General features: G+C 62.5%; 48 protein-coding genes and 7 pseudogenes (2 of these 55 cut by a window edge). 14 read left to right on the top strand and 41 right to left on the bottom strand.

The features are described from left to right. Both BXE_RS27605 and BXE_RS27600 read right to left on the bottom strand, forming a co-directional pair. On the bottom strand, positions 1-320 hold the beginning of the coding sequence (locus tag BXE_RS27605; protein WP_011491421.1) for a Bug family tripartite tricarboxylate transporter substrate binding protein. It extends 670 nt beyond the left edge of the window; only the first 320 of its 990 coding nucleotides appear in the window; the start codon lies at positions 318-320; its stop codon lies off the left edge, out of view. A gap of 219 nt (positions 321-539) precedes the next feature. Then, positions 540-1,400 (bottom strand): LysR family transcriptional regulator, encoded by an 861-nt coding sequence (locus BXE_RS27600; protein WP_011491420.1) that lies wholly within the window; start codon positions 1,398-1,400, stop codon positions 540-542. A gap of 162 nt (positions 1,401-1,562) precedes the next feature. Here BXE_RS27600 and BXE_RS27595 point away from each other — a divergent pair, with 162 nt between their 5' ends. Both BXE_RS27595 and acdA read left to right on the top strand, forming a co-directional pair. Then, positions 1,563-2,768, top strand: coding sequence for a CaiB/BaiF CoA transferase family protein (locus BXE_RS27595; RefSeq protein WP_011491419.1), 1,206 nt, complete (start codon positions 1,563-1,565; stop codon positions 2,766-2,768). A gap of 21 nt (positions 2,769-2,789) precedes the next feature. After that, a complete protein-coding gene (gene acdA / locus BXE_RS27590; protein WP_011491418.1) occupies positions 2,790-3,956 on the top strand; it encodes a 3-sulfinopropanoyl-CoA desulfinase in 1,167 nt (388 codons plus the stop codon). A 119-nt stretch (positions 3,957-4,075) separates the two neighbouring features. On the opposite strand, the gene BXE_RS27585 is transcribed toward acdA, so the two are convergent. Both BXE_RS27585 and BXE_RS27580 read right to left on the bottom strand, forming a co-directional pair. Further along, positions 4,076-4,825, bottom strand: coding sequence for an enoyl-CoA hydratase/isomerase family protein (locus BXE_RS27585; RefSeq protein WP_011491417.1), 750 nt, complete (start codon positions 4,823-4,825; stop codon positions 4,076-4,078). A 40-nt stretch (positions 4,826-4,865) separates the two neighbouring features. Beyond that, a complete protein-coding gene (locus BXE_RS27580; RefSeq protein WP_011491416.1) occupies positions 4,866-6,995 on the bottom strand; it encodes an acetate--CoA ligase family protein in 2,130 nt (709 codons plus the stop codon). Between the two features lie 314 nt (positions 6,996-7,309). Here BXE_RS27580 and BXE_RS27575 point away from each other — a divergent pair, with 314 nt between their 5' ends. Beyond that, positions 7,310-8,290, top strand: a complete 981-nt coding sequence (locus BXE_RS27575; RefSeq protein WP_011491415.1) for a tripartite tricarboxylate transporter substrate binding protein — start codon at positions 7,310-7,312, stop codon at positions 8,288-8,290. Positions 8,291-8,388: 98 nt separating this feature from the next. On the opposite strand, the gene BXE_RS27570 is transcribed toward BXE_RS27575, so the two are convergent. The 8 genes from BXE_RS27570 to BXE_RS27535 form a co-directional block, all read right to left on the bottom strand. Next, positions 8,389-10,545, bottom strand: a complete 2,157-nt coding sequence (locus tag BXE_RS27570) for an acetate--CoA ligase family protein (RefSeq protein WP_011491414.1) — start codon at positions 10,543-10,545, stop codon at positions 8,389-8,391. A gap of 27 nt (positions 10,546-10,572) precedes the next feature. Further along, positions 10,573-11,910, bottom strand: a complete 1,338-nt coding sequence (locus BXE_RS27565; protein WP_011491413.1) for a class-II fumarase/aspartase family protein — start codon at positions 11,908-11,910, stop codon at positions 10,573-10,575. A gap of 28 nt (positions 11,911-11,938) precedes the next feature. Next, on the bottom strand, positions 11,939-12,910 hold the full coding sequence (locus BXE_RS27560) for a tripartite tricarboxylate transporter substrate binding protein (RefSeq protein WP_158340995.1): 972 nt from the start codon (positions 12,908-12,910) through the stop codon (positions 11,939-11,941). 62 nt (positions 12,911-12,972) lie between these two features. Next, positions 12,973-14,562: a tripartite tricarboxylate transporter permease gene (locus BXE_RS27555; protein ID WP_011491411.1), complete on the bottom strand. Its 1,590-nt coding sequence runs from the start codon at positions 14,560-14,562 to the stop codon at positions 12,973-12,975. A 2-nt stretch (positions 14,563-14,564) separates the two neighbouring features. Then, positions 14,565-15,074, bottom strand: coding sequence for a tripartite tricarboxylate transporter TctB family protein (locus BXE_RS27550; protein WP_040124833.1), 510 nt, complete (start codon positions 15,072-15,074; stop codon positions 14,565-14,567). A gap of 99 nt (positions 15,075-15,173) precedes the next feature. Next, on the bottom strand, positions 15,174-16,529 hold the full coding sequence (locus BXE_RS27545; RefSeq protein ID WP_011491409.1) for an MmgE/PrpD family protein: 1,356 nt from the start codon (positions 16,527-16,529) through the stop codon (positions 15,174-15,176). A 92-nt stretch (positions 16,530-16,621) separates the two neighbouring features. Continuing rightward, positions 16,622-16,960 (bottom strand): carboxymuconolactone decarboxylase family protein, encoded by a 339-nt coding sequence (locus tag BXE_RS27540; RefSeq protein WP_011491408.1) that lies wholly within the window; start codon positions 16,958-16,960, stop codon positions 16,622-16,624. Positions 16,961-17,092: 132 nt separating this feature from the next. Then, the gene (locus tag BXE_RS27535; protein WP_049782270.1) at positions 17,093-17,932 is read right to left on the bottom strand and encodes an IclR family transcriptional regulator; all 840 of its coding nucleotides are present in this window, start codon (positions 17,930-17,932) and stop codon (positions 17,093-17,095) included. Positions 17,933-18,188: 256 nt separating this feature from the next. On the opposite strand from BXE_RS27535, the gene BXE_RS27530 reads away from it, so the two are divergent. Together BXE_RS27530 and BXE_RS27525 are read left to right on the top strand one after the other, a co-directional pair. After that, a complete protein-coding gene (locus tag BXE_RS27530; RefSeq protein ID WP_011491406.1) occupies positions 18,189-19,034 on the top strand; it encodes a LysR family transcriptional regulator in 846 nt (281 codons plus the stop codon). A 175-nt stretch (positions 19,035-19,209) separates the two neighbouring features. Next, positions 19,210-19,791, top strand: a complete 582-nt coding sequence (locus BXE_RS27525) for a cysteine dioxygenase (RefSeq protein WP_011491405.1) — start codon at positions 19,210-19,212, stop codon at positions 19,789-19,791. A gap of 118 nt (positions 19,792-19,909) precedes the next feature. On the opposite strand, the gene BXE_RS27520 is transcribed toward BXE_RS27525, so the two are convergent. The 5 genes and pseudogenes from BXE_RS27520 to BXE_RS27500 all read right to left on the bottom strand — a co-directional run. Beyond that, complete coding sequence (locus BXE_RS27520) at positions 19,910-21,232, bottom strand: MFS transporter (protein WP_011491404.1); 1,323 nt, start codon at positions 21,230-21,232, stop codon at positions 19,910-19,912. Positions 21,233-21,284: 52 nt separating this feature from the next. Next, the gene (locus BXE_RS27515; protein WP_011491403.1) at positions 21,285-21,608 is read right to left on the bottom strand and encodes a hypothetical protein; all 324 of its coding nucleotides are present in this window, start codon (positions 21,606-21,608) and stop codon (positions 21,285-21,287) included. Between the two features lie 383 nt (positions 21,609-21,991). Next, a complete protein-coding gene (locus tag BXE_RS27510) occupies positions 21,992-22,339 on the bottom strand; it encodes a hypothetical protein (protein WP_011491401.1) in 348 nt (115 codons plus the stop codon). Positions 22,340-23,822: 1,483 nt separating this feature from the next. Continuing rightward, a complete protein-coding gene (locus BXE_RS48240; protein ID WP_407668634.1) occupies positions 23,823-24,080 on the bottom strand; it encodes a hypothetical protein in 258 nt (85 codons plus the stop codon). 152 nt (positions 24,081-24,232) lie between these two features. Next, positions 24,233-25,966, bottom strand: a pseudogene (locus BXE_RS27500) (PAS domain S-box protein); the annotation flags it as partial. A 351-nt stretch (positions 25,967-26,317) separates the two neighbouring features. Between BXE_RS27500 and BXE_RS27495 the strand changes: the two are divergent. Beyond that, complete coding sequence (locus tag BXE_RS27495) at positions 26,318-28,504, top strand: putative bifunctional diguanylate cyclase/phosphodiesterase (protein WP_011491398.1); 2,187 nt, start codon at positions 26,318-26,320, stop codon at positions 28,502-28,504. A gap of 141 nt (positions 28,505-28,645) precedes the next feature. On the opposite strand, the gene BXE_RS27490 is transcribed toward BXE_RS27495, so the two are convergent. Beyond that, positions 28,646-29,161 (bottom strand): dihydrofolate reductase, encoded by a 516-nt coding sequence (locus BXE_RS27490; RefSeq protein WP_011491397.1) that lies wholly within the window; start codon positions 29,159-29,161, stop codon positions 28,646-28,648. Positions 29,162-29,291: 130 nt separating this feature from the next. Here BXE_RS27490 and BXE_RS44580 point away from each other — a divergent pair. Continuing rightward, positions 29,292-29,610 (top strand): annotated as a pseudogene (locus BXE_RS44580) (MotA/TolQ/ExbB proton channel family protein); the annotation flags it as partial. Between the two features lie 15 nt (positions 29,611-29,625). Here the strand turns inward: BXE_RS44580 and BXE_RS27485 are convergent. After that, on the bottom strand, positions 29,626-31,320 hold the full coding sequence (locus tag BXE_RS27485) for a cyclic peptide export ABC transporter (protein ID WP_011491396.1): 1,695 nt from the start codon (positions 31,318-31,320) through the stop codon (positions 29,626-29,628). 42 nt (positions 31,321-31,362) lie between these two features. Beyond that, on the bottom strand, positions 31,363-32,250 hold the full coding sequence (locus BXE_RS27480) for an ATP-binding cassette domain-containing protein (RefSeq protein ID WP_011491395.1): 888 nt from the start codon (positions 32,248-32,250) through the stop codon (positions 31,363-31,365). A 109-nt stretch (positions 32,251-32,359) separates the two neighbouring features. Here BXE_RS27480 and BXE_RS27475 point away from each other — a divergent pair, with 109 nt between their 5' ends. After that, complete coding sequence (locus BXE_RS27475) at positions 32,360-32,740, top strand: hypothetical protein (protein WP_148223011.1); 381 nt, start codon at positions 32,360-32,362, stop codon at positions 32,738-32,740. A 363-nt stretch (positions 32,741-33,103) separates the two neighbouring features. On the opposite strand, the pseudogene BXE_RS27465 reads toward BXE_RS27475, so the two are convergent. The 7 genes and pseudogenes from BXE_RS27465 to BXE_RS27435 form a co-directional block, all read right to left on the bottom strand. Further along, positions 33,104-34,036 (bottom strand): annotated as a pseudogene (locus tag BXE_RS27465) (3-keto-5-aminohexanoate cleavage protein). 58 nt (positions 34,037-34,094) lie between these two features. Then, positions 34,095-34,619: a carboxymuconolactone decarboxylase family protein gene (locus BXE_RS27460; protein ID WP_011491391.1), complete on the bottom strand. Its 525-nt coding sequence runs from the start codon at positions 34,617-34,619 to the stop codon at positions 34,095-34,097. 55 nt (positions 34,620-34,674) lie between these two features. Further along, positions 34,675-35,478 (bottom strand): SDR family NAD(P)-dependent oxidoreductase, encoded by an 804-nt coding sequence (locus BXE_RS27455; RefSeq protein WP_011491390.1) that lies wholly within the window; start codon positions 35,476-35,478, stop codon positions 34,675-34,677. 103 nt (positions 35,479-35,581) lie between these two features. Further along, positions 35,582-36,661, bottom strand: coding sequence for a porin (locus tag BXE_RS27450; protein ID WP_233518968.1), 1,080 nt, complete (start codon positions 36,659-36,661; stop codon positions 35,582-35,584). Between the two features lie 195 nt (positions 36,662-36,856). Beyond that, positions 36,857-38,245 (bottom strand): MFS transporter, encoded by a 1,389-nt coding sequence (locus BXE_RS27445; protein ID WP_040124845.1) that lies wholly within the window; start codon positions 38,243-38,245, stop codon positions 36,857-36,859. 60 nt (positions 38,246-38,305) lie between these two features. After that, positions 38,306-38,632 (bottom strand): AtuA-related protein, encoded by a 327-nt coding sequence (locus BXE_RS27440; protein ID WP_011491387.1) that lies wholly within the window; start codon positions 38,630-38,632, stop codon positions 38,306-38,308. Then, positions 38,629-39,966, bottom strand: a complete 1,338-nt coding sequence (locus BXE_RS27435; RefSeq protein WP_011491386.1) for an acyclic terpene utilization AtuA family protein — start codon at positions 39,964-39,966, stop codon at positions 38,629-38,631. Before BXE_RS27435 ends, BXE_RS27440 begins: the two co-directional genes overlap by 4 nt. Positions 39,967-40,228: 262 nt before the next feature. On the opposite strand from BXE_RS27435, the gene BXE_RS27430 reads away from it, so the two are divergent. Both BXE_RS27430 and BXE_RS27425 read left to right on the top strand, forming a co-directional pair. Next, the gene (locus BXE_RS27430) at positions 40,229-41,098 is read left to right on the top strand and encodes an amidohydrolase family protein (RefSeq protein ID WP_011491385.1); all 870 of its coding nucleotides are present in this window, start codon (positions 40,229-40,231) and stop codon (positions 41,096-41,098) included. Between the two features lie 201 nt (positions 41,099-41,299). Beyond that, positions 41,300-42,142: an IclR family transcriptional regulator gene (locus tag BXE_RS27425; protein WP_011491384.1), complete on the top strand. Its 843-nt coding sequence runs from the start codon at positions 41,300-41,302 to the stop codon at positions 42,140-42,142. A gap of 199 nt (positions 42,143-42,341) precedes the next feature. Here BXE_RS27425 and BXE_RS48235 read toward each other — a convergent pair whose 3' ends face one another. From BXE_RS48235 to BXE_RS44570, 3 genes and pseudogenes are all read right to left on the bottom strand, one after another. After that, positions 42,342-42,500 carry an IS3 family transposase gene (locus BXE_RS48235; protein ID WP_407668639.1) on the bottom strand — a complete coding sequence of 53 codons (159 nt, stop codon included), beginning with the start codon at positions 42,498-42,500 and terminating at the stop codon, positions 42,342-42,344. 281 nt (positions 42,501-42,781) lie between these two features. Continuing rightward, positions 42,782-43,486 (bottom strand): annotated as a pseudogene (locus BXE_RS27420) (FAD binding domain-containing protein); the annotation flags it as partial. Positions 43,487-43,605: 119 nt separating this feature from the next. Continuing rightward, positions 43,606-43,800 (bottom strand): annotated as a pseudogene (locus BXE_RS44570) ((2Fe-2S)-binding protein); the annotation flags it as partial. Positions 43,801-43,965: 165 nt separating this feature from the next. On the opposite strand from BXE_RS44570, the gene istA reads away from it, so the two are divergent. Further along, positions 43,966-45,459: an IS21 family transposase gene (gene istA / locus BXE_RS27415; RefSeq protein ID WP_011487988.1), complete on the top strand. Its 1,494-nt coding sequence runs from the start codon at positions 43,966-43,968 to the stop codon at positions 45,457-45,459. Beyond that, positions 45,456-46,274, top strand: coding sequence for an IS21-like element helper ATPase IstB (gene istB / locus BXE_RS27410; RefSeq protein ID WP_011487989.1), 819 nt, complete (start codon positions 45,456-45,458; stop codon positions 46,272-46,274). The genes istA and istB overlap by 4 nt, the downstream gene beginning before the upstream one ends. A gap of 10 nt (positions 46,275-46,284) precedes the next feature. On the opposite strand, the gene BXE_RS46985 is transcribed toward istB, so the two are convergent. The 6 genes from BXE_RS46985 to BXE_RS27390 all read right to left on the bottom strand — a co-directional run bounded on the left by BXE_RS46985 (position 46,285) and on the right by BXE_RS27390 (position 50,247). Beyond that, positions 46,285-46,563 (bottom strand): (2Fe-2S)-binding protein, encoded by a 279-nt coding sequence (locus tag BXE_RS46985; protein WP_049782269.1) that lies wholly within the window; start codon positions 46,561-46,563, stop codon positions 46,285-46,287. Then, positions 46,553-46,837: a hypothetical protein gene (locus BXE_RS46980; RefSeq protein ID WP_049782268.1), complete on the bottom strand. Its 285-nt coding sequence runs from the start codon at positions 46,835-46,837 to the stop codon at positions 46,553-46,555. The genes BXE_RS46985 and BXE_RS46980 overlap by 11 nt, the downstream gene beginning before the upstream one ends. An 83-nt stretch (positions 46,838-46,920) precedes the next feature. Beyond that, entirely contained in the window at positions 46,921-47,913 is a 993-nt protein-coding gene (locus BXE_RS27400; RefSeq protein WP_011491382.1) for an aldo/keto reductase, read from the bottom strand. Between the two features lie 66 nt (positions 47,914-47,979). Continuing rightward, positions 47,980-48,834, bottom strand: coding sequence for an oxidoreductase (locus tag BXE_RS27395; protein ID WP_011491381.1), 855 nt, complete (start codon positions 48,832-48,834; stop codon positions 47,980-47,982). 28 nt (positions 48,835-48,862) lie between these two features. After that, complete coding sequence (locus tag BXE_RS47345; protein WP_233518969.1) at positions 48,863-49,036, bottom strand: hypothetical protein; 174 nt, start codon at positions 49,034-49,036, stop codon at positions 48,863-48,865. A 221-nt stretch (positions 49,037-49,257) separates the two neighbouring features. Further along, positions 49,258-50,247, bottom strand: a complete 990-nt coding sequence (locus tag BXE_RS27390; RefSeq protein ID WP_011491380.1) for an aldo/keto reductase — start codon at positions 50,245-50,247, stop codon at positions 49,258-49,260. Between the two features lie 89 nt (positions 50,248-50,336). Between BXE_RS27390 and BXE_RS27385 the strand changes: the two genes are divergently transcribed. Then, entirely contained in the window at positions 50,337-51,230 is an 894-nt protein-coding gene (locus BXE_RS27385; RefSeq protein WP_011491379.1) for a LysR family transcriptional regulator, read from the top strand. On the opposite strand, the gene BXE_RS27380 is transcribed toward BXE_RS27385, so the two are convergent. The 5 genes and pseudogenes from BXE_RS27380 to BXE_RS27365 all read right to left on the bottom strand — a co-directional run bounded on the left by BXE_RS27380 (position 51,218) and on the right by BXE_RS27365 (position 55,352). After that, positions 51,218-51,625 (bottom strand): (R)-mandelonitrile lyase, encoded by a 408-nt coding sequence (locus tag BXE_RS27380; RefSeq protein ID WP_233519018.1) that lies wholly within the window; start codon positions 51,623-51,625, stop codon positions 51,218-51,220. The genes BXE_RS27385 and BXE_RS27380 overlap by 13 nt on opposite strands. Before the next feature lie 81 nt (positions 51,626-51,706). Continuing rightward, positions 51,707-51,964 (bottom strand): annotated as a pseudogene (locus BXE_RS47340) (carboxymuconolactone decarboxylase family protein); the annotation flags it as partial. Between the two features lie 237 nt (positions 51,965-52,201). Next, positions 52,202-53,032, bottom strand: coding sequence for an SDR family oxidoreductase (locus BXE_RS27375; RefSeq protein ID WP_011491377.1), 831 nt, complete (start codon positions 53,030-53,032; stop codon positions 52,202-52,204). Between the two features lie 52 nt (positions 53,033-53,084). After that, positions 53,085-54,095: pseudogene (locus BXE_RS27370) on the bottom strand (alpha/beta hydrolase). Between the two features lie 165 nt (positions 54,096-54,260). Then, complete coding sequence (locus BXE_RS27365; protein ID WP_011491376.1) at positions 54,261-55,352, bottom strand: alpha/beta hydrolase; 1,092 nt, start codon at positions 55,350-55,352, stop codon at positions 54,261-54,263. A gap of 1,235 nt (positions 55,353-56,587) precedes the next feature. Here BXE_RS27365 and BXE_RS27360 point away from each other — a divergent pair. Next, a protein-coding gene (locus BXE_RS27360) for an ABC transporter substrate-binding protein (protein WP_148223010.1) crosses the window boundary here: on the top strand, positions 56,588-57,671 show its 5' portion. 530 nt of this gene lie beyond the right edge of the window; only the first 1,084 of its 1,614 coding nucleotides appear in the window; the start codon lies at positions 56,588-56,590; the stop codon falls past the right edge of the window.

The raw sequence follows: 57,671 nt of genomic DNA, 5'->3' as shown, positions 1-57,671 counted from the left end.
ACGTTGGCGATGCTGCCCATCAAAATCGTGTAGCCGTCGGGTTTGGCCTTCGCCACGAATTGCGTGCCGAGCATGCTGCCGGCACCCGGACGGTTTTCGACGATCACATGCACGCCCAGCGTGGTGGTCAGTTTCGCCGCCACGATGCGGCCTAGAACGTCGGTGTTGCCGCCCGGCGGAAACGGCACCACCAGCGTGATGGTGCGATCGGGCCACTCCGCGTGCGCGGCCATCGCCCAGGGCAAAGAAATCGCCGCCGCGGCCACAAGCAGACCGTAACGAAGCGGGCGGGAGAAGCGTTGCAGAAGTCGAGGTGTCATCGTGCTGTCTCCGTTGCCGGCGCGACAGCCGGCGGTTTTTTGTTGTCTCGTGCCGAAACGATCCTGAAGAATCCTGAAACGAGTCCTAAAAAAACGAGTCCTAGAATTTGGTACTACAACCCCAAATATTATGCACGGAAAAATTCTTGCACACGAGCGTTGTCTGTGCAAAGACATGGTTTACCCACACGTGCGCATCGAGAGACCTGGCAAAACGAATCAGGTTTCGTCGAAGGAAGTACGCAGCGTGGCGGTGAGAGGCGCGGCCGCATGTTCGCGCGGCTCGATCAGCACGACCGAACGCGAGAAGCCGGCCAGCCGCGTGATGCGCAGCGACGCGAACCGATGCCATGCTGCGCCCTGCACGATCGGTACGATGGAAACCCCGAGGCCGCGCGCGACCATCGCGGCAATCGCCTCGAGCGAATTCAGTTCGATGATCGGCGTGAACGTCAGGCGTTTGCGGCGCAAATAGGCTTCGACCATTGCACCGGTCCACGCTTCGCGGTCGAACTGGAGGAACGGTGTAGTGGCGAGCAGTTCGCGCAACGGTGTACCGCTGCGCTCGATCGGTGCAATCAGGCCGAACGGTTCGCTGAACAGCGGATGCGCGATGAGCGAGGCATCGATTGGTGCGAGCGGCCGGGTCACCACCGCCGCATCCAGTTCGCCGCGCGCGACCTTGTCGACGAGGTCGCCCGAAATGCCGGTGGTGACGCGCACGTCGAGTTGCGGATGACTGTCTTTCAGCCGCACCAGCAGTTCCGAGAAGCGTCCGGTGAGTTGCGTGGTGATGATACCGAGCGATAGCATACCGGCCACCGAACGCGTGCTGCCAAGCCCGCGCATACGCTCGTATTGTGCGAGCAACTGAATGGCGAGCGGCACGAGCTGTTCGCCCGCTGCAGTCAGACGCAAGGAACGCCGCGTTCGTTCGAACAACGTCACGCCGAGTTCTTCCTCCAGCATCTTCATCTGCACGCTGACCGCGGCCTGCGACAAATGCACCCGAGCGGCGGCCGCGACGAGCGTCCCGCTGTCGTGAAAGGCAAGAAACGCGCGCAACGAACGGATCAGCATGATGGAAAACGCGGAGGAAGAGGATTGTCGAGTATAGGTAAATCCGATTCTCAGCTTGAACAAATTTCGATTTACTTGATCTCACCGGCGCCCCAGACTGAATCCTGTTCTCATCCTGTCGACAGATCCGCACGCCGGATCACCTGCTGCGAGAAATCCGCGATGAACAGTCCCGCTTTGCCCGCCGGCAGCCTCGACGGCGTTCGTGTTCTCGATCTTTCGCGCATCCTTGCCGGGCCGAGTTGCACGCAACTGCTCGGCGATCTGGGTGCGGACGTCATCAAGGTCGAGAAACCCGGCGCGGGCGACGACACCCGCAAGTGGGGACCGCCGTTCGCCCGCGCGGCCGACGGCACACCGTTCGACGAAAGCGCGTATTACCTGTGCGCGAACCGCAATAAGCGCTCGGTCGCGCTGGATATCGCCACGCCCGAAGGACAGGCGTCGATCCATGCGCTGCTCGCGCACAGCGATGTGCTGATCGAAAATTTCAAGGTCGGCGATCTGAGCCGCTATGGCCTCGACTGGCCGCAATTGCATGCGCGTTATCCGCGCCTCGTGTATTGCTCGATCACGGGCTTCGGGCAGGACGGTCCGTACGCCGCGCGTCCGGGCTACGATTTCATGGCACAGGCGATGGGCGGCATCATGAGCCTGACGGGCGAGCCGGACGGCGCGCCGCAGAAAGTGGCGGTCGGCATCACTGACCTGATGACGGGCATGTATGCGACGGTCGGCATTCTGGCCGCATTGCGCCATCGCGATCGTCATGGCGTCGGCCAGCATGTCGACGTGGCGCTGCTCGATTGCCAGGTGGCGTCGCTCGCGAACGCCGCGACGCACTATCTGACGAGCGGTACGCCGCCCGCGCGACTCGGCAATGCGCATCCGAACATCGTTCCCTACGAAGCCTTTCCGGCAAGCGACGGCTACTTCGTGATCGCCGTGGGTAACGACGCGCAATTCCGCCGCCTGTGCACCCTGCCCGGCATGCAGCCGTTGGCCGACGACGCCCGCTTTATCACCAATGCATCGCGCGTGTCGCATCGCGCCGCGCTGATTCCGCTGATGCGGGCGATCACGCGCGAACGTGACGCGGCGTGGTGGCTCGCCTCGCTCGAAGCGTTGCAGATTCCGTGCGCGCCGATCAACACGCTGCCGCAGGTTTTCGCCGATCCGCAAGTCGTCCATCGCGAGATGGCGGTGCGCATGGAAGACGCGCGCTATGAAGCGGGCGGCCCGGTGCTGCTCGGCAATCCGCTCAAGCTGAGCGCGACGCCGGTGCGCTATGCACGCACTCCACCACGCCTGGGCGAACATACGAGCGAAATATTGGACCAGCTCGCCACATACGGCAGAGCTCACTGAACGACCCGGAGACCGACACCCATGTTCGAACTGACTGATGCGCAACGCCAATTGCAGCAAAGCGCCCGTCGATTGGCGCTAGAAGCGATCGCCCCGCACGCGGCGCAGACCGACCGCAGCGAGCAGTATCCGTGGCATACCGTCGAGGCGCTGCGCGAGCAGCGTCTGATGGGCATGACGCTGCCGCCTGAGTACGGCGGCAAGGGCGCGAGCTATTTCGACACGGTGCTGGTCATCGAGGAACTGTCCAAGGTTTGCGCGGCATCGGGCCGCATCATGGTCGAATCGAATATGGGCGCGATCGGCGCGATCATGAAATACGGCTCGGACGCGCAGAAGCAGCTCGCCGCGCGCCTCGTGCTGGCCGGCGACAAGCCCGCCATCTGCATCACCGAACCGCAGGCCGGCAGCGCCGCCAGCGATATGCAGACGCGCGCCGAGCGGCGCGGCGACACCTGGCATTTGAGCGGCTGCAAGCACTGGATCACGGGCGGCGGCGTATCGAAGCTGCACTTCGTGTTCGCGCGCGCGATCGAGGACGGCAAGGACACCGGTATCGCCGGCTTTATCGTCGTGGGGCCGGATGTGCCGGGCATGACGATCCAGCGCATTCCGGCTATGGGCATTCGGGGCGTTCCGGAAGCGCGGATCGAATTCGACGACATGCGCGTTCGGCACGACATGAAGGTCACGCCGCCGGGCCGCACCGAAGCCGGTTTTGCCGGGCTGATGAACGCGTACAACGCACAGCGCGTCGGCGCGGCCACAGTCGCGCTCGGCATTGCGCAAGGTGCATTCGACCTCGCGCTCGACTACGCGAAACGGCGCGAACAGTTCGGCCGTCCCATCGCCGAATTCCAGGGCCTTCAATGGATGCTCGCGGACATGTCGATCCAGCTGGAAGCCGCGCGCCTGATGGTGTGGAAGGCGGCCGCGTCGGGCAGCGAATTCCCGTCGATGTTTGCCGCCGCGCAAGCCAAAATCGCCGCCGGCGAAGCCGCCATCAAGGTCACCAACGACGCGTTGCAGATTCACGGCGCGGTGGGTTACGGACGCGATCTGCCACTCGAACGGATGGTCCGCGATGCGCGCATGTTTACGATTTCAGGCGGCACCGCGCAGATCCTGCGCACGCAGGTGGCGGGCACGTTGCTTGGGCAGAAGCTTTCGCAGCGGCGCAGTGCCTGAGGCCATGATCGCGCCTTGCACCCTCGTCGCGCGAGGCCGAGGCGCGGCGTAGCCAGGCGAAACAGAACGGAAAAGATGGGCGGCGCATTCGCCGCCCGTCCGCTCAATCGTTCAGGAGTTCATCGCCCGATGAATTTTGGCGCGCGCTTCTCGCGCTGCGCAAGCAGACCTTCCTTCCTGTCCTCGCTCTGGGCGACCACTTCCATCGCCCGGCGCGTGTTGCCGAAATGCTCCGTCGGGCCGTGCGAGAGTACGCCTTCATTGACGAAGCGTTTGAGCGTCGCCAGCACGAGCGGCGCCAGGCCCGCGAGTTCGCGCGCCATCGCAAGCGCCGCTTCCACGTGCTGACCGTTCGGCACCACCTGGTTGACGAAACCCGCCTGATACGCACGCTCGGCGCCCACCGGGCGGGCGAGCAACATCATCTCCATCGCCACCTTGTGCGGAATCCGCGCGGCGAGCCCGGCAATCATGCCCTGCGTGGTGCCGAGTCGCGCTTCGGGATAATAGAATTTCGCGTCCTCGGTCGCGACCAGCAGATCGGCCATCATCGCCATCACGAGGCCGCCGCCGACGCACCAGCCAGATACCGCGCAGATCACCGGCTTCTCCGTCGTGATGCCGACCGAGGGCACGCAACGCCACAGTTCGGGCATGTCGCTCACGTCGGCGCCCGCAGTGAAAGCGGCCGTGCCGGCTCCCGTGAGTACCGCGACACGTTGAGTGGAGCGATCGAACTCGGCGAAGGTCTCCTGCAGTTCAATCGCCGTGCTGGCGGAAATCGCATTGCGCCGCGCTTCGCGGTTGATGGTGATCAGCGAAACGCCGTCGTCGAAATGTTCGATCAGCAGATTGTCAGGCTGGCTCATGAAAGCGCTCCTTGAGAGAAAGATTTGCGGCGGCGTGCGCTCACGCAATCCGCAGCCGGCCGTCGACAGCCCAGCAGGCAGTCTTGCCGACGATCAGCGGATTGATATCGAGCTCGAAATCGCGCTCACCGAGATCGGCGGCAAGCCAGCTCACGCGTACGATTGCGTCGACCACCTGATCGACCGCCAGCCGGCCGCCCCGATAGCCGTCGAGGATCTTCCAGATGGGCAACGTTTCGAGCAACGCGAGGACCCGGTCCGCGCCGGCCGGCGCCGACGCGATGGCACGTTGCGCGAGCAGTTCCACCAGCACGCCGCCCGCGCCGAACACGATGATCGGGCCGAACTGCGCATCACGGCGCGCGCCGATGATCAGTTCCAGTTCGCCCTTCACCTGCGCCTGCACCGAAATGCCTTCGATACGCGCTTCGGGCACCGCGCGCCGCGCATTGGCGAGGAGCCGCGCGTACGTGTCGCGCACGGCGGGCTCGTCGGCGACGCCGACCGCAACACCGCCCACATCGCTCTTGTGCACTATGTCCGGCGAGACGATCTTCATCACGACGGGAAAGCCGGTCCGGGTGGCGCACCGCACGGCCTCGTCTGCATCCAGGGCGACGCTGCCCGCGTTGACCGGCACACCGTACTGCTGAAAGAGCGCCTTGCTGCGCTCTTCGTCGTAGATGCCTGAAGCGGGTGCCGCGGATGCCGCGGGCAAACCCGCCGGCCGCACCGGCGTTTCGAACGAGCGCTGTTGACCGAAGCGTCGCCAGGCCGCCCACACCGCGACGGCTTCGTCCATTGTGTTGGTGTACGGCACACCGTGCTCGCGCAACAACCCGCGCAACGGCTCGCTGGTCGCGCCCGCCTCGACGGCGAACAACACCGGCTTGCCGGCCGAACCCCGTGCGCCCGACGCATCGGCGAACGGCGATGGCTGTGCCAGCACGATCTCGCGCAGCCACGGGAACGGCGCCATCGTCACCGGCACGAACAGGCCGTCGGTCTGCGCATCGTCCTGCAGCGCCGCCACTGTCGCTCGCGCGGCCTCGCCGGCATCCGGCGAGATGCGTGCGCCGAAGTCGATCGGGTTGCCGGTCTGTGCGTGCGTGTAGTGGACGTCGAGGCGGGCGCGTGTCGCGTCGCTGAAAGTGGCGAGCGGCACGCCGCGCTCGTACAGCGCGTCGCAAGCGAGTGCGCCGCCGCCGCCGGACGGCGTATAAACGGCGAGTCGCTCCACCTTGCGTCCCGGATAGCGCACCATCGAAGCAGCCAATGTCATCATCGCGCCGATGTCGTTCATCAGGACGATGCCCTGTTCCGCGCACGCCGCCGCGAACACTGCATGATCGCCCGCGATGCTCGCCGTGTGCGAAAAGGCCGCGCGGCTGCCCGCTTCCGTACGGCCCGATTTCACCGCGAGCCAGGGCTTGCCGGCGGCACGCGCGCATTGCGCGGCAGCGATGAAACGCTGGGTGTTTTTCACCCCTTCGATATACGTACAGATCACTTGCGTGTCCGGATCGTCGGCGAGAAACTCGACAAAGTCGGCGAGCTCCAGGTCTGCCTGATTGCCCACCGATATGCCGTGACTGAAACCGATGCCGTGCGACCATGCACGGTCGAAGAACGTCGTCATCAGCGCGCCGCTCTGGCTGACCAGACCAATCGGCTGTTGCGGAAGTTCAGGAATCTCCAGTACTGGCGACGAACACGCGGCAAGGCGATTGGCCGCGCTGATCAGACCCAGGCAATTCGGCCCGATCAGACGCATGCCGTGCTCGCGCGCAATGCCGACGATCTCGTTCTCGGCTTCGCGGCCCGCGTCGCCCGCGTCCGAAAAGCCTGACGTGATGATGAGGCCGCAGCAGATACCCATTTTCGCGGCAGCCTCGATGGCGGGCTTGACTGCCGGCTGCGGCACGGCGAGCACGACCATGTCGGGCACGGCCGGTAAAGCGGAGAAATCCGGATAGGCCTTGATTTCGAACAGCGTGTCGCGTTTTGCGTTGATCGGATAGATCGTGCCGGCAAAGCGGTGACGCAGCACCATGCGCAGCAGCCGGCCGCCGAACTTCGACTGATCTTCCGACGCACCGACGATCGCAATGGAGGCAGGACGCAGCAGCTGTGCGATCTGCCCTCTGCCGGCTAAAGAGGATCTTTCCACCCGGTGTGTCTCCTTGGCTTCGCACCCGTCGTGCCGTGGCGTTGCAGGTGCGTTTCAGAGGCGGGCGACGTGCGAGCGTCACACTTCGCCGCGCGAACCGGGTCCGTCTCCCATTTCCCGGCCTATCGAGTATCGGCTCGTTGCGATAAATCGCCATGTGTTCCGGAATACAGAACGTCTGTGGTTTTTCACGGATAGGCGTACTGTAAGCAAACGGCCCTGGCAGCCGGGACGACCCGCATCCGCCTTGTGGCCATGACGGCCCGCGTGACGCGGCACGCCACGGGCGGATCAAAAACATCAAGGAGACACTTGTGAACAGATTCTGGCTCAGGCGGGCACTCGCGGTAGCCGTGCTGTCTCTTCCTTTATGGCCGGCCATAGGTCACGCCGACTCCGATTACCCCAGCCGCCCTATCCGCATGATCGTGCCGTTCGTGCCCGGCGGCGCATCCGACAATCTGGCCCGGGCGCTGGCCGCCGAACTGACCAGGAAGCTCGGCCAGAATGCCATTATCGAGAACAAGCCGGGTGCTGGCACGGTGATCGGTTCGCAATATGTCGCGCACGCCGAGCCGGACGGCTACACGCTGCTCTGGGCAACCGCGCCGCTCGCGATCAATGCAAGCCTGATGAAGCATCTTCCCTACGACACGCTGAAGGATCTCGTCGCCGTGGTGGACGTGGCTTCGTCGCCGGAAGTGCTGGTGGTCAGCAAGTCGCGCAATATCAGCACGCTCGCGCAGTTGATCGACTCGGCAAAAAAGAATCCGGGCAAACTGACCTATGGCTCGTCGGGTATCGGCGGCTCACCGCATCTGGCCACCGTGATGTTCGCGAACGACGCAGACATCAAGCTCACGCACGTGCCGTATCAGGGCTCGGCACCCGCCGTCACGGCAGCGATGTCGGGCCAGGTGGACATGGTAATCGACACTTTCCTGACCTGCCTGCCCGGCATCACTGCCGGCACGCTGGTGCCGCTCGCGCAAACCGAGACGAAACGCTCCAGCCTGCTGCCGAATGTGCCGACCATGCAGGAGGCCGGCATGAAGGGCTATCAGGCGAGCGCGTGGTTCTCGCTGCTCGCGCCGTCGCGGGTGCCGAAGCCAATCATCGAGAAGCTGAACAAGGCGGTGAACGAAATCATCCAGCAGCCGAAATTCCAGCAGCTGTTCGCCAAACAGGGGATCGATATGGTTGGCGGCGCCGCGGACGCCGCGGAAGCGCATCTGCGTGGCGAAGTGAAGCGCTGGCAGACAGCCGTGAAGGAATCGGGCGCATCGATCGAATAGCCGAGGCGAATCGGCCCGGAGAGACGCGCGCAAACGCGCGGCGTAAGCGTCACAAACAGGCGCGACGGATCGGCACGGCGCGCGTTCAGTGAATTGAATCAGTCTGAACGCGCCGCCACGCGCAAGCGCGCGTCGACCGCGCAGCAGGTATCATCCGCCACCATCAGCGGATTGACGTCCAGTTCGAAATCGAGTCCCGCCGGTTGCCGCGCGGCGAGATCGGCGGCAAGCCAGCTCACACGCACGACCGTATCGACCACACCTGCCAGATCGAGCCGCACGCCGCGATAGCCTTCGAACAACGGCCACAGTGGCAACCGGCGCAGCAACGCAATCACATGGTCTGGATCGGCGGGCGCACGGGCAATGGCGCGCGCCGCCAGAATATCGACCAGCACGCCGCCCGCGCCGAACACGACGATTGGTCCGAACGCCGCATCGCAGCGCGCCCCGACGATCATCTCGAGCCGCCCCTTGAACTGGGTCTGTACCGACAAGCCGTCGATCACCGCAGCGGGCGCATGCTCGCGCACGTTGGTCACGATGCGCCGATACGCATCGCGCACCATCGCGTCGCTATACAGATCCACCTTGACGCCGCCGACATCTGATTTGTGCACGATACCCGCCGATGCCACTTTCAGCACGACCGGATAGCCGAGTTCACCGGCGATGGCGACGGCCTCGTCCTCGTCGCGCGCGAGGCGCTCCTCGTTGGTCCGCACGCCGTAGCGTCCCAGCCACTCGCGCGTGGCGCCTTCGCCATAGGTGCCTTTGCCGGGAAGATGCGCGGCGCAGCCGGCTGCCGTTAGCGGACAGTCTGCGGGCCGCACCGGGCGCCCCGGCGGCAGATAGGACCCGCGAGAATGCCAGGCGGCGAGCACATCGACCGCTTCGCGCAGGTTGTTCAGAAAATACCGGCCACGTTCGAGCAGACCGCGCCGCGCCGTGTCGGCGAGACGCCCGGTTTCGAAGACGTACAGGATCGGCTTGCGCGGTGTTGGCGAGGCCGGATCGCGCCGCAACGCGTCGGCCACGTCACTGGCGACACGGTGCAGTGTCGGCGTGGTCGTGATGGCAAACAGGAGCGCGTCGGTATCCGGATCGTCGGCCACGATGCGCGCCGATTCGCCGACCACGTCGGGACCGTCGCCGACCGTGCGGCCACCGGTGTCCACCGGATTCGCCGCTTGCGAAGGCGGGTAGTAGTCGGCGAGTTTCGTGCGCGTCGCGTCCGAGAAAACGGCCATGCGCAGACCGGCCGATTCGATTTCGTCGGCCGCGATGGCCGCCTCGCCGCCAGAGGGCGAAAACACCGCGATGCGGCTCACCTGGGTAGCAGGATGGTCGGCGAGACTGGTGGCAAGCGCGATCATCGTGAGCGGGCTGTCGAGCAGGGTCACGTGTTCCTCGCGGCACACGGCTTCGAACACCGCGCGGTCACCCGCCACGCTCGCCGTGTGCGAGAACGCGGCCTGCGCGCCCGCCTGCGTGCGGCCCGAACTGACCGCGAGCCACGGCTTGCCTGCCTCACGGGCGCGCGCCGCGAGCTCGGCGAAACGGCGTGGGTCCTTCAACCCTTCGATGTAGGTGCAGATGACCGCGGTGGCGGGATCGCCGATCAGATATTCGACGAAATCGCACAGTTCCAGATCGGCCTGGTTTCCCACCGAAATCGCGTGGGAAAAGGCCAGGCCGATCTCCTTGGCCTTGTCGAAGATGGTACCCATTAACGCGCCGCTCTGACTGACGAAGCCGACACGGCCCACCGGCAGACCCTCGGCCACGAGCGCTGTCGACGGACACAGCACCACGCGGTGCGCTGGACTGATGATCCCCAGACAGTTCGGCCCCACCAGCCGCATGTTCGCGCTTCGCGCTATCGAGACGATGTCGCGTTCGAGCACGGCGCCCTCCGCTCCGCCATCGGAAAAGCGCGCGGTAATGACGATCGCCGCGGTCACGCCGCGCGCCGCACAGGCTTCGATCGCCTCGCGCACCTTCGGCTGCGGAATCGCCATCACCGCGACGTCCGGCACGACGGGCGTGACGTCGATATGCGGATACGCGCTTACCCCGAGCAGCGTTTCGCGTACCGGATTGATTGCCATGATGTGCCCGCGATAGCCATGCGACAGCAGCATCTTCAGCAGACGCCCACCGTACTTGTGCTGATCCTCGGACGCTCCAATCACGGCCACGGAGGCGGGATTCATCAGCGTTTGCACGGCGCGCTCTGGCACGACAGTCGACATGGTGGAGACCCTGTGTGTTCTAGCCGCTCAATCCGCGTGTGCTTTCAGCACGTTATCGACCACTTGCGTGGCAAGGCCGATATAGCCGGCCGGGTCGAGCGCATCGGCGAGTTCGTGCTCTCCCAGATATTGCGCGACCTGCGGATCGGCGCGCAGCACTTCGCCGAGCGGCCGGTCTTCCGCCAGCGCCTGGTTGCACAGCCGCGAAATCGCATGGTGCGCGTTCTTGCGGCCGAGCTTCGGCGCGAGCGCCATCATCACGCTCTCGGCCATCACCTGTCCGCGTGTTACATCGAGGTTCGCGCGCATGCGGTCTTCGTGCAGAATCAGGCCGGACAGCACGGTGTGCATCTGCGTGACGGCGGCATGCGCGTGCTGGAAAGTCTGAGGCACGGCGATGGTCTCGAAATGCCCCTGCCAGTCGCGCTCGAAGTCCTGCACCATCGACTCCATCACGATCGCCACCTGCTGTGTCGCCATCTTGCCGTGCACGATCACCAGTTCCGGCACGACCGTGTTGTGCTTGTGCGGCATCGCCGAGCTGGTGCCACGCTGCTCGCCGCCGCCTTCGGAGGCTTCGGCGAGTTCGTCGCGCGTCATGATGACCAGCGATTTGGCGATGCTCGCCATCGATTGCGCAATCGAGGCGATTCTGAACACCACCTCGGAGACGCGGTCGCGCGAGGCAAACCACGCGATCTCTGCCGTGCCGAGTCCCAGTTCCGCCATTAACGCAGACTGCACTTCCAGGCCGCGCGGCCCCACCGCGGCCAGCGTGCCGATCGCGCCGCCGAACTGGCCCACGAACGGCTCGGCGCGCAATGCCGCGAGGCGTTCGCATTGCCGCTCGACTTCGCTATACCAGACCGCGCAACGAAACCCGAAGGTGGACGGCAGCGCATGCTTGCCATGCGTGCGCGCGATCATCAGCGTCGAACGATGTCGCGCCGTCATCTCGCGCAGCTTGCGACGCACCTTGTCGAGATCGGCGGCGAGCACGCCGAGCGCTTCGCGCAATTGCAGCACGAACGAGGTGTCGGTGATATCGCGCGTGGTGGAACCCCAGTGCAGGTATTCACCGGACTCCCCGCAATGTTCGGCGAGTTGGGTGACGAAAGGCATCACCGGGTAGCCGACCGCTTCCACGTCGATGCGAAAGCGTTCCCAGTCGATTTCGAAGCTATGCGACTTCTGCTCGATATCGCGCCAGGCGTCCTGCGGAATCACGCCGAGCCCGGCCTCGACCTTGGCCAGCGCGACTTCGATTTTCAGGTAGTTCGCCACGCGCGTGTCGTCGGAAAAGATGGTTCGCATCGCGTCGGTGCCGAACAGGTTGCGCACCACTTTCGAGGTGAAAACAGACATGAAGCCTCCTTGAACGCCGTCCATCCGGTCACTGCGGATGGATGGCCGCCGCCTTGACGGCATCGGCCCAGCGGTGCGTGTCGTCGGCGAGGTATTGACTGAAGTAAGCCGACGATTGCACCGTCGGATCGGAACCGAGGTTGACGAACTGCGACTTCAGCGGTTCGCTGCCGACTGCCTGATTGACCGCCGCGTTCAGTTTCGCGATGACCGGCGCGGGCGTGCCGGCGGGCGCGAGCAAGCCGTACCACGCCGCGATGTTCATGCCGTCAAGCCCGGCTTGCGTCATGGTCGGCACGTCGGGCAACAGGGGTGAGCGCTGCGCGCTCGTCACAGCGAGTGCCTTCAGCTGATGCGCGAGCACGAGCGGCTTGGCACTCGGAATATTGACGAAGCTGAAGTCGACGTCGCCGCTCATCACTGCCGCCACCGAAGGTGCGCTGCCTTTATAAGGCACATGCGTCGCCTTGATGCCCGTCTTCAGTTTGAATATCTCGCCCGACAGATGTTGCGTGCTGCCGCTACCCGAGGACGAAAAGTTGCCGCCGTCGGGCTTCTTCTTTTCATAGGCAATCAGTTCGGCTACCGAATTGACCGGCAGCTTCGGATTGACCACCAGCAGATTCGGACTTTGCGCGAACAGGGCGACCGGCGCATAGGCCGTCAGCGGATTCTGGCTCAGTTTGGGAAACAGACTCGGGTTCACGGCGAGCGCGGATGAACTGACCAACAGCGTGTAGCCGTCCGGCGACGCTTTCGCCACGTAGGCATCGGCGATGTTCTGTCCGGCCCCCGGCCGGTTTTCGACGATCACCGACTGTTTCAAGGTGGTGGTCAGTTGTTTTTGCAACAGTCGCGCCATGATGTCCGCGCCGCCACCCGGCGTGTAGCCGACTACCAGACGGATGGGATGGTCCGGATAGTGAGCTGCCGGATCGCTGCTCTGCGCGTTCGCGCATCCCACCATGCCACCGAGCGTGACCGCTGCAATCGATGCCACCCCGCAGCGCCGGACGGCTTTCCGCTTCGATGCGTATGTCTTCATGAGTTCGACGTGCCGGCCTAGCGTTGTTTGGCCAGCGACGGCGGTTTCGTATCGTGCTGCGCGTCTTTCATGGTTGGCATCTGAGGCAGAGTGCTTGCCGCGAGGCCTTTGCGTTTTCTCACGGCGCCGCGGATCGCGAAATAGAACTGCAGCAGGATCAGGAGCGCGCAGACCGCCATGAAACCGGCGCTGATCGGTTGCTCCACGAAGATGCCGAGGTTGCCGTGCGAGAGCAGCAGCGCGCGCCGGAAATTCTCCTCCACCATCGGACCGAGCACGTAGCCGAGCAGAATCGGCGCGACCGAGAAACCGAACGCGAGGAACACTGCACCCATCAGGCCGAACACCAGCACTTCGCCGACTTCGAACAGGCTGTTATTGGTGCTGTACACGCCGACCGCGATGAAAAACAGCGCAGCGGGAAACAGGTACCGGTACGGCACCTGCAACACCTTCACCCAGATCTGGATCAGTGGAACGTTGAGCAGCACGAGCAGCACGTTGCCGACCCAGAAGCTCGCAATCAGCCCCCAGAAAATGTCGGCGTGTTCGCTGATGAGTTGCGGTCCGGGCTGGATGCCCTGGATCAGCAGTGCGCCGAGAATCAGCGCCATGACCGGATCGCCCGGAATGCCGAGACTCATGGTCGGGATGAAGTCCACCTGGGTCTTGGAGTGCGAGGAAGCTTCCGGCGCAGCCACACCTTCGAGCGCACCGTTGCCGAAGCGCTCCGGTGTGCGCGAGATTTTCTTTTCCAGCGCATACGCAATGAACGTGGTGATGGTCGGTCCGGTACCGGGCATCGCGCCGAATGCCGTGCCAACTGCCGTGCCGCGCAGGATCGGCAAGAACGCCTGGCGCAGCTCCTTCAAGCTCGGGCGCATGTCGCGCAATCGCAGTTTCACGCCGCTGCCTACGGTGTGCATCCGGTTGACGTTACGCAGGAATTCGGTCACGCCGAAAAGCCCCAGCGCGAGCGCCACGAGTTGCACGCCATCGGCCAGTTCGGTGAAGCCGAAGTTAAAGCGCATCACACCGGTATTCACATCGGTGCCGACCACGCCGATCAGCAAACCCACGACAGTCATCGACACGCCTTTGAGCGGCGAACCGCTCGACATCGTGCCGCCTGCCAGCAGGCCGAGCAGCATGATCGAGAACAGCTCCGCGGGACCGAACTTGAAGGCGATGCTTACCAGCAGCGGCGAGGCGAAGATCATCACGATAATGCCGACCGACGCCGCGAAGAACGACGCGATCATGGTAATGCCGAGCGCCGTGCCGCCCTTGCCCGCCCGCGTCATGGGATAGCCGTCGAGACAGGTTACTGCGTGCGGCGGGTGACACGGCAGGTTCAGCAGAATCGCGCCGATCGCGCCGCCATACTGCGAGCCGTAGAAGATACCCGCGAGCATCAGGATGGCCGGTACCGGATGCATGGTGTACGTGAGCGGCAACAGGATCGAGATCGCCGACAGCGGTCCCATGCCCGGCAACACGCCGATCAGGTTGCCGACCAGCACGCCGAAAAACGACCACAACAGGTTGTGCCATTCGAGGGCAACGCCGAAGCCTTGCCACAGATCAGCCAGAGAATGTCCAATCATGTTCAGCCCCAGGTGAAGAGCGGAAACTGCAACTGCAGCAGCCACCAGAAGATGACGACGGCGAGCACCGTAATGACCACGGCCAGCGCAAGCGCGCTCTTCCACGTGTTGTCGCGGTCCCCGAATGCCGAAATGAAGGTCACTGCAAAGGACGCCGGCAACAGGCCGCCCCATTTGCCGAGCACGACGAACGCAACGATGCTGGCGAGGATGCAGAACCAGCCGCGCCATTCGGGTCGCACGGCTTCCCGGCCGGCCTCCTCGCCGATTGGCGGACGGGTGGCGGGCCGCTTCGCGGTGCAGACGATCGCAAATCCGAGCGCGATGAGAATCGCGCCGAGACAGGTCGGGAAAAACCCCGGCCCCATGTGAGTCAGACTGCCGAAGTTGTACGTGATGCCTTGCGTGACGGCGCCCGCGCCGATCAGGCACATCAGTGCGCCGCCGTAGTAGTCGCGCCGGTAGCCACTGAAGAACGGCTGACCGGCCGGGTGTCCTGTTGCACTCTGCATTGCATGTCCCTCCTGGTTCTTGTGGTGCCGCGCGGTACGAGCCGCGGGGCCCATTTGCGTGCCACGCGTCGCGCGCCGGACGCGAATCAATGCGGCCTGTTAAAGCAATGCCGCAATTCGCGCGACGTCCGCGGCGCGATCGAGCGTCCAGAGCGCCTCGAGTGCGCGCGTCTGCCATACGTCGTCCCGGATGCCGGCGGTGTTCGCGCGGAATTTCTGGTCGATTGCCTCGTCGCTGAGCGGATTGGCCAGGTGGCCCCGCGCGTGATCGATTCTGACCTCGACAGTCTCACCGTCTGTGCGCTGTGCCTCGATTACACAATGGCCAGCGCCGAGCGACGGTTCGGCGACGAGTTGAAATTTGCGCCGCACGGCCGCGAGCGACGCATCGCGCACGCGCTCGTCGGTGTATTGCGCGAGGCCCGCCGCGTCATCCACCAACGCCACGGCGGCGGAATGCTGGAAACTGAACTTGCCTTCGAGGCCCGTGGCGGGCTCGGCAATATTGCTGCTGTCGAGCGAAATGGCCGGAATGCGGCAGAGCGCTTTTTCCAGCGTGGCCGACGTCAAACCATGCTCGCGCCGCAAGGCGAACATTGCGTCGATAACCGTGTGATGCGGCAAACAGCACGCATACGGCTTGAACATATTGCGCCGCAACTCGAAGCTCGCACCGAGTCCGTCCACTGCCCTGGCCAGATCGAACTCGGGCGTGGTGAGTGCGGCGAAACCGAGCGGCGCCTCGATCGCGATAGGGGAACTGGTGATGCCTTCGCGCGCGGCGAGCGCGGCCAGCACGCCGTTCATGGACGCCTTGCCCACCTGAAACGGTTTGCCCATCGAACCGTGATTCTGCCGCGAGCCGCTCGCCTGCGATGCAGCCATGCCAAGCGCGTGCCGCATGGCGTCGACGTCGAGCCCGAGCAGCCGGCCGGCGGCAGCGGTGGCCGCAAACGTGCCGCTGGTCGGCGTGTTCTGCCAGCCTTTGCGATAGACCGACGGATTGAGCGCGCGTGCGAGCCGCGCGCCCACATCCCACCCGGCCACGAAGGCGACGATCATCTCGCGCCCCGATGCGCCGATCATCTCGCCGAGCGCCCAGACCGCGGGCGCGACCGGCACCGTGCCGTGATAGAAAAAGTCCGCGTGGGTGTCGTCGAAATCGAGCGCGTGGCCTGCCGTGCCGTTCAGGAACGCGGCCGTCATCGCATCGGTGCGGCGCTGCGTGCCGATCACGCGCGCTTCGGCCGCGCCCATGCGGCTCGCGTACACGCGATGCAGCCCCGCGCTGAGCGGCTCGCTGCTGCCGGCCAGCGCAACGCCCTCGAAATCGACGAGCGCGCGCTTCGCATCGTGCACGACTTCGGCCGGAATATCCTCCCAGCGCAACGTCGCGGCGTGCGCGGCCAGCAGCCGCGTGACTTCGATATCCTGCCCTCGACCAGCACGCTCCACGTCCATCTCCTCAGATTGCGATGATGCGGACCGCGCCGGCTGCAAACGGAAGGTTCATCCTGCAGCTCCGTTCCGGCCCAGGTTGGCGAAACCTATTTCAGGCTCTGCATCGCTTCCATCGCGTGCAGCGAATACACGTACGCCGCACCGGCGTTCAGCGCAATCGCCGTTCCGAGTGCGTCGGCCACTTCCGCTTCGGTCGCGCCTGCCTGCACGGCCGCAGCCGTATGTGAGCTGATGCAACCGTCGCAACGTGTCGTCACTGCCACCGCAATGGCGATCAGCTCACGTGTCTTGGCATCGAGTGCACCGTTCGAGCCTTGCGCGGCGGCCAGATTGCGATACGCCTCCAACATTTTCGGGTTCGAATTGCCGAGCAGATTGGACGATCGCTTGAGCGTGCCGAGCAGTTCACTCCAGTTCAGAAACATCACGATTCTCCCTATGAAGAAAGAGCGTCCCCGCATCGGGGTCCGCGAATTTCATGCGACTGAACCGATCTTAGAACGCCGTTCGCGCGGCCAACAACCGTTCCATTTGGTTGAACTGGGGGCCGACCGGCGTCACGCCGTGGCGTCGCTGAGTTCGTCGCAAACCGGTACGTCCCCGCCCGGCGCGGCGTCGCTCCAGTGATTCGTCACGCTCAGCAAAAGCGCGTGCGGCGGCACGGTGCCGGAGGTCGTCGACAGCGTCTGGCTGGCATCCATGACCTGCGTGACGAGACGTTCATGGCGCTCGCCTCCGAGCCGCGATACCGGCCCCGACACACCAATCGCCCCGATCACCGTACCGGCCGCGCCGAAGATCGGCGCGGCGATTCCGTCGACGCCCAGCCGCCATTCCCCGTGATTGGTCGCATAACCTTGCGCGCGGATCTTCGCCATCTGCGCGAGAAAGACACGCGCATCGGTGATCGTGTTGACCGTCGCGGGAGCGAGCCCGGTCGACATCGCCGCGAGCCAGCGCGGCCCCTTGAAGGCAAGCATCGCCTTGCCGGTCGCGACGCAGTGCGCAGGCACCCGCCCGCCGATCTGGCTGTACGCGCGCATCGGACTCTCCGCTTCGAGCTTGTGGACGTAGACCACGTCGCGTTCGTCGAGCACCGATAGATGCACGCTTTCGCCCGTGGCATCGGCCAGCAGGGACATCGCGGCGACGGCATGACGACGCAGATCGAAACCGGGTAACGCGGCCGACGCCACTTCCCACAGCTTGATCGCGACGCGATAGCGACCCGAGCCGCTCTGCTCGACGTAGCGTTCCTCGACCAGCGCCTGCAGCAGCCGATGCACCCCGCTTTTCGGCATGGCGACCGTCGCCGCCAGTTCGCTGACACCCATCGATTCGCTGCGACGCGCGAGCACTTCGAGCAGGCAGAGACCTTTCACCAGTGTGTTGTTCATCGACGACCTCATCGGCAGTGCAACCCGCACGGAGCGTTTCGGGAGCAAACGGCCGCGAAGGTGCAAGCCGTCATCCCGACATTATGCGAAGCCAGCATGAAACCGCACTTCGAAATTCCCATGATGGATATTTTGGGATTTGTGTCCTATGCTTTGCAACAGTCTAACAGCCCATATGCTGCAACAGCGCACGCGTCTGTGCACGCAACCATCCGATCGTCATGGCGTATCCCCCGCGGGCGTTGGAGCGAACCTGATGAAATTGGAAGACATTCACGCCTTCGTCGCGGTAGTGCGCAGCGAGTCGGTCACCGGCGCAGCGGAAGTGCTGCTCACGCATCAGCCGGCCGTCACGCGGCGCGTGCAGAGCCTCGAGAAGGATCTCGGCGTGCTGCTGCTCGACCGCAACACCAAGCCGAGCCGGCCGACGCCGCTTGGCCGGCGCGTGTTCGATCTGTGCATGAACGTGATGCGCGATGTCGAACTGATCGAGGACCTGATCCGCGCCGACGCTCCGCTTACCGGGCGGCTGCGCGTCGGTGTGGCGGAGACGCTGGCGGAACTGGCGCTGTTCGACGCGCTGCCCGCGCTGCGCGAAGCCTTTCCGCAGATGGAAGTCGAAGTCGCGTCGGGCTGGAGCACCGAAGTCATCGGACAATTGCGTCAGGGCGCAGTCGATGCGGCGATCGCTGTCCTGCCCGAGTCCGCACGGTTCAATAGCGGCCTGCTTGCCGAGTCGATCGGCGTGCTGCCGATGGTGGTGGTCGCTCAGCGCGGCTCGGCGCCGGCCCGTGCGCGACTGGATGAACTGCACGATCGCGAATGGGTGCTTAGCCCCGAAGGCTGTGGCTTTCGTGATTCGCTGCAGCGCGCGCTCAGCGATCGCGGGCTGCCATTGGCGATACGCATCGCCACTTTCGGCACCGAGCAGAAACTCGGACTGGTGGCGCGTGGCGTGGGCCTCGGTTTCGTGCCGGAAAACATGCTGGAAACGAGTGCGTTCGCACCCGCGCTGCAACGCATCGAACTGGCCGATTCAAACCGCTGCCGCACGTCTGGCGCGTTTATCCGGAAAACCTCGGACGCGCCACACATTGCGTGAGGCGTCTTGGCGACGTGATCGTCGCCGGTTTATCCAGAGCCGGGTACAAGCCACCTAAGGTGGCCGACCTGACACTCCCGCCGCATGAAGGCCGGTCCAGCACGCGACGCGGCCCGCTCACCTGAGCACGACACTGCGCGCACTCTTTCCCTGATCCAACACCAAGGAGACCTGTATGAGCATTGCTCGCCTACGCGAATTCGTCAGCGATCTGACCGACATCGTCGGCGATGACCTACACGAGGCCGCTCTGCTGGACAGAATGCGCGCACCCATGACTCGACTGCTGGCCAAGGACGACTGGCTGCCCGACGCGTTCGCGCAGCCACATCCCGAGTTCTATCAACAGTATTTGTTGCACTGCGATCCGAAACAGCGCTTCTCGGTGGTGAGTTTCGTCTGGGGACCGGGTCAGAAGACGCCGATTCACGATCACACCGTGTGGGGCATGATCGGCATGCTGCGCGGTTCCGAGCACTCCACACGCTTTGAAGTCGTGGGACCGGACCAGCCTCTGCGCGTGGCGCAGACCGACGTGCTGGAGGAAGGCGGGATCGACGTGGTGTCGCCTTCTGTCGGCGACGTGCATCAGGTGAGCAATGTGTACGACGATCGCGTGTCGATCAGCATTCACGTGTACGGCGCAAATATTGGCCGTGTGCGACGCCACGTGTACAACGGTGAGACCGGTGGCGTGAAAGAATTCGTATCGGGTTTCTCGTCGAGCGTGGTGCCGAATCTCTGGAATGCGAACTGAGCGCCGAAGCAAGCCGTCCGGCAGCTCGCGACAGTAAGATTCATGCAGCGGGGAGCGTCCAGTCCACCGGACGCGCCCCGCTTCTGTCTGTCAAACCTGTCAAACGATGGCCGCGCCGCTACGAGGGCTGATGGCGGAGCGCTGGGTCGCGCAGATCGTCGGAACGATCGCCTGCGGACGGCCGGTCGCGGTACATCCGCAGCGTGGCGATCAGAGCTACCACCGCCGCGAGCGACACCCACAGCGCGGGCATCGCGCGATTGCCGGTCATGTGGATCAGCACCGTGCAGATGACCGGCGTGAAGCCGCCGAAGATCGCTTGCGCGAGACTCCACACCAGCGAAAAGCCGGTGCCGCGTATATGCGCCGGCATGAGTTCGGTGAGTGCCACCACCATGCCCGCCTGCCACGATCCGTAGATCATCGCGTACCACACCTCGACGGCCAGCAGCCGCGCGAAACTCGGCGCCTGCACGAGCCACAGCATCAACGGATAGGCCGTGAGGATCACCAGCGCCGCGCACACGAGCAGCACGGGCCGTCGGCCGATCCGATCCGATAGCGCGCCGACGATCGGCAACATCGCGAAGTTGACTACGCCCACCGCCATCGCCACCGCGAATGAATCGAGTTCCGGAAGATGCAGCACGCGGCTGCCGAAAGTCGGCGTATAGGCGGTGATGAGGTTGAACATCACCGCCGTCAGCGTGACCATCATGATCGCGCCGGTAATGCGCCTCGCGTTGACGCTGAGCGACGTGAAAATTTCGCGTGTCGACGGATGCCGGGTCCGCTTCTCGAACGCCTCCGTTTCGCGCAAACGACGGCGGATCGTGAACAGCACAGGAATGATCAGGCAGCCGATCACGAACGGAATACGCCAGCCCCAGCTATCCATCTGCTGCGGCGTGAGTTGCCAGCGCAGCGCCACGCCCAGCACCGCGGCGAACACCACTGCGGCCTGCTGGCTGGCGGACTGCCAGCTCACCCAGAAGCCGCGCTTGCCGGGCGGCGCGATCTCGGCGAGATAAACCGACACGCCGCCCAGTTCCGCGCCTGCGGAAAAGCCTTGCAGCAACCGCCCCAGCACGACGATCACCGGCGCGGCCATGCCGATGGTCTGATACCCCGGTGTGAAGGTGATCATCAGCATGCCCGCCGCCATCAGCGCCAGCGTCAATAGCAGGCCAGCGCGGCGGCCTTTGCGGTCGATGTACGAGCCGAGTACCAGCGCACCGATCGGCCGCATCAGGAAGCCGACGCCGAAGGTGGCGAGCGAGAGCATCAGTGAGACGAACTCGTTGCCGCGTGGAAACAGCGCATGCGAAATCGACACGGCGTAAAAACCGTACACAGAGAAATCGTACATCTCCAGAAAATTGCCGCTCGTCACGCGAAGGATGGTGCGTACCGGCGATTCCTGTTTATCGGGTGTTGCCATTGCTCTCTCCGTTGCGATATGAAGTGCGTTTTTCGGGTTGTGCGCGCAGGGACTACATGGCAACCGTCGGAAGAGCAGCGGCCCGCACGATCATGCCTGGCCGGGTGCGGCATAGCCGCCACGCCGGCGCGCAAAACACGCCTAACGCCGCGTCCAGCACGGGCGCAATCAGCAGTGCGATCCGGAAGTTACCGGTGAGTTGAACCCGTTCGTAAGCGGGATAAGCCCCGGGCATATAGAACGGCGCATGCACGAAGTTCGGCACACCCAGCGATCCGAACACGTTCGTGAGTCCCGACGGGAGGAGCAACAGCAGCAGACCATAGCCGACGTTGTTCAGTACCGCGAATATCAGGGTAAGCACCAAACCGTTCATCGAGCCACCTCCTGGTCGACCTGCGGCGACGCGTGAACTCACGCCTCGTGCCGACGCAGCGATCGCCGGTCTCATGTCCTATATATCAGGACACACATCCTGCATTACGTTTACTTTAAAGCGTTTTCTCCGCGTATCGTCATGGGGTATTCCCGCAAATGCGCATTCGGCGTGCACAGGTTGCGGGAAACAGGGAGCGTTCGGGCGGTTAGCCGCGGGAGTGACGCGGTGGCGTACGAAACGATTCGGTGCTGGTACGACAAATTCAGCGCTGGATTCGGCCGATGCGCCGAAGCGGCGCGGCCCCCATCGGGTTCTGCAGAAATTTATTCCTGTCCTGTAGACGTGAAACAGGCGCTGCGTGATGCCAAAATCTGAACCTCTCACTCACCGCACGGGCAGGCATCGCAGCGTGGCGAACGTTGAGGCGTGCCTGCTGCTCTCCCGCCTGACGCCGCGCGTGTGCCGTTCGCGACGCTACCCTTCCCGGCTGCGCGCAGCCCGTAGCGGATCGCGCCCGCCGTAATGTCGATTCCGTGCGACTTCGCGTGTTCCGCGATCTGCTCCAGCGTGTAGCCCTTTGCCTGCGCCGCGCGTACGCGCGCGCGCATGTCCTTCATAGCATCGCGCACCGTGACCCCGCGTTCTGCATCGGGCTTTTCAGGCAGCGCGTCGAGCGCACGGGCAAACGCCTCCCATTGCGACTTCGTATAGACCCTCGCGACAGGCATTGTCACCCTCCCGTGCACACCTTCCTGCGCGCCGTTAACGCACGGACCTGTGACCATCCTGCGCACAGCAAACGCACCCGTCAACTACCTGTTTTCGCGCGGCAAACGGGTACGGGAACGCATGGGACGTGATGGGAAGCGGTGAGCACAACGCACTTTTAACGCCTGTCGTACATGCGCGACACATCCGCCATTGACGCTCCGCATTCACGCCCCGTTACGCATCGAGGTTCGCTCGCGCTACGCACTAGGTTCGCACGGTGCACCCTCACGTTACGCACGGCCGTCGGTCATCGATAGACGGCGGATGAGTATCGACAGCGCGAGATCGGCAAACGTGGCAACGACGTGGATCGGACATCGATAGCACCCGACCTGTGTATGGCTTGCAACGCGGCAACGCCAGACCTGCACCCTGTATCGCGCCACTTCTGCACACGTCACACGTGCGTTTAGCATGACGACATACGCACAATCGTGGGCATGCCATGCGCACGGAATGGACCGATAAACGCGAGTACTGCGCACGGGAAGAGCATCCGTTTGCGCACCGGCATACGCATTTCGTTTGCGCCCGAAGGGAGACCTCTGCGCAGCGGTTTCGCACGGCCTTCGCACACGGTTCGCACGCCATTCGCACGCGATACTTCGGGGCCTGAACAGAGGTTTACGCCGTGACGGAAACCTCTGCGCAAAACGTTTACGCCGGGCGACAAAAACCGCACTGAAAACACGGTATTGCAGGATAGGCTACCGCCGGTTTTGGGCGCCACGCACCGACGAGGAAGCGCACCGACAAGTTGTGGCGCCCCGCCGATGCATGCAGCTCGAATACGGACGCGCCGCGTCCCCACGAAGTTCGTGCAGGGCGTGCAGTCGGGCCAAAAGAAAAGGGCTTTGTCGCGATGGTGTGCTTTTCATACCGGGCATCGCGTCCGAGATCCCGCCGCATTGCGGTTACGCTTCCGCAACTAGTCGTTCCATATTGCGCTCGCCCCCTCGGTTTTCGGAGTGCTCGGGATCGAGGTTCGGCCCATAGCCGATGACTTTGTACGCTTCGTTGAGACTGCGAAACTCGTGCGCCATCTGCTCCGTTGACGAGGCGCGCCTGTAGTGCTTTAGCAACTTCTGATTGATCCTGCCTGCGCGGCTTATCACCTTACGCATGCCATCGATGATTTCGTCGCGCGTCGGTCGGCGCCTGCTACGTGCGAGCTTGGTCTGAACCGCTGTAAAGAGCCGTTTGTCAACCGCAGCGACGAACGCGCCCGGTACCCTTATCCACTCGTCATAGGGGACCTGTCGCCGCCTGTTTCGACACGAACGGCGGAGCAATTGCGGATTCGGGATCGAATATCGCGGCGGAGCACGAGAGACGGTCGCGTACGAGCGGTTGGATAACGTGACCGACGGCCCAGGCATGGGAGCCCGAGGCTAACGTCACCGACCTGCCATGCGAGAATTCGACGGGCCCAATGAGTGGCTAACGACGATTAGCATGCAACGTGCGTTGAATCACCCGGAGGACATGGTCGAGGTCATCTACAGTGTAAGGTTTGCGTAGTTTTGCACACGGAAAGCCATGCATCGAGTTGTCCGGCAACTCATCTCCTGATGCAAGTACCACGTGTATATCCGGGTGTACTGCGAGAGCCCGTTTTGCAAGCTCGAGTCCGGAGACGCCGGGAAGGTTCAGATCAGTGAGCAGGACATCGAATCTCCCGGCATTGAGCCGCTCCATGACCTCGGACGCATGCGTCGCCTCTGCCGTACCGTGACGAGCATCTGGAGGATTTCGCAGACTGCATCTAACGAAGCCGCGTCATCCTCGACGACCAGGACATGCAATGGCCCTGCGGACCACGCGGCAGTACCAGACCGAGCGGTGTCCGCATCGTCAGACGCCACGTTGATCGCCTCGCCCGGTGTGCCGAGAATACGGCGCAGCTTGTGCGCAAGTTCTTCCTGGCTGTAAGGCTTGCCCAGCAGTTCAACGCCGGGGTCCAGTCGTCCTCCATGCACGACTGCGTTCTGGGTGTAACCGGAAGTGAAAAGAATCTTCAGGTGCGGCAGCGGCAGGGCTGCCTCGCGGGCCATTTCAGGACTTCGCAGCGTGCCAGGCATGACCACATCCGTAAATAGAACGTCGATATGAACACCGCTTCGTATCACGGCAAGCGCCTGCTCCGCATCATCTGCCTTCAGAACCGCGGCCCAGGTCCGTGAGCATGTTGACGACCCTTGACTGAACCCTGGCATCGTCCTCCACGACGAGGATGGTTTCCTTGCCGCCCCTCATTAGGCTGTGGTCGTGTCTTGCGTGCGGATCAACAGCCGTTTCCGTTGACCTTGGCAGATAAACCCGGATGGTCGATGGTGAGACGCCCCCCTGAGGGCATCGCGTCGCGCGCATTGATAGCCAGGTTCAGCAGCACATTCTCGAGCTGATGGATATCGACGAGCGCATTCCATAGGCCCGCCGCCACCACCGTCTCCACATTGATCGTGTCACCCAGCGCGCGAGCAAGCATGTTATCTATTCCGTGCACCGCCGCTGAAAGATTGACGACAACCGGGCGCAACACCTGCCGCCGGCCAAACGCGAGGAGTTGCGACGCGAGTTTGGCACCCCGCTCGACGGCATCGATCGCATGGGCGAGCCGCTCACCGCTCCAGGCGTCCCGGCGATGCCGGTTCTCGAGCAGTTCGAGGTTGCCCCTCAGCACCTGCAGGACGTTGTTGAAGTCATGCGCGACGCCACCCGTCAGCTTGCCGATCGCCTCCATTTTCTGCGCCTGGAACAGCGCGGCCCGCGTTTTTCCCAGAAGTTCATTGACCTCGCGCCGCTCGGTGATGTCCCGCGTGATCTTCGCAAACCCCGAGGGCTTTCCCTCGTCATCACGGATTGCATCGAGTACCACGTGTGCCCAGAAAGTCGTCCCGTCCCGACGCACGCGCCGGCCTTCCGCTTCGAACCGGCCTTCGCGGGCAGCCGTCTCAAGGCCGCGCTGGGGTGAGCCCGCAGCGGCGTCTTCCGGCGTATAGAACCGTGAGAAATGCGAACCGACAATCTCTTCGGCGCTGTAGCCCTTGATCCGCCGGGCGCCGCTGTTCCAGTTCGTCACATACCCGTCGGGCGAGAGCATGAAGATGGCGTAATCGGTCACCCCTTGCACCAGCAGCCGGAAACCGGAAACGCTGCTCGCTTTCAAGCACGGCCTCATTCGCCCGGCGCTTCTCGCTTACGTCGCGCACCACCTGAACGGCACCGTCGAACAGTCCCCGGTCATCGCGCAGGGCGGTGGTGTCCACGCTCGCCCAGAAGGTGCTCCCGTCCTTTCGCCGGCGCCATCCTTCCGAGTCGTGACACCCCGTTTGCCGGACACTGTCCATCACCGCATCGGGGAAACCATCACGACGGTCCTTATCCGTATAGAGAACGGAAAAATGCTGGCCGAGGATTTCCTGCGGCTGGTATCCCTCGGTGCGGATACCGCCCTCGTTCCAGCTGGCCACCCTGCCCTCGGGGGTAATCAGGAACACGGAATAGTCCCTGGTCGACCCGACCCACCGCCGGGTCCAGTCGCTTGTATCGGGCTGCATGTCCTTCGGTTCGGGGGTCGTCATCTATCAGGTGCATTGCTTGCGCATCTGTTTCCGGAACACCTGTCCCAGACGTAGAAATCCGGTATGGCAACCTGGGCCCAGACCACCTCTATGACAATCGACTCTATCAGCGCGAGGAGAAGAACAGTTGGATCAGAACTTGCTTGACGCAACCGGAACTTTCGGGCGGTAAAGATGATCAGGGTACTGCTGGTGGACGATGAACCGGCCATCCTCGAGGCGCTGCAACTTGCCCTAGCGGAATACGGCCTGCATTAGTTCTTACAATTCTTCCTGTTGCAGTTACATTAAGGGACGGCACGTCCGGAGGCCGGCGTGTCGTGAAAAACAGATCGGCTTGGGGGAGCGGGCATGGCATCGTCTACAGAACAGGAAACCGAGCAAAACCGTCTCGCGGCGCTTGCGGAATACGGCATCGGATCGGTGCTCTCAGACCCGGGTTTTGATCGTCTGGTCCAGCTTGCCGCCAGCATTTTCAGTGTTCCCATTGCACTGATATCGCTGGTCGAAACCGAAAGACAGCTTTTTGCCGCGAGCGTGGGACTGGACGTTTGTGAAACGTCGCGCGATGTATCGTTCTGCGCGCATGCGATCAGAGGCGATGACATCATGATCATTCCCGATGCCCGCGTCGATGCGCGTTTCCACGACAATCCGCTGGTGACTGGCGCACCCTTTATCCGCTTCTACGCGGGCGCACCGCTGCGCACCGCCAGCGGCCACGCGCTCGGTACGCTGTGCATTATCGGGCACCGGCCCCGCGAGAATTTCGGTGAACAGGACCGGCGCAACCTGCGCGACCTTGCGGCGCTCGTGCTGGACAAACTCGAGATCCGCAGACTGGAAATGGCGCGACGCACGAGCCAGTTCCGGTTCGAGAAGATCGCGGGCACCTCGCCCGACGCCATCATCTGCGCGGATGAGCAGGGCCTTACGACGTTCTGGAATCCGGCGGCCGAGAAGCTGCTGGGATACCGGTCCGATGAAATACTCGGCCGCAGCATCGACCTCATCGCACCCGAGCAGTTCACCGCGCGCCTCTACCAGCTCGCCGCGGCCGGCGAATCGCTGACCGAGGGGCGCACCGTGGAGATGATGGTCCGGGCCGCCAACGGAACAATGATTCCGGTCGAGCTGTCCGGGTCGATGTGGCGCGAAGACGGCCGTCCCAGGTTCGGCGCGATCCTGCGCGACATTACGGAGCGGCGTCAGAACGAGGAGCGGCTCCTCCGCCTGGCCCACATCGATCCGCTGACCGAACTGCCTAACCGGACCATGCTCAGGGAGCAGGTCGAGCTGGCCCTCAGTAAAGAGATGACGGCATCTGTGATGATGGTAGACCTCGACGGCTTCAAGGACGTCAACGACAGTCTCGGCCATTCAGGCGGAGATGCGGTTCTGGTCAATGTAGCCCGCCGCCTGCAGGCCTGCGCGCGATCTGGCGACACGGTCGCCCGGATGGGTGGCGATGAATTTGCGATCCTGCTGCCAGGACTGCCTGATGCAGTCGAGGCCGGACAGATTGCGGACAGCGTGATCGCGGCAGTGTCACAGCTGCTGACCATTGACGGGCAGCCCGTGAATATTGGCGCCAGCATCGGCATTGCGATGTTCCCCGGAGACGGACTGACGGTGCGGGAACTGCTTTCGAGCGCCGACCTCGCGCTCTACCAGGCCAAGGCCGAGGGCCGACATTGCCGCCGCTTTTTCAGCGCGGACCTGCGCGAGGAGGCAACGCTCAGGCGCGCGTATCAGGGTGAACTGGCCAGGGCACTCGCACATCAGGAGTTCGAGCTGCATTACCAGCCACAGGTGAGGCTGGCCGACAGTACGCTCGTGGGCGCGGAAGCGCTGCTGCGATGGCGCCATCCGCAAAAGGGACTGCTCGGCCCGGGCGCCTTCCTTCCGGCGATCGAAGCAGGCCTGCTCGCGCCACGGATCGGCGACTGGATCATCAGCATGGCCTGCGAGCAGGCGGCACAATGGCGCAGCCTGGTGCCGGACTTCCGTGTGGGCGTCAACCTGTTCGGCGCGCAGTTCCGCACGGGCGACCTGGCGGACAAGGTTCTTGCTGCACTGCAGGCGTTCAACCTGCCCCCTGCCGCGCTTGAACTTGAAATTACCGAGAACATCATCCTGCGTCATGACGAGCATATGCTCGGACCGCTTCGGGAACTGCATCAGCGCGGCGTGGGCATCGCCTTCGACGACTACGGTACCGGCTATGCGTCGCTCAGCATGCTCAAGCGCTATCCGTTGTCACGGCTGAAGATCGACCAGACATTCGTGCGCGCCATGCTGGAGTCTCCTCCGGACGCGGCCATCATCAGGGCGATCCTTTACCTTGGTCATAGCTTCGGTCTTGAGGTCATTGCCGAAGGCGTGGAAACCGGGGAGCAGGCCGCACGGCTGCGCAAGAAAGGGTGTGAAACCGCGCAGGGATTTCTGTTCGGCAAGCCGATGCCCGCGGAGGAGTTTGCGCGGCAGTTCATTGGGCCGCCCGCTGATCACGGCAGGGGCACGCCAACCATACTGTGAACCGTCGCCAGCCACGTAGTACCCGCTGCGCCCTTCAATGCGGCTGCTCTACCATGAGGTAGCGGATTACCAGCGCAGGATCTGCAATATCGAGTATCAATCGCCGGAGGGTGCGCTTGCGGCCGGGAGCTGAAGCCGGCCCTAGCTGTCGAGCAACCGATCTTCATGCACCGACGCAACTGCGTAGGTATTGAACGTGTAGCGTATCTCGCCCGGAAAATCCACGCTGTCCGGCAGGCTGAACCGTTCAGGGATCTCAGGAAAAAAAGCATCGCCGGGAGGGCGCAGGTCAATCTCGGTCAAATAGACGACGTCAGCGTACGGCATGAGCATCGCGTAAACCTGCTGCCCCCCGCCGACAAAAATAGCTTCCCGCGGGTCATTATTAACGGCAGCGGTCACTTCCGCGAACGACTTGACGGTTCGCACCGTGCCCAATCTGCTGGTACCCGAACTCAAAACCAGCAAATCTCGACCAGGCAGCGGCTTGCCTATTGATTCAAACGTTCTACGCCCCATCACGACAAGCTGGTTCATCGTCAGCTCTCGAAAGCGCTTCTGTTCGCCGGGAATCCTCCATGGAATATCGTTTCCAAGCCCGATGACGCGATTTGCTGCCATGGCCGCAACAAGCACGACCCGCTTCCCAGCCAGCATAGGCCCCCCTCGGAAATGTATATCGTAAGAATTCTACGACTGCCAGCGAAGTGTACTCAACCGAGCGCTTAGGTTGAACTGTCGGGCATTGCGCGCCTCACTCGCACGACGCGTGATGCCGAACGTCTTTTCTGGCATTCGGCAATCCTCTTCGGAAGGCAGCACCGAGCCTTTCGCGGGCCTGTTCGGACCGGTCTGGAGCGTCTATCAAGCGCTGCCGGCGACCGCCACATCGGGGCAGACCTCTACCGACCAAGTCGCGGGCCCGGTCGACGAGTCGCTGATCATGACCGGGTTCGGCCTGTTCGTCCCAATCCCGCCATGCTGGGAGCGCATTGGGTACGGGCGAACAAGGCCTCCTGACGAAGCTGAACCGTTTCGCGCATAGCCTGCACGCTTATTTCGTCACCGGCGGGCAGTTGTCGTCGCGTGAGCACAGGGAGACCTGAACGTCACGTTGCGGCTTACACGCCGCGCACGAGTTCACCCCCCGTGATCGTTTCCACAATCTTCCCGCCCGCCAGCCGGATCACGCGATCGGCCGTATCGAAGAAACGGTCGTCGTGCGAGATCACGATCAACGTCTTGCCCTGCCGCTTCAATTCCGGCAGGAACTCGTTGTAAAACACGCGACGGAAAGTGGGATCCTGGTCGGCAGCCCACTCGTCGAACATCATCACCGGCCGCTCCTCAAGCATCGCATGCACGAGTGCGAGGCGTTTGCGCTGCCCGGCCGAGAGATCGATGGTTGAGAACACGCCGTCGCTCACCTTCACCTTGTGCGCGATCTCCAGATGTTCGAGCCATTTCTGCGCGCGCGCCACCATCTCCGGATCGCGCGCGACGAGGTCGTCGAACAGGTAGTAATCGGAGAAAACTGCGGAAAACATCTGCCGGTAAGCGTCGATGCGTTCAGCTGGAATCGGCGTGCCGTCGAGTAGCAGTTGCCCGGAGCTCGGACTATAAAGTCCGAGCAGCAACTTGACGAGCGTCGTCTTTCCGCAGCCGTTCTCGCCGACAATGAACAGGGTCTCGCCGCGCCGTATCGTCAGATCGATTGGGCCGAGGCTGAACGGCACCGCTTCGCCGCTCGAAGCATACGTATAGCTCGCAGCGCGTAAGGAGATGTCCTCGCGCACCGTCATGCGTTCCGGCTCGCACGCGTTCGCCTGATCGTCGAGCAGATACGGCTCGCGGCTCGTGAACTGCGCAGTCAATTCCGCGATGCGCCGGAACGACACCTGCGCCTGACCGAGCGCGGGCAATGCACCCGCCAGTTGATCGACCGGCCCGCGCACATACAGCAGCACGATCACGAAGCCGCTAATCACGCGCGGATCGACGCCGAGCCGGTACTGTGCCGCCAGCAGCACGCCGATCACGGCGAAAAACAGCGTTGAACTAGCGGCGTCGGTGGCCCAGAACACGCGCATCGCGCGCGTTTTCAGATCGGCGATGGTGTCGGCCGCACCGGACAATTGCGCACCGTATACGCGTTGACGCCGCTCGCGATTCAGGCGCAACTCCTTCGCGCCTTCGCTGATTGCGCGGTATTGTTTCTGCAACTCGTCCTGCGCGCTGCGCACGCCTTCGTAGTGACGAATCCAGCGGCGCGACGCGTTGCGGTTGATCAGCAGCCCGAGCGCGATCGCGGCGGCCGCAAGCACGAACAGCAACGGCGACAGCACCAGCATATAAACGATGCACCCGATCACGATGGCGAACGCGATCGCGAAGCCGGAGAAATTGAAGGTGAAGGCGCTGATGGTGTCCACGTCGCCGTTCAGCGTCGCGAGCAGGCGATGCACCTTGTAGCGTTCGATCGCGGCGATCGGCGCGCAGACGATGCGCGCCGAGATTTCCTTGCGCAGCGCCGCGATAATCTGCTGGCCGATCATGCTGTTGCCGACGCCGGCCGCCGCTCGCCCCACCAGCGTGACCGCGCACAGCGCGACGAACAGCCCGATGGTGCGCGCGCTCGCACCGCCCGGCGCATGCAGTCCGTTGTTGATGGTTGCGAGCAGCCATGCCGTGGACAGACCGCCGATCGCGCCCATCACGGTCGCGAACAGCGTCACGCGCCAAAAGGGGCGCAAAAGGCGCACCAGTTCGCGCGAAAGGCCTGCCTTCGAATCGGCCGCGGGTGTCGTGGATGTCATTACTTTCCTCATCGGTTGAGTCGTGCGCGGTTCACCATATTTTTACCGGACATAACTGACCGGCTCGCCGGTGTCGGGATGTCGCATCACGCCCATCGAAATGCCGTAGATCGCCTGCAATTGCGCGGGGGTCAGGATTTCATCCGGCGTGCCTTGCGCGATCAGTTTGCCACTGTGCAGCGCGACGATTTCGTCGCAATAGCGCGCGGCCATGTTGACGTCGTGCAACACCACGATGATGCCGATACCACGCTCCGTGGATAGCCGATGCACCAGCGACAGCACCTCGACCTGATGCGCGACGTCGAGCGCCGAGATCGGTTCGTCGAGGAGCAGATAGTCGGCGTCCTGCGCGATCAGCATGGCGAGCCAGACCCGCTGGCGCTCGCCACCCGAAAGCGTGTCGACCAACCGGTCAGCGAAGCCGGTCACGTCGGTGAGCACCATCGCTTCGTCGACCTTGGCGCGGTCCGCGTCGGTGAAACGGCCGAGCGCGCCACGCCACGGATAACGGCCGAACGCCACCAGTTCGCGCACCAGAATCCCCGCCGCCGACGGCGTGTGCTGCGGCAGATACGCGAGCTTCTGCGCGAACGCACGCGTCGGCCACTGCTCAAGAGGCTTGCCTTCGAACAGGATCTGGCCGCCGCTCGCCGACTGCTGGCGCGCCAGAATCTTGATGAGCGTCGACTTGCCAGAGCCGTTGTGACCGATCAGTCCGATCACGCGGCGGGCCGGCAAGGTCAGCGTGAGCGAGCGCAGCAGGGTGCGCTCCGGCAGCGCGAAGCTCACGTCGCGCAACTCGAAGATCGACGCGTCGGCTCCAGTGACCCTGTCGCACGTCGTATTCACACGGTCCGTCGCAAGGCTGGCGCCAGCGGATTGAGCGCGGGTCACGGGCAATGGCACGACGTTCGCGGGCCGGGTCATGGGTTCACTCCCACCGAAGACCGGGCCGCGGCATGGCCAACCTCGGCTAGTTAGCGAGCAACAGGTTGCTCCGCTTTCGATCTCTGTAGTCTACGCCGGGCTCTGGATTATGATCGGCATCAGCCGAGGACCGGTCGGGCTCGCAGTTCACGTGCCGAAAGTTTGGAACAACCCGGCCAACAATCTTTTAGATATGTCAGCAGGCGGTCGTATCGACTCTGAGGACGCAATTGATATGCGGACTCACATACGACACGCAAGTCTTGTCGAGGCCACGGGGAAGCCACTGTTCGAATTGGCTCCTGACACCCTGACTGGGAAGGAAGACGATACTGAGATTATTGTCGAAACGACAATGGATGGCCGTTGGCACATTCTCGACTTGCCTATGCCTGGCTCGATCCATGCTGCCGCAGCCCTCCGGCAGCAGATTACTCGAATCCATGCGTATGGTTGGGCCGGTCGTGAAGGCTGGATCGTGGCCCGCTGAAGTCAATCGCCACTAAGTTGCGAAGTTCTGGCTGAAGGTGTTCAATGAACTGAAGACCCCACGCAGCTCTCTGATGGGAGAGAGAATCTCGCCGGAATACGTTCGCTGAACCTGAAGAATGGCGTGAAGCGCGAAATCGGCGTCGTCACGTTGAGAAATATGGCGGTGTCGCCAACTATCCATTCGTTTCAACGATATCTCGAGAGCCACGCCAGTACGCATGCGTGCACGCTGCTCCGCTGATATGCGGCGCACGGAGGGCGCCTTCGCCTCGCGGGTCATTCGCGACGCCGAGTGCTTTCCATGATTGCCGCGCAATAACCGCCGGTACCGGCCGCCAGTGCGTCTGTCCATCAACGTCGCCTAGAACCGGACGTTCTCCGCGCCCTTCAGGTCCAAGATCTCGCGCGCCTCTGCTGGGGTCGCGACGTCAAGAGAAAGACCCGCCAGAATCGTGCGGATCTGATTGACCTGCCAAGCATTGCTTCGAGCGAGTTCGCCGGGTCCAGCCCATAGGGAGTCCTCGAGACCGACCCGCACATTGGCTCCCTGGGCCGCGCCGATGGCGGCAAGGCGCATCTGGTTCCGACCCGCTCCGAGTATCGACCACACGTAGTCGGACCCGAAGAGCCGGTCCGCGGTCCGTTTCATATGCGCAAGATCTTCGGGATGCGCGCCGATGCCGCCGAGAATTCCGAACACGCTCTGCACGAGAAACGGTGGCTTGACGAGGCCCCGGTCCACGAAGTGAGCAAGGTTGTACAGGTGCGACGTGTCATAGCACTCGAACTCGAACCGCGTGCCTCCCGCGCCGCAGGAGACCAGAACTGCCTCTATATCGGCGAACGTGTTGCGGAATACCAGGTCTCGACTTTTCTCCAGATGTTCCCGTTCCCAGTCGTGGGTTCACTCCTTGTAGCGGTCGAGCATGGGATACAGTCCGAAATTCATCGATCCCATGTTCAGCGACGCCAGTTCGGGCTGACAGTGCAATGCGGGCCGCAGGCGTTCCTGCACGGTCATGTGTGGACTACCGCCGGTCGTGAGGTTGATCACCACATCGGACCGGTGCCGGATTTCGCCCAGGAACGCGGCAAACGCGTCCGGGTCCTGAGTCGGATGCCCGTCAACCGGATCCCTTGCATGCAGATGCACGATCGCCGCGCCTGCCTCGGCCGCTTCCACCGCCGCCTGTGCAATCTCGCCCGCCGTGATGGGCAGGTACGGCGACATGGTGGGCGTATGGATGGCGCCCGTAACAGCACAGGTAATGATGACTTTCGATGTTTTCTTCATGGAAACTTCCTCAGCAGTTTTTTCGCGTGGACGCATTGGCACGCGCAGCCGCTCTCCCCTACGCAACACGCTCATCGTCATGGTCTATCCGAAGCGCTTCGAGAAACCTCGAAACCAGGTTGTAAGCGCCCACCGTCGCCGTCAACTCGACGAGCTCGCGGTCGCTGAAGTGCCTGCGCACCGCGGAGAAGATCTCGTCCGGCACACGCACGTTCTTCGTCATCGCGTCGCAGTACCTGAGAACCGCGCGATCGCCTTCGCTGAACGCTTCCAGATCGTCGGTGCGCAATGCATCGATCTCGCTTAGCGTCACGCCGACCGAAACAGCGATAGGACGATGCTGCTCGAACTCATAGTCGGCGGCGTTGACGACCGCGATGCGCATGATCACCAGTTCGCGCACCCGTGCCTCAAGCGCGGATTTCTGGCGAATCGCCGTCAGAAACGACAGCCACCCCTCGCATACGGGCGGGCTGTGCAGCAGCATCGAATAAAGGTTGAGCAGCCGGCCGCGCCCGGCGACGATGCGCTCGATGAGCCCGGCGTCGGCCGCGCCCAGATCGGGATAGGGAATACGTGCCATTGAAGCCCCCGTGTTGAATAGAAAAAATGCGAAGCGCCGATAAGCCGCTTTCGCATCAGTCGCAACGCGCGCTCATGCCGCCGTCGACTACGATCTCGGTGCCGGTGATGAAGCGGGCCTCGTCCGACGCGAGAAACAGCGCCGCGTTGGCCGTATCGCGGCCGTCGCCCATGAACGGCAGAGGAATACGTGCCTTGCGCTTGCGGAGCAGCAGTTCGAGATCGCCGCCGGTCTGGTTGCGGGCGATCGTCGTATCGACCATCGGGGTGTACAGCAGACCCGGCACCACGGAGTTGGCCCGGATGTTCTTCGACGCATATTCGACCGCCACCACGCGCGCGAACTGAATAACGCCAGCCTTGGCTGCCGCATAGCCGACCTGGGCGGCGCCCGTCCAGCGGATGCCGGACGTCGATGCGATGTTGACAATAGAGCCGCCGGCCTGCCCTTCCATGACTGGCAGTACGTGGTGGCACATCAGGAACGTCGTCGTCAGATTCAGTTCCAGCTGCTCGCCCCACTGCGCTTCGCTCAACTGGACCGGGCCGCCCGGCGCGGGCGCCCCCACGTTGTTCACCAGTACGTCGATGCGCCCCGAACGCGCCACGATATCCGCGACCAGGCGCTCGACGGCGGCACTATCGGTCACGTCGCATTCGTACGGTGTGACCTTCCCTCCCGCCTGCCGTATCAATTCAAGCGTTTCGTCCATGGATGCCAGATTCCGGTCGATCGCGACGACGTGCGCGCCTTCCTCGGCAAACCTCACTGCGATCGCGCGGCCATTGCCCCAACCGGGACCAATGCATCCGGCCCCTGTGACGAGTGCGACCCTGTCTCTCAATCTTCCTGAGTTCATTGCGCTTCCTGTAGATTCGCTGCATACACACAAAAACCGGAGCGTGCGGGCAGGATCGCACCCGGCACGAAAGGCCGCGTGTGCCTGCGTCCACGCCCCTCGCTCAAAACCGGTGGATCATCCCCAGAACGCCTTCGAATAGCGAGTTAGAGCCGTTGAACGACTGCGTAAATCCGGCGGTCGACGCGAGTTGCGTCCACTGCCCGCTAAGGTGGTTGTAGTTGAATCCGGTGTACAGATCGGTCCGCTTCGAGAGGTGGTAGAACAGGATCGGCCCTGTCGTGATTCTCGTGCCCTCTCCTGACGCATGGTGCAGCACGTCCACATAGACGGCATTGCGAATCTCCCACGCAGGATTGAACCGATAGGACGCGCCCAGCGACATCGAATCGTTCCGGTAATCGGCCGGATACACGTGGCTGTAGATGTACTGCGCGTATAGCGTCGCCTGGCTGATGGTCCAGCTCGCGCCCAGCATGAACAGCTTCTGCGTGCTGTCCGGAATGCCAATGCCGAAATAGGTATTGCCGTACGCGGTATTCGCGGGCACCGCACCGCCGATGTTGTTGACGATCTGGTACACCGCGCCCACGCTGAGCGCGCCCGCGTCATATGCGACACTCACCGCCGGCGATGAATTGCGATGCGTGTCGCCCGCCACGCCGCCGAACGTATAAGCGCCGTTCACCCTGAAGCCGTGATAGCTTTCCGAGCTGTATTGCACGGTATTGTCGAGCCGCGCACCACCCACCAGCCCCGCCGCCTGGAATCCCCAGGTCGCGGCATAGTTGGCAAACGCGAACGTGTCGTGCGAGGCACCCATCAGATAAGCCAGCAGGTATTGCCGGCCCAGCGTCAACGTGCCCCATCCCTGCTTCGACAACCCGACGAACGCCTGCCGGCCGAATTCGCGTGTCTGCCCGCCCGGTGTCGGAAACGCCATGGCACCGGTATTCGCGATAAAACCGGATTCGAGGGTGAAGAGCGCCTTCGTGCCGCCGCCCAGATCTTCGATGCCCCGCAATCCCCACCGGCTTCCCAGAATCGCGCCGCCCGCTCCCATCGTGATGTTGTGACCGCCGTCACGCGTCTGATGGTTGTCATACCGGATCGCTTCATCGATCAATCCGTAAAGGGTAACCGACGACTGGCTCCACGCCGATGAAGCATACAGACCCAACATCGCCGCACCAACTATGCACGTTCTCCTCATTGCAACTCTCCGTCTCCAGTGTTCTGGTTTTTTTAAAAGCATCCGTAATCGATCTCGCACACGACATACATGATTCGGATGACTAACCGAATGGAATGGCAATTCGTCTGCAATATCGTTCAGTTACGAACATGCCGGCACGTCTTTTACTGCCGGCATGTCATTTCAGTGGCTGATGTCGACCGTCCTGTGCCGCTCCTGCGTCCCCGTACTGATGCCGGTCTCCACCGTCTGCTCGAGGCGCAGCCCACTCGTCTCGATCTTCAGCAGCCAAACCGCCAGGGCCAGCAGTAGCTGAACGGCCACTACGGAACCCACCACCATGTTCACACCGCCCACAGTGAACAGCCACAGCACAAAGAACTGACAAAGCGCACTTGCGGCCCTACCCGCCGTACCGCAAACACCACTGCCGCGCAAACGGTAAGACGTGGCGAACAATTCGGGCACGTAAGCCCCCTGGCCGACCGCCACGAGAACGTAGATGCCTGCTACGAGACAGAAACCTGCAGTCAGCAACTCGGCACTTGAGGCCGCGTGCTGATAGAGCAGCCCGATCGCGGCGGTCGCGAGCGTCGCGCCGATGATCGCCGGGCGGCGGCCCATCCGGTCCGTGATGAAAATGCCGATGACCGTTCCAGCGGGCGCACCGAGCGACATGACCGTGCTATAGGTCAGCGACTTCACGATATTGAAACCCTGCTGCACAAAAAACGATGGCAACCAATTGATCAACCCGTAGACGCTATATCCGATCGTCACCATGATCAGTGAGCCGACAATTGAGCGCCACAGTACCGGCGTCCTGAACAGCACGCTGAGCGGAACGGTTTCAGCCCGAACCGTATCTTCGCGCAGATAATCAGGTAAAACATGGCGCTTGGCCACCGACGTCTCGATGCCGTCCAGCACGGCTTCCGCTTCCTCCAAGCGCCCCTGGCTCACGAGCCAGCGCGGCGACTCGGGCATTTTTTTGCGCATCACCCAGACGATGGTCGCGGCCACGCCCGTGATGGCAAACATATAGCGCCAGCCAAAGGTTGGAATGATCCACAGGCTGGCGAGCGAAGCGACGAAGACAGCCGAATTGGCGAACAGTGAAAGCGCCGCGAGTAGTCGGCCGCGATAGCGTGGCGGCACAAACTCCGACAGCATGCCGTACGAGATGACGATCTCCGCGCCCATGCCGATTCCCATGATGAAGCGCAGCGCGATGAGCCACGTCATGCTTGGCGCGAAGGCCGCCGCCAGCGAGGCACCGCCGAAGATGAGCAGATTGAGCTGGTACGAGAAGCGCCGGCCGAAACGGTCGCCGAGTATGCCTGCGCACCATGCGCCGATGGTCAGGCCGGCGAACGTGAGCGTCGTAAACCACGCGTTGAGCTCCAGCGTAGACCAGCCCGATTTAAGCAGTGCTCCGGTAACGACGCCGCCCAGGTAAACGTCGAAAGCATCGAGAAAAAGACCGGCACCGATGAGGAAAAAGAGACGCCAGTGAAAAGAGCTCAACGGTAACCTGTCGAGGCGCGTCGCGGCATAAACCGTGTTCTGCATCGTTTGTCTCCTGAATTCGTTTTTATGGGTTTCCATGGCCGACCGTTGACCTCGGGCATCTCACTGGTCGTTCACCTCGACGGGTAAGTCCAGCAGCAGGAAGCTGAACGACTTGCCGTGGAAGTCCAGATTCAGCGAGGCATTGACGCCTCCTTCCAACGCGTCGTGGAGCACGAAGTTAAAGCCGTGAAGCGCCGGGACCTCGAAGCGCTCGACCGCGCCCCGGAAAAGATCCGGATAAGCCGCCGCGACTCGCTCCGGCGTGAGAGACGCCTTGATGTCCTCATAGTGCTTCGGATCGTAAGGCCACACCGACACACAGGACACGTTGCCCTTATCGCCGGTACGGGCCGAAGCGATCTCCCGGAGCAGAACGGTTCTCTTCATGACTGCAATACCTCCACCTTGAGTTCGATCGAATCGCGATCGACGTACACGGCATGCGTCGTGACCGACGCATTGACGTTGCCACGATAACCGCCACCGCCCGCGGGCCCCGCGACCCAAAGACTTTCGACTTCCGCCAGAAGCGTCTGCGCCATTTCGCCGTCGCCCGTGCGCATCGCCGCTCGCAGACGCACGTCCTGAGTGCTGGCCTCCCGCCGGACCGCGGTGGCATGCAGTGCATTCACGCCGATCAGGTCGAGACGAATACGTTCCTTGCAGTGGTGGACGTGGCGCATGCGTTCTTCGACGATGTCCGCCGCAAGCTGCGCGCGCTCGACCGCGCCGGGGCCGGCGTAGCTGAACTCAGCCTCGGCGAGGAATCCGCCGTCAAAGCCGGCGATCGCCTTCAGCCTGTCGGGCCGCGCCCGTCCCGTCGCGCCGCTGATAGCGATGCGGTCGGGACCGGCCTCCCCGATCCGCACGGACGCGAAGTCCGCAGTCACATCGGGCGTCAGATACGCGCGCGGATCGTGCACTTCGTAGAGCAGTTGCTCTTTCACAGTGAGTTCCGTCACGCATCCACCGGTGCCTTCGAGCTTGGACACGACCGCACGTCCGTCGGCCTCCACCTCGGCAAAGGGGAACCCGACGTACGCCAGGTTCGGCACGGTCTTGTACGGAGGATCGGCGAAATAGCCACCAGTCAGCTGCGTCGTGCACTCGAGCAGGTGCCCAACCACCGTACCGGCGCCTAGCGTGGTCCAGTCGTCGAGCTTCCAGCCATAACGGTGCGCGAGCGGAGCAAGAAAGAGCGATGGGTCCGCCACCCGTCCCGTGATCACGAGATGAGGTTCGGTGTCGAGCGCCGGAAGAAGCGCTTCGGCACCCAGGTACGCATTGGCGCCGACGAGGCGCAACCCCGACTCGCCGACGGTCCTGCCGATTTCCGGCAGCACCGTCGCATCGTTGATCTGGCGGCTCACGTCGTCGCCCTCGACCACTGCCACGCGAATGCGAAGGCCCATCTTGCGCGCGAACTCAATGGCGACTTGCCCTGCCGCTCGCGGATTGGCGACCCCCATGTTGGTGACGATCGTCGTGCCGTTTCGCACACAAGCCTGGAGCACCGCGGCCAGCCGCTTTTCCAGCAACGGGTTATATCCGCGGGACGGATCCCGCGACCGCTGCAGGTGCCCGTAGGCCAGCGTGCGCTCCGCCAGGCACTCGAATACCAGGTAATCCAGATTGCCGCGTTCGGCCAGATCGCGCGCCGGGTCGATCCGATCCCCGGCAAACCCCGCTCCAGCACCGATACGCAATGCTTGTCCTGCCATGTCACCTCTCCAGTTACAACAGCGTTCCGAAAAACACAGTTACGTTCGCGTTTCGGAACATTAAACGTGAAAAGTTCATGGAGAGTCAAGCAGATTTGTTCCGAAATCAGATTTGACTTCCTATATCGGAACAAATAGCATGATGAAACACGGTCCGCCGAGGAAGACGTTTTTTCCGGACGAACAAGACCACGGCTGGCACCGGGGCCGCCACTCAACCCGTGCGGGGCGGCGCGAGCCGGCCTTTCACCACCAAACCATCATGACCATCAATCGAACGCCGCCTCGCGCCAACGCTCTGGGATTCCGCAGAGACATCACGCCGCCGTCCTTCCGGATGCCGGCTGGAGCGTGCGACACTCATATGCATATCGTCGGACCTTTCGAGCACTACCCGCTGCGCGAAACCCGATCGCTGCAGCCGCCCGAGTCGACGCTGGAGGACTACGTGGCGATGAAGCGGATCATGGGCGTCGAACGCAATGTGATCGTTCAGCCGAGCTTCTTCGCGAAAGACAATGCATGCACCCTGGACTCGGCGGAGCGCCTGGGGGAACAGACACGCGCGGTGGTCGTCGTCGAACCCGACGTCGAGGAAGACACACTGGCAGCCATGCATGCGCGCGGGGCACGCGGTGTACGGCTTCAGCGCGTCGTGGCGGGCGGCACCAGCGTCGACGAGATTGCGGAAATCGCTGCGCGTATCCAGCCGTTCGGGTGGCACTTGCAGCTCTTTATCGACTCGGAGGATATCGAAGCGCTGGCACCGCAATTGCGGCAACTGCCCGTACCCATCGTGTTCGATCACATGGCGCATGTGTATCAGGACAGTTCGACTGCGTCGCCCGGTTTTCGAGCCGTTCTCGACCTGCTCGCCGAGGGCAAGGCCTGGGTCAAGCTTTCGGCATGGCGTTTCTCACCCGATGACGCGCGCGCCCGCCTGCTCGTGTCCGCCAATCCGGAACGCGTTCTGTGGGGCAGCGACTGGCCGCACGTCTCATATCAGGAGGAAGTACCGGACGACGGCCAGCTCTTGAACCGGCTCGCGCAATGGGCACAGGACCCGGCCACGCTCCATCGCATTCTCGTCGACAATCCCGCGCAGCTTTATTTCCGGGACCAGCAGGCCTGACCGCAGGGCACCAACCACCTTCTTGCACCGCCGCACGGCAATGCCGTCGCGCGGTGGTGCGCGCGTCGCTCCGGATCATCCGGAAAACGGCTTCCGCTATAATGAGCCGCCCATCGCTAACCGCGGTGGACGCCCGTATCCCGTCGTTCGACACGGCCACATAAGTACTTCGTCAATCCTGGATTCCGCTACGACTCGGTGATGAACAGACATAAGGCCGGCGCGGAAGGCATAAGCCCGCGCAAACAATACGAGACGACGCGCTCGCCCGCGCGGGTACTACAGGTGATCTACGAACTGGCGACCAGCACGAACGGCCTGTCGCTAGCCAGGCTGGCATCGCTGACTCACCTGCCGAAAACCAGCCTGCTGACGTTGCTTCGCTCGCTCGAGGCGGCCAACTATGTCGTCAACGTGTCCGGCATGTATCAACTCGGCACAGAGACCTATGCAATCGCTGCGGCGATCACGGCGAAAGAACGCTTTCTGCCTACCGCGCGCCCCGCATTGCAGGCGCTCTTCGCCGACACCGGCGAAACGGTGCAGATCGGCATTCTTGTTCAGGACGAAGCGCTTGCCGAAACCATCGAGATGATCGAGACGCGCAAGCCGGTCCGGTTCTCCATGGCTATCGGACTGCGACGCCCGCTACACTCGAGTTCTATCGGCAAACTGCTGCTCGCCCATCAGCCCGTCGAGTGGACGCGAACCTATCTGAAGCACCACGAGCTGGAAGCCTTCACCCCGCAGACCATCACCAGCGAGGTCGACCTGCTCGCGGAACTGGAGCGGATCCGGCAGAACGGTATCTCGATCTCGCATGAGAGCATGTTCGAGGGTATGAGCGGAATTTCAGCGCCGATCTGGAACGAAGCCGGATATATGCTGGCGGGCATCAGCGTCACCGGACCGACCTACCGGCTTCGCCCGGAGGAATCGCGTATCCGTGAACTGGCGCAGCGTACAGGAGAAGACATCTCGAGAAAGCTTGGCTATGCAGGGCCATACCCTCGCAAAGAAACCAATGACGCGGTGACGACCTAACCAAACCTAACGCAAACCATGCGGGATTTTTAAGCTTGTCGCCCTAAAAAACTAAATTTTACGCTGCCTTTTTTCTTGGTTGCGGCGTGGCGGAACGGATGCCATGGTTGTCACTTCGATCTGGGTTCAGATGCGTAGCATGTTACGGACTGAACCGCCCCCAGGATGAACTGCCCCCCGAGAGTTGGACGTTGAAGCGTTAATTTTTTCCCGCTCGCATTCGATATTCCACGGGACTCAGTCCACCAAGTTTCGATCTGATGCGGTGCCGGTTGTAGTAGTCGATGTAGCCCTCCAGGCCTGTCCTTAATGCGTCGACGTCTTCGAAGTCCGTGAGATGGAAGTACTCGAACCTCACCAACCGCTACTCTGCCGGCACGCATTTGCTCCACTCGGTGGCTTGAAGAGGAAGTTCGAGATGTACCAATATCGACAGGTTCTGGTGCGAATGCGCCAGGGTGACTCCGACCGGGATATCGACCGCTCGACCATCATGGGCCGTAAGAAGCTGACAGCCGCGCGGGAGATCGCAACCGGGCGCGGGTGGCTTTCTCCATACAACGCTCTGCCGTCGCGAAAAGCCACGCTTGCAGCATGCGCGAAAACGTCCATCGACGCGCTCTGCCCCACGAGCAACGCTTCCGCCTCGCGTGCGCGCCAGGGTTTGGTCCCCACGCCGCCCATCGCAATGCGCGCCTCGCGAATGCGCGGCCCATTCATCACCACGATCACGGCGCTGGAGGCCAGCGCGAACTGGTAGGACGCGCGGTCACGCAGCTTCAGATAGCCTGAGCGGCTGCCTTCAGGCGGCGCATCGAGCGTGACGTGCGTGATCAACTCATGCGGCTGCAGCGCATGTTCCTTCCACGGTGTATCGCCCGGCAGCAGATGGAACTCGCCGAAATCGATCTCGCGCGAACCATTCGGACCTTGTACGGTGACGCGCGCGCCGATTGCCGTCATCGCCACGCACATGTCCGAGGGATGGCTCGCGATGCACTGCGCGCTCGTGCCGAGCACGGCATGCACGCTGCGGTTGTGTCCGCCGATGGCTGAGCAGCCCGAGCCCGGTTCGCGCTTGTTGCAAGGCGACACGCCGTCGCGGAAGTAGTTGCAGCGCACGCGCTGCATCACGTTACCGCCGGTTGTCGCCTTGTTGCGCAATTGGGTCGACGCGCCGGCAAGCAGCGCCTGCGAGAGCACCGGATAGTCCGTGCGCACGATCGAATGACGCGCGAGTTCGGTATTCGTCACGAGTGCACCAATCCGCAAACGCCCATCCGGCAAGGTCTCGATCTGCCGCAGCGGCAAGCGGTTGATATCGACGAGTTGATCCGGTTGCATCACGTCGATGCTTGACGAGATCCAGTAGCGTCGTGCCGCCCGCGAGATACGACGGCTGCTGGGCGGCTGCGTGACGGTTGACGGCCTGCCCGGCGGAGTTCGCACGCACGTAGTCGAAGTTACGCATTGGGCACCTCCTTCATCTTCGCGCGCGCGGACTGGATCGCTGCCAGAATATTCCTGTAGGCCACACAGCGGCAGATATTGCCGCTCATCGCCTCGCGCACACTGGCGTCGTCGGCGGAAATGCTGGGGTCACGCAGTATTGCCACGGCGCTCATCATCTGGCCGGAAGTACAGTAGCCGCACTGATAGGTGGGCGGCGACAATTATCTTGGCCGGTCGTTGACGATTGCTTTGGCCGGTGGTGAGGAGTCGTAGGCGGCGAAGCCGCCGGAGACGACGAGCCACCGGCAGCGCTGTGTCGGCGGGGCTTTAGGATTGGGCTGATCGAAGCTTAAAGAAGAAGCGGTCAGCTCATGTCTGGAACCCGCATTACCGACCAACAGGTTTGTCTCTACATGAACAAGCGCAAATGTCATTCGCAGGAAGTCGCCGCCGCCAAGACCGGCATCAGCGTGCGTACGGCGCGACGCATCGAGCGCGATGCCACGCTGCCGTCCCAGAAGCCACGTCAATCATGGCGGACCCGCCCTGATCCCTTCGTCGACGTTTGGGACAGCGAAGTCGTACCGTGGCTGCGCAACGCGCCCAACCTGATGGGCATCACGATCTTGCGCAAGCTGCAGGATGATCATCCGGATCGTTATCCCGATAGCATGCGTCGCACACTGGAGCGACGTATTCGTCAGTGGCGGGCACTCGAAGGGCCTAATCTGGAGGTGTTCTTCCCCCAGGAGCATCAACCCGGCGTGCGCGGACTGTCGGACTTCACCGATATGAGCAAGCTCTGCGTGACGATTGGCGGTGCGCCATTCGGCCACCGGTTGTATCACTTCGTGCTGGCGTTCTCGCGCTGGGAGTACGCGAATGTGATTGAAGGCGGCGAGAGTTTCGAAGCTCTCGCGGCCGGACTGCAGAACGCGCTGTGGCAGGCAGGTGGCTGCCCGCGCGAACATCGCTCTGACAGTCTGTCGGCCGCCTTCAAGAACCTGACCGAACAGCAGGACTTCACGACGCGTTACGCGGCGCTGCTCGATCACTACGGCATGGAGGGTACGCGCAACAATCGCGGTCTCGGTCACGAGAACGGCAGCGTGGAATCCTCGCATCGATATCTGAAGGAAGCGGTCGACCAGGCCCTGATGCTGCGCGGCCATCGCGACTTCGCGGACCGGGTGGCCTACGATGAATTCATCCGTGAGGTGGTGATGCGCCGAAACCGGCGCAACGCTGCGGCGTTTCGCATTGAGCGTGCACAGTTGCAGGATTTGCCTGAACGCCGCACCACTGACTTCGCCGAGGAAGAGGCGCTCGTGACCCGTTGCAGCACTTTCACCGTGCGGGGCATCCTGTACAGCGCGCCGTCGCGCCTGATCGGCCATCGCCTCAAGGTGCGTCTCTACGGAGACCGGCTCGACTGCTATCTGTCAGGCGCACTGGTGCACAGTACGCCGCGAGGCTCCCGTGCAGCCGACAACCGCCACGCGCTTGATTACCGACACTTCATTGACTCACTCAGGCGCAAGCCGCAGGCGTTCAAGGGGCTTGCGTTTCGTGATGCCCTGTTTCCTCGCGAAGCCTATCGCCGGACCTGGGAGCAGCTCGAGGGGAAACTGTCGCAACGTCTGGCCTGCAAGAGCATGGTGGGCCTGCTAGAACTCGCGGGGCACCACGGTGTTGAAGCGGTGCTGGCCGAACGGCTTGAAGCGTTGCTTGCAGCCGGTGAGCTGCCCGATCTGAAGCAGTTGCGCGACGAGTTCGCGCCGCGTCAGGCCTTGTGTCCCGAAGTGGTGGTCGACATGCCACCCGTGGCGATCTATGACGAACTGCTCGACCAGGTGGCAGCATGAACGCTCCCGCCCATGACAACGGCCGTCTGGCCCTGATGCTCAACGAGCTGCGTTTGCCGACCATCGGCAGGTTGTGGCCCGAGTTCGCGGAACGATCTGACAAGGAAGGCTGGCCGGCCACCCGGCTACTCGGCGCATTGCTCGAGCACGAACTGGCTGAACGAGCTAAACGACGTATCGAGCGCCACCGAACCGAGTCACATCTGGACCCGACAAAGACACTTGCGACCTTCGACTTCGGCATGGTGCCCATGGTCTCGAAGGCGCATGTCACTGCGTTGGCAACCGGAGAATCCTGGCTGGAGAAAGGCGCCACGATTCTCCTGTTCGGGCCGCCTGGCGCCGGCAAGAGTCATCTGGGATCAGCCATCGGACACGCGTTGATCGACGCTGGCTACCGGGTGCTGTTCACGCGCACCAGTGAACTCGTCCAGAAGCTGCAGGCTGCACGCCAGAGCCTGCAATTGCCATCCGCGCTTGCGAAGCTCGATCGCTTCGATCTCATCATTCTGGATGACCTGTCGTACGCGCGCAAGGACCAGGCCGAAACCAGTGTGCTGTTCGAACTGATTGCCGAGAGGTATGAGCGCAAAAGTCTTTTAATAACGGCCAATCAGCCGTTCTCTGGCTGGAATGATGTGTTCCCCGACCCCGGTATGACGGTCGCAGCCATCGACCGGCTCGTCCATCACTCGACGATCTTCGAGCTGAACGTCGAAAGCTATCGCCGTCGTAAGGCCAGCGACAAACAGAGCGCTCGCCGGCGACAATTACCCGACGACAATTACGAGGGAGGCGCGACAATTATGAATTAGCCAGCGACAACTAAACCCGTCGACCGGCCAAGATAGTTGTCGCTGACCGGCCGTGCTGCTTGACGCCGTCTAGATAGGCGTCCTGTTCCCAGAACGCCTGCTGAACGGGGTGAAGCTCGCCACTGCGCTCCAGTCCTTCGATCGTGGTGATCCGGTCACCCTCGTGCTGAACCGCCACCGAAAGGCAGGAGTTCACCGATGTGCCGTTCACGTGCACCGTACACGCGCCGCATTGACCGTGGTCGCAGCCCTTCTTCGTCCCCGTGAGTTGCAGCCGGTCACGTAGCACGTCGAGCAGGATCGCGTTCGAAGGGACGTTGAGCGTGTGCCTGACCGTTGACGTTCAACCGGATGCGATGCTCGCCTTGCGCCGGCTTGCCTGGGTCGGTCACGGGCGTGGGTTCGTCGGCGCGCGTGGCGGCACCGGCCGGCGACAGCCAGGGCGCCGCCGTCGCGCCGACCACGCCGATCTTCAGGAAATTGCGCCGGGACGGCCGGTGTGCCGCCTCGCTCGAACCTTCGTGCTGGTGAGTGCTTTCTGAATCCGGAACTCTGTCCTGCATGTTCGACTCCTTCTGCGACAGCGGAATGTGAGTGGGGAAAGCCGGGGGGATTGGCAATCCTGACCGGCGCCGCCCGCCAGATCTCAGTGGCCGGTCATCTTCAGCGCGGCCTCGGGGAGGCGTTCGCCGCGGACCTGGATCTTCGATACCTCCTCGTCAATCACGCCAAGATCATCCGCTGTCAGTTCGACATCGATGGCGCCCAGGTTCTCTTCCAGGCGGTGCAGTTTGGTGGTACCGGGAATCGGCACGATCCAGGGCTTCTGGGCAAGGAGCCACGCAAGAGCGATCTGCGCTGGTGTGGTCCCCTTGCGATCGGCGACGGACTTGACGACCTCGACCAGCGCCATATTGGCCCTGCGCGCTTCGGGCGAGAAGCGTGGCACGTTGTTACGGAAATCCGTCGGATCGAAAGTGGTGTTCTCGTCGATCTTGCCGGTCAGGAAGCCGGCGCCCAGCGGGCTGAATGGCACAAAACCGATACCCAACTCCTCCAGCACCGGCAGCAGCTCCAGTTCCGGTCCGCGCCAGAACAGCGAATACTCGCTCTGTACTGCCGTCACGGTCTGGACGGCATGGGCGCGCCGGATCGTCTTCACGCCCGCCTCGGACAGACCGAAGTGCTTGACCTTGCCTTCGGCAATCAGCTCCTTGACCGCACCAGCCACATCCTCGATCGGCACAGCCGGGTCGACACGGTGCTGGTACAGCAGGTCGATGCGGTCGGTGCGCAGACGCCGCAACATTTTTTCGACCGCGAGCTTGATGTGCTCCGGCCGGCTGTTCGTGCCGGCTCCGCGCTTGCCGGTCTCAGGGTCGATATCAAAGCCGAACTTGGTGGCAATGACGACCTGGTCGCGGATCGGTTGCAGGGCCTCGCCAACCAGTTCTTCATTCGCGAACGGGCCGTAGGCCTCGGCGGTGTCGAACAGGGTCACCCCGCGATCATGCGCGGCATGGATGAGTCTGATCATCTCCTGCCTGTCGGCGGGCGGCCCGTATACGGCAGTCATGCCCATACAGCCCAGACCGAGGGCGGAAACTTCCAGGCTGTTTCCCAGTTTGCGGGTTTTCATGGCTCTACTCCTGATCGTTGAGGTGGCTCGTGCCAGACGGTTGACGCAAGCCTTTACAGACGGTGGCTATTGCTCGCTCGGTGGCGTCCGCTCATCTGGAAAGTCCGTGCTCCTGCTCAATTGCTTCAAGTCTTCGATTTCCTGGAGCCTTGCCTCGAGTTCGGCTTTTACGGTCTGGACCGCATCGGTTCCCAACAACAGGCGAAACGGAAGGTGCTCACCCGTTACGGCCTTGACGATGGCCGCTGCTGCGCGTACCGGATCCCCTGGCTGGGTACCATCGGTCCTGTCATTCTCCTTTCGTCTCGGGCCTGCCGTGGAGGCATAGTCCCGGATGGACGCTTTTGCCTGCTGGAGCGATCTGCCAGCAAAATCCGTGCGGAAAGCGCCGGGCTCAACCACCATCACCTTGATCCCGAGCGGCTCGACTTCTTTACGCAGTGCATCCGACAGACCTTCGAGCGCAAACTTGGTCGCCGAGTAGTAACCCGAGCCCGGCATCCCAAGCCACACGGCGATGGAGGAGACATTCACGATCGTGCCGGCCCGACGGGCCCGCATGCCCGGAAGGACCGCCTTGATTACGGAGACCGCACCAAAAAAATTGCTGTTGAATAAGGCTTCGACTTCCTGTTCATCGGCCTCCTCGACGGCCGCGCGATAACCATGCCCGGCATTGTTGATCAACACATCCACGCCACCGAACCGGGTGTGCGCGAGTTCGACCGCCGCATCGATCTGAGCGCGGTTCGTCACATCCAGTGCGGCGGCAACGGCCGTGTCGGGATAGGCCGCCACGATGTCCTGGATCGACTGCGGATCGCGGGCTGTTACGATCGCGTTGAAGCCCGCCTGCAATACCGCTTGCGCAAGGTGACGGCCAATGCCGCTTGAACACCCGGTAATCATCCATGTCGTCATGTGATTTGCTCCCAAATAGTTAAGCCACTTACCCGTTGGCCCGGATTCCGCTGAGCCGGTCGTTTACCTGATTCATGGTTCGCCGTTCCTGATCTTCCTCCATCACAAAGCCCGGGGGCAGCCGCGCTTTCGGTGCGTGGCTGGCCAGTATGGAGCGACTACTCCCCAGTCCATAGCCGCTGTCGGTGACAAAGGGAATCAAGGTCTTGCCGGAAAAATCGTGCGCAGAGAGGAAGGCCCGGATGACCGGCGGCGCGGTCTCCCCCCCAGACGGGGAAGCCCAGGAACACCGCGTCCGTAGTCCACCATGCTGGAGACCATGACTTCCAGCGCGCGCTCACGGGCACTGTCACGCTCCTGCCGCGCCTGCTCAACGGTCTCCAGATAATCCTCGGGATAAGGCATGGCAGGCCGAATCCTGACCTACCGTCCCACGCGCGCCTGCAGCGCGGCGGGATAACGGTCGCCCTGAACCTCGACCTGTTCAAGAGCTCTGGTGATCGTGCGCAGATCGTCGCCGGACAGTTCCACCGACGCGGCGCCGAGATTCTCTTCCAGCCGGTGCAATTTCGTGGTGCCAGGGATCGGCACGATCCACGGTTTCTGCGCCAGCAGCCAGGCAAGTGCGATCTGGGCAGATGTCACACCCTTGTCCATGGCAATCTGGCCGAGCAGGTCCACCAGCGTCTGGTTCGCTTGCAGCGCTTCCTGCGAGAATCGCGGCACGATGCTGCGGAAGTCGTCACTGCCGAAGGTCGTGCCTTCCTTGATCGCTCCCGTCAGGAACCCCTTGCCCAGCGGGCTGAACGGCACAAAGCCAATTCCAAGCTCTTCCAGAGTCGGCAGGATCTCCGTCTCGGGCTCGCGCCACCACAGCGAATACTCGCTTTGTACGGCGGTGACGGGCTGTACCGCATGGGCGCGGCAGATGGTTTGCGCGCCCGCCTCGGACAGGCCGAAGTGCTTGACCTTGCCTTCGGCGATCAGGTCCCTGACTGTGCCGGCCACATCCTCGATTGGCACCTCGGGATCGACACGGTGCTGGTACAACAGATCGATCACGTCGGTGCGCAGGCGCTTGAGCGAGCCTTCCACAGCCCAACGAATGTGATCCGGCCGGCTGTTGAGGATCTGCTGCCTGTTATCGTCGCCGAAGGTGAAGCCGAACTTGGTGGCAATCACCACCTTGTCGCGCGTCGGGGCGAGCGCCTCACCGACCACCTCCTCGTTGAGCCAGGGGCCGTAGACCTCTGCGGTATCGAAAAAGGTCACGCCCCGGTCCACGGCGGCACGGATCAGTGCAATCGCTGCCGGCCTGTCCATCGCTGGCCCGTAACCGTGGCTCAGGCCCATGCAGCCCAGACCGATGGCCGATACTTCAAGTTGACTGTTGCCGAGTTTGCGCGTCTTCATGATGTCCTCCGGTAAAGGTAAATCTATCCCTGAATGATTGAGGACACTAGATGGCATAATCGGAAAAGGTTCATAACGGGAGCGTATAAATGTCGATCGAAGCCTACGACCAGCTCGCGATTTTTGCGGTCGTGGCGCGCGAGCGCAGCTTCACCCGTGCGGCGGCCAGGCTCGGCATGTCGCAGCCCGCATTGAGCCGGGCCATGCGGCAACTGGAAGAGCGGCTGGGCATCCGGCTTCTGGCGCGCACCACCCGTAGCGTTTCGGCCACGGAGGCGGGCGAGCACCTGCTGCGTGTGGTGGCTCCCCGGTTCGAAGAGATCGACACCGAACTGGCGCTGCTCAGCCAGTTCCGGGACAAGCCAGCAGGCAGGTTGCGCATCACGGCTGGCGAACATCCGGCGGTCACGATCCTGCAGCCTGCGCTCGCGAAAATCCTGCCGGATCACCCGGACATCCGGGTCGAGGTGATCGTGGACTACGGCCTGACCGATATCGTGGCCGAGGGCTACGACGCAGGTGTCAGGCTGGGTGAGCAGATCGCGAAGGACATGATCGCGGTGCGCATCGGTCCGGAAGTGCGGATGGCTGTGGTCGGTTCTCCTGACTACTTCGCCCGGCATCCGCGCCCCCGAACGCCGCGCGATCTCATCCGGCACAACTGCATTGCCATCCGCCTGCCGACCTACGGCGGCATCTTCCCGTGGGAGTTCGAGAAAAAAGGGGAAGAGCTGAAGGTGCGTGTCGAAGGCCAGCTTGTCTTCAACAACATCGCCATGCGCCTGGACGCGGCCCTGAGGGGCCTGGGATTGACCTACATGCCCGAGGATCTCGTGAAGGCGCATGTCAGGGAAGGCGTACTGGTACGTGTGCTCTCCGATTGGTGCCCACCGATCCCCGGATACCACCTCTACTATCCGAGCCGGCGCCAGAGCTCACCCGCCTTCACGGTGTTGCGTGACGCCTTGCGTTACCTTGGCTGACCTCCCAGATACTGCGCATCCATCACCAGTTCCATCCAGTCAACCGATTTCCCGTCAAGTGCTTCCGCGATGGCAATGTGCGTCATGCCCGACGTGCGCGTGGCACCGTGCCAGTGCTTGACCCCCGGCGGAATCCAGACGATATCGCCGGGTTTGATGACCTGGACCGGACCACCCCACTGCTGAACGAGTCCGATGCCGGCCGTGACGATCAGCGTCTGTCCCAATGGATGCGTGTGCCAGGCTGTACGTGCACCTGGCTCGAACGTCACGATGCCACCACCGCTGCGCGCGGGCGCCTGCGCCTGGAACCGTGAATCCACCTGTACCGAGCCGGTGAAATGGTCGGCAGATCCGTGGGTGGAAGGCTGGGAGCCCGCGTGTATGACTGTGATCGTTCGATCGTCCTGAGCTTGCGCGCCCTGATCGGGATGGCTCGCCGCAGCGTCCGCCGCCCTGAATACGTCTCTGGCGACCGGCACAGCCGAAACGGCATTGGGCCAGCCTGTATAAAAAGCAAGCTGCGTGATCGTCTCGACCAGTTCCTCTCGGGTCACGCCGTTCTGCAGGGCCAGTGCCATGTGTGAGCGAAGCTGGTCGGGGCGATTGAGGGAGATGAGCGCGGCAACGGTGACAAGGCTGCGGTCGCGTTTGGAGAGCTGTTTGCGCTCCCAGACGTCGCCGAACAGCACCTTGTCCGTGAGTTCCGCAAGCTTGGGGTCGATGTCGCCCATCAACTGCTGGGCCCGGGTCGGTTGCTGAATACTGCCAGGTGCAGATTTTTCGGACATGGAGGATACCTTTTCCTGAGCATGAACTGGAGTGATTACGCCATGAGCCAGAATGGCAGCCGACAGCGCCATCGCTCGTGAAAATGATTTCATCGTGTTCCTTCATATTCACATGCCGTTTCCGTACTGCTCAAATCCGGGAACGTGAACGCTTGTTGGGCGGCATCAGAGTAAAAAATTTCAATGCGCGGCGGCGCGCAGCGCGGCCAGTTGCTCCCGAATTCGCGCGGGCTCTTTTTCGGGCAGCATGTTGTCAACGTCCAGCACACCGTCCACGGCACCGGGTGGATCGGCGGTCAGCGGCGCAAACAATGCCTCAAAATCATGGGGCGCGGGCCCGCGCTCTGTCACCAGCTCGACGGTCCTGAAAGCGGCAGCAGGTGTTGAAAGACTGCGCACGAGCGTTTCGGCGACCTGCAGGCGTGAGACAACTCCATCACTCGTGTCGCTGGCCCAGCGGGTATCGCCCTGCACTAACACCAGCCGTTGCTGATCGGGTTCGTTGTAGTCGAACCAGCCGGGCCTGACGATGGTGTAGACGCAGCCGCTGGCACGCACCAGGCGTTCGGAGCGTCGTTTCCAGTCATGACCGCCGAGCGGGCCCAACCGGGGATCTTCACGCTTGGTCACGCCAATGGCTGTCATGAGCGCGATCCGTGGCTTGCGATGTCCGAGGGCCATCAACACGTTGCGCACGCCACCATAGTCGACCGCCTCGGCACGCTCGCCGCGCAGGCTTCCTGCACCCAGCGTAAAGACAACGGCATCGACGGCGTTGGCCACCTTGGCCAGGCCTTCTTGCGACGTGACCTCGCCGACGACCAGTTGCGTCTCCGGCGGCAGAACACGATGCGCCCTGGCTTCGTCGCGGACGAGCGCCCGAACCGCGTATCCCTGCCGGAGGGCCTCGGCCACCACCAGGCGGCCGATGCTGCCGGTGGCGCCGACGGCCAGCACGGTGGCGGGTGGGACGACCACCATAGAGTCCAGGTTATCAGGACGCTTCGTCATCAGCTTCCTCCAGGCAGCAGTTGTAGGGTGAATCGATGCAGGGCACGCGGGATCACAAGGTTCTCGCGTAGAACGGCGTCAGCTTGCCGATGGTGGCGTCCACGTACTTGGGAACCCAGTAGGTCTCGATGTGCGTGGCGCCGTCGATCTTGAACAGCTCCTTGTCCTTCGTGCCGGTGGCCTTGGCGAAGGCGTCTTCGGTCATGTAGAGACTGTCGGCCTTGCTGCCGGCGATCATCAACAGCGGCTGCTCGATCAGGTCGATCTGATCGGTGGCATCCCAGCGCATCAGATCGACCAGGCTGCTCATGGTGTACTTGAAGGTCGAGCCGGGATGCGCGTTGGTGCGCCAGTAGTACTGGTAGCCCTGCCGGTACATCTCGAACGGCAACGCGGCGATCTGCGCGTCGGTCATGTCGGCGTCGCCGGCGTAGAGGATCTTTCCGCCGGCCTTTTCCTGAGCGCGCGCGTCCGAGGCCTGTTTGAGGCGTTGCTGGATCGTGTTCAACTGCGAATCCGCAAAGCCGTTGCGGCGAACGCGCCCGGAGTTGAACATGCTCAGCGTTGCCACCGCCTTGAAGCGCTTGTCGGATTTGGCCGCATTCAGGGAATATCCACCGCCGCCGCAGATGCCGAGCAGCCCTAGGCGTTCGGGATCGACGCCCGGATAGCGGGTGATGAAATCGGCCGCGCCGTGGATGTCCTCTGTGCGAAATTGCGGCTTGTCCGTGCTGCGCGGCTCGCCGCCGCTGCCGCCCTGATACGCGGCATCCATCGCGATCGTGATGTAGCCCTGTTCGGCCAGACGCTGGGCGTGGAGGCCCGCGGTCTGTTCCTTTACCCCGCCATTGGGGTGCGCGACCACGATCGCGGCGTACTTTTTCTTCGGATCGTAGTGGGCCGGGGTATAGACGTTGGCGACGATGTTCAGCCCGTTGAGATCGTAATTGACCGGGTGGATGTTGACCTAGCCCGGTTCGTCCTTCGTGATCGCGCCTTCATAGACCAGCGTGAACGGATTCTTCTTGTAGTCAAAGGTGGTTGCTGCAGCCGTGGTAGCCATTGCTGGAACTCCTGTCAGTGCACATGAGAAAGCAAGCGCGGACATTCCGAGGAATTCGCGCCGGTTCTTGTTGACGACTTCATCGCTCATTTGAACCTGAACTCCTATCCTGTTCTTTGAGATTGATGGCTTCGCAGGACTTTGCGAGGGGTCGGGCCAAGCGCATTAATCCAGATGCTTCTGCGCAAGGAACTTCGACACCAGATCGGCAATCTGGACGTTATTCAGATCAGAGAAGGCGAAATGTGTGTTGCCCCGGATGCCGATGTCCGGCAGATGCACCAGAGTCACGTCGCCGCCATGTTTGTTCACGGTGTCGCGCCACAACCGCCCCATCTCTAACCGCGCACGCCAACTGTCCTGGGCGGGCAGGTCAACCGGGTGATCGGGAATGTTGTCGCCGTAGATGACGAGAATGGGAATTTTCGTCAGCGCCATGAACTGACTCATGGGAACGGCCTCGCCCTTGACGGTATCGAACGCACTCGGTATCGCCGGCGGCACTTCGCCCTCAGGGAAGACGAAGCTGCTGCCTGGTTCAAAGGCCACGATGGCTTTGACGTTTGCGTTCTTGATGGCGATGAGCCAGCCGGGACCGCCGCCTTGAGAATGCGTGAACAGAATGCCGGGACCAATCTTCCTGAAGATGGCCGCAATACCATCCGAGATGACATTCTCGTCGAACGGTCCGGTATTCGGCGTCATTGCGCGAAAGAACTGATTCAGGGTCTCCGGATCGCAAGAAAACTGCACATGCGCAAAGCAGTTCGGCCATAACCCGATGCGGAATTGATTGAACCAGAGCTGCTCGTCGGGCGTCGGCTCGATGGTCGTCCCGACCATGCCGCGACCGGCATCACCGCGACGCGGCTGATCGACCAGGTACACGCCAAACCTGCGGCGCAGGAAAATGGTCTGAAACCCTTCGCGGCCATCGGCTGTGGTTTCCCAGCTCCTGGAAAACTGACCGGCACCGTGCAGCATGACAATCGGATAGTTCCGGGCGTTCACGGGAATTTCGTAGAAAGCGTATGCGTGATCGCCGTGGTAACTCTGCCCGGCGGGTTCCAACGGCTTGCGCGGATCGAAGGTTCCCGATGCTGTCGTCGCCGTGCCGCCAGCGGCGAAGCTCCCCTGCTCCTTGATGACCAGCGGACTTTGATCGGCAGCGCTCGCGACAGCACAGGCGAACAGAGCGGAACAAATAATGCCCCCGCTGATTGCGGACCAGAATCTGTGGACGACACACTGGCTCATGGATTGCCTCAACCTGAAATCACTGAACGCAATGTATCGTGCAGCTATTGATCAATAAAGATCTCCAGTCGGATAGAACCAATATCAATTTCACATAAATGAGATTTGCAGAATTGCAAGCAAGCCACTTCGAGCGGAGGTACACGCTCGAGTCCCGTGCGACGTCGGGGTGCTGCGTCACCGAGCAAAAACCACCGCCGTATGCAGCATATTTGCCCATCCGTTCTCTCTCTTGACAGTACAACTCGGGGCGCGCGCGCGAATTTGCAAGTGTCCGCCCGCAATACGGCATTGATTTCGCCACTGAGCGGATGCGGCATCACCGAGGTGTCGGCGTTCCACAGGCTCTCCCATTGACACAACTTCAAATCCGGAGTCACCATGCTAATAGCCCGATACGCGAAGGTGCACTTACCCACTCCCCCCGATACATGCGATCCCGGATAAAAACGTTCCGAGCCTCTACACAGGCAAAGCAGCAGTAGTGCTGGCGCACCCGTAACAACGGGAGCGCTCTGCCCCGCCACCGACCGCCACCGCGTATCTCAATGATCAAGTCTCACCCGGCAGATCCTGACGAAGTTCCCGTCGCTCACAGCCTGTCAGCAGCACTCGATGGTGCGCGAGCGTGGTATGTGGGCGCGCCGACGCCCCTTCGGCACCTGATCGAATTGTATCGACCGAGACCCTTGCCGAAGGCTTTTTACGCCAGCGTACACGGCCGAGCGAACAGAGGCGGGGCGACTGGGATCAATTCAGTCATGTCGAGATTGGGTACGCACGCGGGCCACTGTTGGTCTTCGTGATTGTGCTGCCTTATTCTCGCGATATCTACTCTGCGCTTTCTTCCTTGAGGCGCGGATGGAGAACTTCCTGCGTGGCCACATCGGCGCGTTCCGTCACCGCGCCGATGGAGGCACTTGATAATGCCGCCACGTTTGCCCCTGAATGCGAAGATGTACGTCGGTGAACCGACTGTGCTGTTGACGCTGCCCGAATGCGATGAGGACTGCGAGTAGTGAAAGGATGAAGATAGGTTTGGATATCTATCTGGATACAGTCCGACAAGCTGGACTTCCGCTAGGGCATTGTGATCGATACGCCCAACCCACCGCCAGCACCCTCTGCAGCAAAGTACAACAAACCGCTCTGACCTGCCCCCCCCGGAATCCGACTACCCCAATCACACGCCATCAGACACACCCCTACCAGGGAACACATTTATTTTTTTTCCATTGATTGTCCGACAGAATACTATCATTCTACATCCCAAGAATTTGAATCGAATCAAACTGAGGAGCCAACTGATGCGTCGTCGTGAATTTCTGGCAGCGGCCAGCGCTGCTACTGCAGGGATGCTGTTGTCCCCTGCCAGCCGGGCTGCTGTTGATACAACCGGCAAGCCGGTCGCTGGAGGCACCTTGCGGGTAGCATTTACGTCGGATACGAAGACGCTGGATCCGACGTTCTCGGTCAATTTCTCCGAGAGACAGCCGCTCTACCTCATCTACAACACGCTTCTTTCGATCAACCCGGACGCGTCGATCGGACCCGAGCTCGCCGAGCGCTGGGAGATCCTGGGCGGCGGCAAACGCCTCGTTCTGCACCTGCGCAAGGGCGTCGTCTTTCACGACGGAACACCGTTCGACGCTGCCGCCGTCAAGACGAATATCGACATGCGGCTCGACCCGGCCGTCAGTTCACCGCTGCGGCCACAACTTGCACTCATTGTCGATAACGTTCAGGTGAACGATCCTGCTACGGTGACGTTGAACCTCAAGTCGCCCAGCCCCGCGCTTCTTGGCATGCTCGCCCAGCGCGAGGGGTTCATGGCATCGCCCGCGGCCATGCGCAAGTACGGTAAGGATTTCGGCACACACCCGGTCGGTACCGGCCCGTTCGTTTTCAAGGAGTGGATTCCGGGCAATTCGTTGACCGTCGAAAAGAACCCTCACTATTGGGAACCGGGAAAGCCTTACCTCGATCGTATCGTCCTGAGCGACACGTCCAATCCGATCGTCGCCATGCAACGTCTCAGAACGGGCGAAGTCGATTACATCTCGGCGCTCTCACCGATCGATATCCGGCCGATCGAGAAGCAGCCCGGCATCGTCCTCGATCCAGGGCCGGCGAGCCGCTGGTATGCGCTCCAATGGCAGATCGACCGTCCGCCGTTCAACAATCCGCTGGTCCGTCAAGCCGTTGCGCACGCAATCGACCGGAAGCGTATGGTCGAAATCCTGATGAACGGCAAGGTTCCGATTTCCGATTCGATTGCGCCGCCGGGAACGTGGTGGTTCGATCCTTCGGTTCACTCTT

This window comes from Paraburkholderia xenovorans LB400 (assembly GCF_000013645.1).
In the GTDB taxonomy this organism is placed as follows: domain Bacteria; phylum Pseudomonadota; class Gammaproteobacteria; order Burkholderiales; family Burkholderiaceae; genus Paraburkholderia; species Paraburkholderia xenovorans.
Note: the sequence above shows the minus strand (reverse complement) of the source record. Positions and strands in the feature narration are given on the sequence as shown.

Coding starts and splice junctions, on each gene's coding strand:
- BXE_RS27585 (WP_011491417.1), bottom strand. CDS start 4,825: ATGAGCCAGCCTGACAATCTGCTGATCGAACATTTCGACGACGGCGTT.
- BXE_RS27555 (WP_011491411.1), bottom strand. CDS start 14,562: ATGATTGGACATTCTCTGGCTGATCTGTGGCAAGGCTTCGGCGTTGCC.
- BXE_RS27600 (WP_011491420.1), bottom strand. CDS start 1,400: ATGCTGATCCGTTCGTTGCGCGCGTTTCTTGCCTTTCACGACAGCGGG.
- BXE_RS27450 (WP_233518968.1), bottom strand. CDS start 36,661: ATGTTGGGTCTGTATGCTTCATCGGCGTGGAGCCAGTCGTCGGTTACC.
- BXE_RS27475 (WP_148223011.1), top strand. CDS start 32,360: ATGATCGGCATCAGCCGAGGACCGGTCGGGCTCGCAGTTCACGTGCCG.
- BXE_RS27595 (WP_011491419.1), top strand. CDS start 1,563: ATGAACAGTCCCGCTTTGCCCGCCGGCAGCCTCGACGGCGTTCGTGTT.
- BXE_RS27425 (WP_011491384.1), top strand. CDS start 41,300: ATGAACAGACATAAGGCCGGCGCGGAAGGCATAAGCCCGCGCAAACAA.
- BXE_RS27365 (WP_011491376.1), bottom strand. CDS start 55,352: ATGAGCCAGTGTGTCGTCCACAGATTCTGGTCCGCAATCAGCGGGGGC.
- BXE_RS27530 (WP_011491406.1), top strand. CDS start 18,189: ATGAAATTGGAAGACATTCACGCCTTCGTCGCGGTAGTGCGCAGCGAG.
- BXE_RS27400 (WP_011491382.1), bottom strand. CDS start 47,913: ATGAAAACCCGCAAACTGGGAAACAGCCTGGAAGTTTCCGCCCTCGGT.
- BXE_RS27460 (WP_011491391.1), bottom strand. CDS start 34,619: ATGGCACGTATTCCCTATCCCGATCTGGGCGCGGCCGACGCCGGGCTC.
- BXE_RS27535 (WP_049782270.1), bottom strand. CDS start 17,932: ATGAACAACACACTGGTGAAAGGTCTCTGCCTGCTCGAAGTGCTCGCG.
- BXE_RS27490 (WP_011491397.1), bottom strand. CDS start 29,161: ATGCTGGCTGGGAAGCGGGTCGTGCTTGTTGCGGCCATGGCAGCAAAT.
- BXE_RS27510 (WP_011491401.1), bottom strand. CDS start 22,339: ATGCCTGTCGCGAGGGTCTATACGAAGTCGCAATGGGAGGCGTTTGCC.
- acdA (WP_011491418.1), top strand. CDS start 2,790: ATGTTCGAACTGACTGATGCGCAACGCCAATTGCAGCAAAGCGCCCGT.
- BXE_RS27570 (WP_011491414.1), bottom strand. CDS start 10,545: ATGTCGACTGTCGTGCCAGAGCGCGCCGTGCAAACGCTGATGAATCCC.
- BXE_RS27390 (WP_011491380.1), bottom strand. CDS start 50,247: ATGAAGACGCGCAAACTCGGCAACAGTCAACTTGAAGTATCGGCCATC.
- BXE_RS27565 (WP_011491413.1), bottom strand. CDS start 11,910: ATGTCTGTTTTCACCTCGAAAGTGGTGCGCAACCTGTTCGGCACCGAC.
- istB (WP_011487989.1), top strand. CDS start 45,456: ATGAACGCTCCCGCCCATGACAACGGCCGTCTGGCCCTGATGCTCAAC.
- BXE_RS27485 (WP_011491396.1), bottom strand. CDS start 31,320: ATGACATCCACGACACCCGCGGCCGATTCGAAGGCAGGCCTTTCGCGC.
- BXE_RS27445 (WP_040124845.1), bottom strand. CDS start 38,245: ATGCAGAACACGGTTTATGCCGCGACGCGCCTCGACAGGTTACCGTTG.
- BXE_RS27515 (WP_011491403.1), bottom strand. CDS start 21,608: ATGAACGGTTTGGTGCTTACCCTGATATTCGCGGTACTGAACAACGTC.
- BXE_RS27525 (WP_011491405.1), top strand. CDS start 19,210: ATGAGCATTGCTCGCCTACGCGAATTCGTCAGCGATCTGACCGACATC.
- BXE_RS27375 (WP_011491377.1), bottom strand. CDS start 53,032: ATGACGAAGCGTCCTGATAACCTGGACTCTATGGTGGTCGTCCCACCC.
- BXE_RS27440 (WP_011491387.1), bottom strand. CDS start 38,632: ATGAAGAGAACCGTTCTGCTCCGGGAGATCGCTTCGGCCCGTACCGGC.
- BXE_RS27550 (WP_040124833.1), bottom strand. CDS start 15,074: ATGCAGAGTGCAACAGGACACCCGGCCGGTCAGCCGTTCTTCAGTGGC.
- BXE_RS27455 (WP_011491390.1), bottom strand. CDS start 35,478: ATGAACTCAGGAAGATTGAGAGACAGGGTCGCACTCGTCACAGGGGCC.
- BXE_RS27540 (WP_011491408.1), bottom strand. CDS start 16,960: ATGTTTCTGAACTGGAGTGAACTGCTCGGCACGCTCAAGCGATCGTCC.
- BXE_RS27385 (WP_011491379.1), top strand. CDS start 50,337: ATGTCGATCGAAGCCTACGACCAGCTCGCGATTTTTGCGGTCGTGGCG.
- BXE_RS46980 (WP_049782268.1), bottom strand. CDS start 46,837: ATGCAGGACAGAGTTCCGGATTCAGAAAGCACTCACCAGCACGAAGGT.
- BXE_RS27435 (WP_011491386.1), bottom strand. CDS start 39,966: ATGGCAGGACAAGCATTGCGTATCGGTGCTGGAGCGGGGTTTGCCGGG.
- BXE_RS27495 (WP_011491398.1), top strand. CDS start 26,318: ATGGCATCGTCTACAGAACAGGAAACCGAGCAAAACCGTCTCGCGGCG.
- BXE_RS27395 (WP_011491381.1), bottom strand. CDS start 48,834: ATGACGACATGGATGATTACCGGGTGTTCAAGCGGCATTGGCCGTCAC.
- istA (WP_011487988.1), top strand. CDS start 43,966: ATGTCTGGAACCCGCATTACCGACCAACAGGTTTGTCTCTACATGAAC.
- BXE_RS48240 (WP_407668634.1), bottom strand. CDS start 24,080: ATGGAGCGGCTCAATGCCGGGAGATTCGATGTCCTGCTCACTGATCTG.
- BXE_RS27430 (WP_011491385.1), top strand. CDS start 40,229: ATGACCATCAATCGAACGCCGCCTCGCGCCAACGCTCTGGGATTCCGC.
- BXE_RS27480 (WP_011491395.1), bottom strand. CDS start 32,250: ATGACCCGGCCCGCGAACGTCGTGCCATTGCCCGTGACCCGCGCTCAA.
- BXE_RS27520 (WP_011491404.1), bottom strand. CDS start 21,232: ATGGCAACACCCGATAAACAGGAATCGCCGGTACGCACCATCCTTCGC.